This is a genomic window from Photorhabdus sp. RM71S, assembly GCF_042879355.1.
GTDB lineage: Bacteria > Pseudomonadota > Gammaproteobacteria > Enterobacterales > Enterobacteriaceae > Photorhabdus > Photorhabdus kayaii.
Genome location: NZ_JBHFKV010000003.1, coordinates 1 through 57,671, shown reverse-complemented (window position 1 = coordinate 57,671; position 57,671 = coordinate 1). Strand labels below are relative to the sequence as shown.

Sequence of the window (57,671 nt, the reverse complement as noted above, 5' to 3'; positions counted from 1 at the left end):
AAATGATGACGACTAGGTTGTAGATATTGTCCCAGAGTCAGCATAGTCACACCGTGGCGGCGTAGATCACGCATAACATCAAGAATTTCTTCGTTGGTTTCACCAAGACCGACCATCAGACCCGATTTGGTTGGAATATCAGGATGGGCTTCTTTGAACTTTTCAAGTAATTTTAATGACCACTCATAGTTTGCACCAGGGCGCACCTGACGGTAAACCCGGGGTACGTTTTCCAGATTATGGTTAAAGACATCGGGCGGTGTCGCTGTCAGTATTTCAAGTGCACGATCCATACGTCCACGGAAGTCAGGAACTAAGGTTTCAATCTTAATGGATGGATTTTTTTCACGAATAGCAGAGATGCAGTCAGCAAAGTGCTGAGCACCACCGTCACGTAGATCATCACGGTCAACGGAGGTGATGACAACGTAGCGCAGTGCCATGTCTTTAATGGTTTGTGCCAGTTTTACGGGTTCATTGGTGTCAGGTGCCATTGGGCGGCCGTGCGCAACATCACAGAAAGGGCAACGGCGGGTGCAAATTGCGCCAAGGATCATAAAGGTTGCTGTACCGTGATTGAAGCATTCTGCCAGGTTAGGGCAAGACGCTTCTTCACAAACGGAATGCAGACCATTTTTGCGCATGGCAGATTTGATGCCCTGAATGCGGCTGGAATCCGCAGGAAGTTTGATTTTCATCCACTCAGGTTTACGCAAGATTTCTGTACGTTCGGTCATCACTGTTTTGACAGGGATCAGCGCCATTTTGTCTGCGTCGCGGTACTTAACTCCGCGTTCCATCTGAATTGGTTTACTCATAATCGTGCTGGTTCCAGTGTTAAATTCATCAGGTTGAGATTTATCATTCAGTCTACTGTATGATAAATAATTAAAAAATTTTTGAAAAATGTTAAAAAATTATAGCATCTTTAACTGTTCAGTTTAAATCCTAACTGCTGGCAAAATTTCTCTACCAAAACAGGTTGTACTTGTTCAACAGTAATTCCAGGAACTAAGTCACTGAGTTGAATCATTTTCATGCCGGCATAGCCACAAGGGTTAATACGCAGGAAGGGTTCTAAATCCATTGCGATATTGAGGGCTAGTCCGTGGAAAGAACAACCTTTACGTATCCGTAATCCAAGAGAGCAAATTTTTGCTTCATTGACGTAGACACCAGGGGCATCCGGGCGGGCATGGGCTTTCACACCAAAGTGAGCAAGGGTTTTAATGACAGTATCCTCTATCGCCGTAACCAGTTGCCGTACACCAATTTTGGCGCGTTTAATGTCAATCATGACATACATAACCTGCTGACCAGGGCCATGATAGGTGACTTGTCCACCACGATCGGATTGAATAACCGGAATATCACCGAGGGACAGCAAATGCTCAGCTTTACCTGCTTGTCCTTGAGTAAAGACTTTTGGATGCTGTACCAGCCAGATTTCATCAGGTGTATTAGTATCTCGCTGCTCAGTAAACAAGTGCATTGCATCAGAAATCGGCTCGTAGGGTTGTATTCCTAATTGACGTAAGAAAATCGTTTTATGTTGCAATTGAAACTTCATTTGATAGCTATAAGATTTGGTCAGTATAACCCTCAGAAGAGCTTCTCACCAGTTTAGTGCGCCTGAAACTGTAGTATTCCTGATAGATAAAGAATCCCCTGTGAAATTATAGGGGATTTCTCTAGTGTGTATTACAATACTACCCGTACCAATTCAAGGTTACCTAATTCTTCATACAGCGTTTCTACTTGTTCAATATGAGTCGCATTGATAGTAATGGACACTGAGTGGTAGTTACCTTTGCTGCTTGGCTTCACTTGTGGAGAGTAATCGCCCGGCGCATGACGTTGAACCACTTCAACGACCTGATTGACTAGCTCAGACTCCGCCAAGCCCATCACTTTGTAAGTGAATGAACAAGGGAACTCAAGCAGTTCATTTAATTTCGTTTTCATGGGCGCTCCTGTTTTGCTTTCCGCGATACGCACGGTCAGTTTCTTCTGTAAAATTTGATACTTTCCTCCGCTTTAAAACGCGGAGATGCTTATTGCGATTGGGCGGTAGTCCGATTCGCTTTGATGGACTCTGTTTATCGCTTAATTATCTCAAGAATTAGCCAAACCAATGATGAAATAGTAGCTTGATGTAATCGATAAAGCGGCCGAAGATGCTGCCTTCTTTTACTTCATTCATGACGACTAAAGGCTGCTGTTCAATAGTTTTGCCATCAAGTTGAAAGTTGATAGTACCTACGACTTGATTTTTCGCCAGTGGTGCATGTAATTCACTATTATTCATGACATAGCTGGCTTTCAGATCTTTCAGACGCCCACGGGGAATAGTCAGATAAACATCTTTATCAACACCTAATTGAACCCTATCGTTATCTCCAAACCAGACTGGTTCAGAGGCGAATTCTTTGCTTGCTTTCAGAGGAGCAACAGTTTCAAAGAAACGGAAACCCCAGGTCAGCAGTTTCTTACTTTCTGTTTCACGGCCTTTATAAGTGTGGCCTCCTAATACCGCAGAAATCAGGCGCATATCGCCTTCCGTTGCAGAAGCGACTAGGTTATAGCCCGCTGCGCTAGTGTGACCGGTTTTAATACCATCGACATTCAGACTCTTATCCCACAATAAGCCATTACGGTTTGTCTGGCGGATATTGTTGTAGGTAAACTCTTTCTCTTTATAGATGGTGTACTCTTCAGGAACATCACGGATCAGCGCTTGACCAATCAATGCCATATCACGGGCAGAGCTGTATTGACCTTCTGCATCCAGGCCATGAGCGGTTTTGAAATTCGTATTCTTTAATCCAAGCGATTTCACATAACCATTCATTAAATTAACGAAAGATTCTTGGCTACCGGCAACATAATCTGCCATTGCAACACAGGCATCGTTACCGGATTGCAAGTTTATACCGCGGGATAACATAGAAACCGAGACCTGATCGCCTGGCTTGAGGAACATCAGGGAAGAGCCTTTAAATACCGGATTACCGGTTGCCCATGCGTCAGTACCAACAGTGACCATATCATTTGGGTGGATTTTGCCTGATTTGATTGCTTGACCAATAACATAGCTGGTCATCATTTTTGTCAGACTGGCAGGATCACGGCGTGCATCTGCATTCATCTCAGCCAGCACTTTGCCTGAGTTATAGTCGATAAGGATATAAGCTTCCGCATCAATCTGAGGCACTCCTGGGATCATCGTTTTCAGGTTGACATCATTCCCATTGGCAAAGGCAGAAGCACTTATTGCCAGCGCAATACCCAAGGTGGTGCTTTTTATAAAACGAGAAGTGGTTGTATATTTCATGGTTAGTTTGACAACATCCGTGAGAAAAGATTGATATCGAGCCACATCATAGCAAATGAAAAAAATACTGACATTGCCAAATTTTGACAAGACTCAGGTTTACATTTTTTTACTCCTCTTACTGATATCTGAATCAAAGTGAGATATCAGTAAGAGAACGATTAAGGACTGACGATAAAAGAAGATTGCTGTATTTGGTCAGCCAGTTTTTGTTGTAAATCGGCAGCTTGCTGGCGATTGTTGAATGGCCCTAACTGTACACGATAAACGTTATTATATTGAGTTACGCGGCCTTGAACATTAAAGCGTTGCGCCAGTGTTTGTTGCCACTTTTTTGCTCGTTGCTCACTGCTAACAGCACCAACTTGAACTATAAAACCATTTGCTGAGGCGGCTGTTGGCGTTGTGACTATTGAAGTACTGTTTGTAACAGGCTTAGGTGGTTGCAGCTTCATTGTGGGGAGTTGTTCAGTCGCTTCCGGTTGTATCGTCAGTTTCATCGGCTGATTTGTTAAGGGCTGGCTGCTAGTCTGATCAGGGATATTCTCCATTGTTGGTGTTCCTAATGGACTGGTTGTCAGCGTTGGTCTATCCGGTAGAGCATAACTCTGTTTAACTATCTGGCTGCCAATGGTACCGGGACCGGATACAGAACCGTCCTGGGCAACCTCAATAAAATCAACCTTAACTTTGGTACTTTGAGTTAGGTTTAACCGTTCAGCGGAAGCCTTCGATAGATCGATAATTCGCCCTGGTTTATAAGGACCACGGTCATTGACTCTAACAATCATCATGCGACCATTGCTCAAATTGGTCACACGGACATAACTTGGAATTGGCAGGGTAGGATGGGCGGCTGTCAGAGCATAAGGATTAAAACGTTCACCAATTGCGGTCATTTTGCCGCTAGATTCTTCACCGTACCAACTAGCATAACCTGTCTCACTAAACTGAGAGGGGGCTTGCACAATGTGATAAGTATGTCCGTTCATCTGATAATCATCATTGGCGCTAGGATGATAAGGCTCATAGCGAGGTTCTGCACCCAGAACATCCTGCGTTGGTACTACGGGTAACGGGGCAAGTTTTTGTTTGTCAGGAGTAGTACAGCCAGATAGCAGGGCTGCAATCATGCCGAATATAAGCCAGTGTTGACGCATTGAAACCTCTTCTCTATAAACTTTTGGACAACAATTTTCTGTGTGTGTGAATCGACATGATAATGCCGAAACCCGCCATTAAGACGATTAACGCTGAGCCGCCATAACTGACAAATGGCAAAGGAACGCCTACTACAGGCAGGACACCACTCACCATGCCGATATTGACGAAGATATAAACAAATAGAATTAACATTAGGCCGCCAACCATAACCCGGCCAAAAGTGTTCTGTGCTCTGGTTGCGATAACCAGCCCACGAGTAATTAATAACATATATAATGTTAATAACAGTAGTACGCCAATCAAACCAAGTTCTTCTGACAGTACGGCAAATATGAAATCTGTATGACGTTCTGGCAGAAATTCCAATTGAGATTGTGTTCCTAATAGCCAGCCTTTACCTGATAAACCACCGGAGCCAATCGCGATTTTTGATTGAATAATATGGTAACCCTTACCTAGTGGATCGCTTTCTGGATCAAGTAGCATCATGACGCGATCGCGCTGATAGCCATGCATCAGGAAGAACCACAAGATGGGGATAAAGCTGGTTAACAGTAGAGCTGCGATACCGATCAACCGCCAACTCATGCCCGAAAGGAACAAGACAAACAGGCCAGAAGCCGCGATCAGAATTGAAGTCCCCAAGTCTGGCTGAGCGGCAACCAGTAAAGTAGGCAGAAAAATAAGCATCAGAGCGATAGTCGTATTTTTCAGTGATGGGGGACATAAATCGCGGTTCATAAAGCGTGCGATCATCAGTGGTACGGCTATTTTGGCAATTTCAGAAGGTTGGAAGCGGATGATTCCTAAATCCAGCCAGCGTTGGGCACCTTTACTTATTTGCCCGAAAGCATCGACAAAAATCAGTAAAATGACACAAACAATATAGAGATGGGGCGCCCAGCTTTCATAAACTCTTGGTGGAATTTGCGCCATGATGAGCATGACAACCAGCCCAGCACCAATTTGGCTAATTTTGCGCTCCATCATACCCATATCTTGACCACTGGCACTCCACATAACAAAAGCGCTGTATATCAGCAATGCCAAAATGCACAGGAGTAATGGTAGGTCGATATGTAATCTGGTCCAGAGAGGAACCCTTTTTTGGTTTTCTGTCATGGTGTTAATCAGTCACTTTCTGTTCCGGGAAGTGTAGGGACAGCATTCGGCAATGTTGTGTTGTTATCCCCTAATAGTACATGGTCGAGGATTTGGCGAACAAGAGTTCCCACTGCTGGGCCTGCACCACCATTCTCTAAAATAATGGAAAGGGCTACTGTCGGATTTTCATAAGGAGCGAAAGCGATCATCAGCTTATGATCCCGTAAATGCTCAGCAATTTTACTGGCATTGTAGGTTTCATAACTGTAGACCTGTGCTGTTCCCGATTTGATCGCTGCTTTATAAGGCGTACCGATAAAACTTTTGTGGCCGGTACCGTTTGGCAGGTTAGCAACACCGTACATGCCGCTTTTTGCCAATTCCCAATATCCTGAATGGATATCACCGATCTGAATATTTTCTATTTGTTGATAAGGGATCATCTCACCTTTCAGCTTCTTGCTTAGCAGAAGATGTGGTGTTTTTACATTACCGTCGTTAATTAAGGTTATCAGCGCTTTTACCATTTGAATGGGGGTTGCTGTCCAATATCCCTGGCCGATACCCACAGGAATGGTATCTCCTTGATACCAAGGTTTTTTATATTTTCTTTGTTTCCATTCGCGGGTAGGCATGATACCGGTGCGTTCTTCGGCTAGGTCGATTCCAGTATATTCGCCATAGCCGAACTTGGTCATCCATTCAGATAGACGATCAATTCCCATATCATAGGCAACTTGATAGAAGAAAGTATCCGCCGATTCTACAATGGCTCTATGTGCATTGAGACTACCGTGTCCCCAACGTTTCCAGTCACGGTAGCGTTTTTCTGAACCCGGTAATTGCCACCAACCCGGATCAAAAATGGTGGTATTTTTATTGATAACGCCTGTACTTAGTGCTGCAACGGTAATAAAAGGTTTCACTGTCGAAGCTGGAGGATAGATTCCTTGAGTAGCACGATTAATAAGCGGCCTATCAGGATTGTTTAATAGCTCCTGGTAGTTCTTATTGGAGATACCGTTTACGAATAGGTTTGGATCATAGCTTGGGTTAGATACCAGTGCCAGGATTTCCCCATTACGTGGATCACTGACAACGACCGCAGCACGGCTGGTTGTGAGGAGTTTCTCAATGTAAATCTGCAATTCGAGATCGATAGTGAGGTAAATATCTTGTCCGGCCTGTGGTGGTTGTTCATGTAATTGGCGTATCACCCGGCCTCGGTTATTCACTTCGACTTCTTCATAACCCGTTTTGCCGTGTAAAACAGTTTCATAATAGCGTTCAATACCCAGTTTGCCGATATCATGGGTAGCGGCGTAATTAGGTAAAATACCTTCTTTATCCAATCGTTCTACATCTTTATCATTAATTTTAGCAACATAGCCGATGATATGTGTCAGTGCTGAACCATAAGGATAGAAGCGGCGTTGGTAGCCTTTTATTTCAAAACCAGGGAAACGATATTGGTTAACGGCAAAGCGTGCTACTTGAATATGATCAAGTGAAGTTTTCAATGGAATAGAGGTAAAGCGGCGCGAGCGTTTACGCTCTTTTTCAAAGTTGGCAATATCTTCGTCAGTCAGATCGATAACATTACGTAAATCATTCAGCGTTTGCTCAAGGTGTTCTACCTTTTCAGGTATGATTTCTAACTGATAGATAGTTCGATTAAGTGCCAATGGCGTACCGTTGCGGTCATAAATGATCCCGCGGCTTGGCGCAATTGGAACCAGTTTAATACGGTTTTCGTTTGAACGGGTTTGATAGTCTTCGTGGCGGGTGATTTGTAAATGGTAAAGATTGGCAATCAGGATACCAGTCAGTACCAGGATGATAATAAATGCCACTAATGCGCGGCGAGCAAATAGGGCTGATTCAGCCGTATAATCACGAAAAGGGGTACGTTTATTCTTCATCCCATTGCCAGAAATTCGCTTTTATCCGTTGATAACCAAATTATTCCCGATGATAGGGATGATTGGTCGTAATACTCCATGCCCGGTACAGGCTTTCCGCAACCAAAACTCGGACCAGAGGATGGGGTAAGGTTAGCGGTGACAGTGACCAGCTTTGTTCTGCGGCAGCTTTACATGCCGGAGCGAGACCTTCTGGCCCACCTATCAACAAACTGACATCTCTACCATCCCGTTTCCAATGTTCAAGCTGTTGCGCCAATTGAGGCGTTTCCCAGCGGGAACCCGGAATGTCCAGGGTGACAATACGGCTGCCTTTGCTGACAGTGGCTAGCATTTGTTCGCCTTCTTTTTCCAGAATGCGTTTAATATCCGCATTTTTCCCCCGTTTGCCAGCCGGGATTTCTATCAGATCAAATGGCATGTCTTTGGGAAAACGACGCAAATAATCTGTAAAGCCGGCCTGTATCCAGTCCGGCATTTTTGTACCTACAGCAATTAATTGCAGCTTCAAACTCAGCTCCAAAGCTTTTCGAGTTCGTACATGCGGCGGCTCTCTTCTTGCATGACATGTACGATAACTTCACCGAGGTCTACGACAATCCAGTCAGATACGCCTTGTCCTTCAACGCCAAGTGGGATCAGGCCGCTTGCGCGACAGTCATCAACCAGATTATCTGCGACAGACATCAGATGGCGGTTGGAAGTTCCGGTGCAGACAATCATGCAATCGGTAATACTTGATTTCCCTTGGACATCAAGGGAAACAATATCCTGTGCTTTGGAGTTTTCAAGCTTATCAATAACAAACTGTTGGAGTTCTTTACCTTGCAAAAGGCTCATCCTTATTTTTTATCACAATTGATTAAATAGTGCGGAATAATAGCATGTCAGGTCACTTAAGGGTAAGTCAACTAAGCGACTAATCGAGGCAGATTCCGCTATTGGCGATATAACCCCTGTGAATCTATATACTTTTGTACTGAAAGGGGGAGTAAATCGTCACAACTTAACCCTTGCTGGTGGCGTTGACGGATGTCTGTTGCTGAGATCGGCAGCAGAGGTGTATCTGCCAGATAGATATAACCGTTAGGTTTACTGCCAAGCTGGTTTGGATCGCAGATTTGATGTTCTGTAAGCCAGTGTTGCATTTCGGTTGTAGAAAACTGGGTTTGATAACCGGGGCGAGCACAAACCAGCAGATGGCAGAAACTCAATAATTCTTGCCAACGATGCCAAGTGTGCAGTGATAACAAAGCATCTTGGCCGATTATAAATGCTAGTGGTTGTTTGTTACCAAGTTCCTGACGGAATGACTCTAGCGTATCAATTGTGTAAGAGGGGATAGTGCGCTCCAGTTCACGCTTATCGACGGTAAACAGTGGGCTATCCTGTACTGCCAGTTGTACCATTTCAAGCCGCTGTTGTGCAGTGGCTTCCGGTTGTGGGCGGTGTGGGGGAACGTGATTTGGTAGTAAAATCACTTGATCCAGGCCAGTTTGATATGCCAAGGTTTCAACTGGTTGTAAGTGCCCGTAATGGATGGGATCGAATGTTCCACCAAATAATGCTTTAATAACGGGTTGTTTCGGGCAAGTAGAATCAATGGCATGAGGCATTAAAAAAGCTCTCAGGTAAGGTTTTTCCACATAACAGCATAGAAAGCGTTTCTAAATCTGACCAAATAGACTGGCCGTAATCCTGTTTGATCTGGCGTTCCATCTGTACAAGTAAATGAATTGCTTGCTGCAAATCATGTTGAGTGAGACGTTGCAGTGCGCTTGTCAGTAATGGACGGCGGTTTTGCCATACCCGATGCTGATCTAACAGTGTTTTCATCGGGGTTGTGGTACTTTGACGTTTCAGCGTGAGTAGCAACAGTAATTCACGCTGTACGGTACGTAATAGAATAACAGCTTCGTAATCTTCCTGTTTTAACTGTTTCAGAATATGCCAGGCTCGTTTTGCTTTACCTGATAATAGCGAGTCTACCCAGTGATAAGGTGTAAAGTGAGCCGCGTCATTCACCGCATTTTCGACACGATGTAAGGTCAGTTTACCGTCTGGGTATAGCAGGGAAAGTCGCTCAAGTGCCTGAGCTAACGCCAGTAAATTTCCTTCATAACAATAACACAGTAGTTGATTGGCTTGTTCTTCCAGTGCCAATTTCATGGCTTTGGCCCGGTGTGCAACCCATTGCGGCAGACGGTTCTGTTCGGGGGACTGACAACTGACATAAACACCGTTTTTTCCTAGTATTTTGAACCAGTTACTGTTCTCCTGAGCCTTGGTCAATTTCAAACCACGTAGTATTAGCAGTATATCTGGATGAAGTAGTCCAGCCAGTTTCACCAGTTGTTCGGTTATGGTTGCATTGGGGCCATTTTCCGGCAGTAGTAAAGTGAGTGTTTGACGGCTAGCAAACAGACTTAATGACTGACAAATATTGAATATCTCATCCCACTCGGTGTGATTATCCAGTGTATAGGTGAAGTGTTCAGTGAAAGCGTGTTTTTCAGCAGCCTTGCGAATATGATCCTGGCTTTCCTGTAATAGTAGGGGTTCATTACCCCATATTAGATAACAGTTTCGCAGCCCCTCATTGAGCTGCGAAATCAATTGTTCGGGATAGAGTTTGATCATTGTGCTTGCGCAGCTTGCTGTCCCACCTGTTTTTCTCTGGCTTTCTGCTTTTCTGCGTTGTGAACGGTCAATAACTGGCGAACTAACCGGCGAGCAGCTTGTTCACGCATTTCCTGATTGATTATCTCGTTTTCAGCATCTTTCGCCAGGGCCTCTAATGGGTTGTCGAAAAAAGAGCGGTCAACCCTGGATCGCAGCGGGTATACGCTACCGTCTGGCATAATAACCTGAGCATCGACATTCAGTGTCAATTGGCGTTCAGCCGCCTTACCATCTTGGAAAATAGAGACAGTATCTTTATTTTCAGAAGAGTTAATTAACTTCAAAACAGGAACATCAGCGCTACCATCCTCAAGGATAGTGACATTATTCAGACGAAGCTGTTGGCGAACGGAACGGGCCAGTGGCCCGTATGGGTCACCGCTTGTTAATTGCAGCTTTTTGAGTTCCGGTGGCACCTGAGTGGTGCCGCGCAGATGAAAACCGCAGCCAGCGGTGACCAGCACCGCCAACCCCAGCAACAACGTTAAAATACGATGTCGCACATTGCCTCCTTTATTAGCCGACGACCAGATTCAGTAGTTTGCCTGGTACATAAATGACTTTGCGAATAGTGACGTCTTCAAGGTATTTCGCCACACCGTACTCTTTTGCTGCCATATCATGAACATATTCTTTAGCTGCATCGGCTGGCACAGTAACACGACCACGCACTTTACCGTTAACTTGAATGACGACTAACTTGGTATCGTCAACCATTGCTTGTTCATCAGCTTGTGGCCAATCAGCCGTATCAATATCACCTTCACCACCCAGAGCTTGCCACATAATAAAGCAAGCATGAGGAGTTATTGGTGACAACATACGGACAACCGCCAACAGAGCCTCCTGCATCAGAGCGCGATCCTGCTCAGTTTCCTGTGGTGCGCGGGCCAGTTTATTCATCAATTCCATTACGGCAGCGATAGCAGTATTGAATGCCTGGCGGCGACCGACATCATCTGTGACTTTAGCAATGGTTTTGTGCAGATCTCGGAATAGATCTTTTTGTTCCATTGTCAGGTTTGTGATGTTTAGCGGTTGCGTTGCCCCTTTGCTGCTATGTTCATAAACTAGGCGCCATACACGTTTCAGGAAGCGATTTGCCCCTTCAACACTGGATTCTTGCCATTCTAGCGTCAGCTCTGGTGGAGCCGCGAACATCATAAATAGGCGAACGGTATCAGCACCATATTTTTCTACCATCAATTGTGGGTCAATACCGTTGTTTTTGGATTTAGACATTTTGCTCATGCCGGTATAAACCAGTTCATGGCCTTCTTTATCCATCGCTTTAATGATACGGCTTTTATCATCACGCTCAACAATAGTATCAGCTGGGGAAACCCAGATTTTTTCACCATCTTTGCCGAGGTAATAAAAAGCATCGGCCAGAACCATGCCTTGGCATAACAGGCGCTTAGCGGGTTCATTGGAATTGACCAGGCCAGCATCACGCATCAGTTTATGGAAGAAGCGGAAATACATCAGATGCATGATAGCATGTTCGATACCACCGATGTATTGGTCAACTGGCAGCCAATAGTTAGCTGCTGCTGGATTGAGCAGGCCCTTGTCATAATCTGGACAGGTGTAGCGAGCGTAGTACCAAGAAGACTCCATAAAAGTATCGAAGGTATCTGTTTCACGTAGTGCTGGTTGGCCGTTGATAGTGGTTTTCGCCCACTCAGGATCAGCTTTAATTGGGCTGGTGATGCCGTCCATTTTGACATCTTCTGGCAGAATAACTGGCAGTTGAGCTGCTGGAACCGGAACAACTGTGCCATCTTCCAGCGTTGCCATTGGAATAGGAGCGCCCCAATAACGTTGACGAGAAACTCCCCAGTCACGCAGACGATAGTTGACTTTACGTTTACCTACGCCCATTTCCACCAGTTTATCAGCAATAGCATTGAAACCATCTTCGTGATTCAGGCCGCTAAATTCACCGGAATTAAACAGGATATTCTTATCTGTTACAGGCGCTTCATGGACGTTTGGTTCATTGCCTTCGCTATCCAGAATAACGGCTTTTATTGGCAGGTTATATTTTGTCGCAAATTCCCAGTCGCGTTGATCGTGACCAGGCACTGCCATGACAGCACCGGTGCCGTATTCCATCAGGACGAAGTTTGCAACCCAGATTGCCACTTTTTCTTTGGTCAATGGATGAATAGCAAACATACCGGTTGCTATGCCTTTCTTCTCCATTGTTGCCATATCTGCTTCTGCAACTTTGGTATTACGGCACTCATCAATGAAAGTAACCAGTTCAGGGTTATTTTCTGCTGCTTGTTTTGCCAGAGGATGACCTGCGGCAACCGCAACATAAGTGGCACTCAGGAACGTATCAGGACGAGTGGTATAAACGGTCAGCTTCTCCTGACTATCAGCCACATCAAAAGTGATTTCTACCCCTTCAGAACGACCAATCCAGTTGCGCTGCATGGTTTTGACTTGTTCAGGCCACTCTTCCAGCGTATCCAGATCATTTAACAACTCTTCGGCATAATCAGTGATCTTGATAAACCATTGCGGAATTTTTTTACGTTCAACTTTGCTATCACAACGCCAGCAACAGCCATCGACCACTTGTTCATTAGCCAGAACAGTCAGATCGTGGGGACACCAGTTAACTGCGGAGGTTTTTTTATAAACCAAGCCCTTTTCATACAATTTGGTGAAGAACCACTGTTCCCAACGGTAATATTCCGGGGTACAGGTTGTGACTTCACGATCCCAGTCGTAACCGAAGCCCAGTGTTTTCAATTGACCTTTCATATATTCGATGTTGGCATAGGTCCACGGAGCAGGTGCGGTATTGTTTTTGACCGCGGCACCTTCCGCAGGCAGGCCAAACGCGTCCCAACCGATAGGTTGCAGAACGTTTTTGCCAAGCATACGCTGATAGCGGGAGATAACATCGCCAATAGTGTAGTTACGTACATGGCCCATGTGTAGTCGACCAGAAGGGTAAGGTAGCATGGACAGGCAGTAATATTTCTCTTTGCTGTTGTCTTCTGTCACTTTGAAAGTTTGCTTCTCTTGCCAGTGAAGCTGAACTTGCGGCTCTATATCTTCTGGGCGGTATTGTTCTCGCATGGCACCGATGATCCTATGGTGAGTAAAAAGCTACGTTTGTAGCAATCATTTAGTTGGTAAAATATGAGGTCGGCATAGCATATCTGATTTGATATATAAGAAACAGAGGTTCTGAGGGAAAATCCGATGGCGACGGGAGCCACCACCGGGGATGAAATGAGGTTAGTGAAGAATTTTAGCGAGAAATTCTTTGGCGCGATCTGATTTTGGATTCGCAAAGAAATCTTCTTTTTTGCTATCTTCAACAATTCTGCCTTCATCCATAAAGATAACTCGGTTGGCTACTTTACGAGCGAAGCCCATTTCGTGAGTAACAACCATCATGGTCATCCCTTCATCTGCCAGTTTAACCATGACATCGAGCACTTCATTGATCATTTCAGGGTCGAGTGCGGAAGTAGGTTCGTCAAATAGCATGGCAATCGGGTCCATACAAAGGGCTCGGGCGATTGCTACACGTTGCTGTTGACCACCGGAAAGTTGAGACGGGAATTTATTCGCTTGACTGGCAAGTCCAACGCGTTCAAGTAATTTCAACCCCTTTTCTTCCGCCGCTTTTTTATTGCGATTAAGCACTTTAATCTGCGCTAGAGTTAAATTCTCAATGATGGAAAGATGGGGGAACAGCTCAAAATGTTGGAACACCATGCCGACTTTAGAGCGTAGTTGTGCCAGATGGGTGTTTTTATCATTAACTTTAATGTCATTAACCAGAATTTCACCCTGTTGGATGGATTCCAGGCCATTGACCGTTTTTATCAGGGTGGATTTGCCTGAGCCAGATGGGCCACAGACCACAACGACTTCACCTTTTTTAACTTCAGTTGAGCAGTCGGAGAGAACCTGAAATTGGCCATACCACTTGGATACATTTTTCAGGGAGATCATCAAACAGTCCTTTTCTTCAAATAGTTAACCAGCATAGATGCGGCAATACTAATAATAAAATAAACCAAACCAGCAAATAGGATCATTTCGACCTGAGTGCCATCACGCTCACCGATATTTGCCGCAGTACGGAAAAAGTCCGCTAGACTGAGCACATACACCAATGAGGTGTCTTGAAACAGTACGATACCCTGAGTCAGTAACAGCGGGGTCATCGCACGGAATGCTTGAGGCAGGATAACCAGTCTCATACTTTGCATTGGTGTCATACCCAATGCCAGTGCTGCCGAAGATTGCCCGCGGGAGATACTCTGAATTCCCGCCCGGATAATTTCTGAATAGTAAGCCGCTTCGAAAAAGGCGAATGCAACCATAGCTGAAATTAAACGAATATCTGTTTTCGGAGAAATCCCCAGAACATTTTGCACTAGACTAGGCACAATCAGGTAGAACCATAACAGTACCATAACTAGTGGTACAGAACGGAACAGATTGACATATAAAGTGGCAAACCAGCTCAGTATTTTTACCGAAGAGAGCCGCATAACGGCTAGCACGGTTCCCCAGAGAATACCGACAACAACAGCAATAATCGTGATTTTTGCGGTAATGACTAAGCCTTGTAGCAGAAATGGGATACTGGGGATAATCGAACTCCAGTCAAACTCGTACATTTATTGACCTCCAATATTACCCGGTAAACGCACTTTTTTCTCAAGCAAGTGCATGGCAAGCATAATCACCAGATTGATTCCGATATAAGCTAATGTAATCGCCGTAAATGTTTCATAAGCATGTGCTGAGTAATCAAGTAACTTACCTGCTTGTGCTGCCATATCTACCAGACCAATAGTGGAGGCAATAGCGGAGTTTTTCACCAGATTCATTATTTCTGATGTCATGGGTGGAATAATCACTCGATAGGCATTGGGTAATAGGACATAGCGATAGGTTTGTGGCAGAGTTAGCCCCATTGCCAGCCCTGCCGCTTTTTGACCGAGTGGTAGTGATTGTATGGCGGCACGAACCTGCTCACATATCCGAGCAGCAGTGAAAAGACCTAAACAGACAGTGGATGAGAGAAAAAATTGGATATTAGGGTCCAGTTCAGTTTTAAACCACAGACCGATTTTTTCTGGTAGTAGTTCAGGTACAACCAGATACCAGATAAAAAATTGAACTATCAGTGGTACGTTACGAAAGAGCTCAACATAACAGGTACCTATCCCAGATAATATTTTATTGGGAACAGTGCGTAAGATGCCGAACAGTGAGCCGACAATGAAAGCGATAATCCAGGCGCAGATAGACAAGGCAATCGTCACCTGAAATCCAGCTATCAACCAGCCTAGATAAGTCGTATTGCCGAAAGGGGCAGCTTGCAAAAAGATGCCCCAATTCCAATCGATTGACATAATAATACTCCCTGTTAGGGTGTAGCTTGATCCCCTGAAAACGATTGATTGGCTGAGAAAAAAGCGAGGTAGGGAACGACCACCTCGCACCCTGTGACGCCAATCAAATAGTCATTTTTTTAATTATATTTCTAGTCAAGTGCCTTATCATTTGGCGATTTAAATAGTGCTTTCATTTCATCAGATAAAGAGAAATTCAAATTCAAGTTCTTGGGTGGAATGGGGTGTTTGAACCAGCGCTCAAATGATTTCTCTGCCTCTCCGGAGGTTTGCGCTTGAACAATGGTCTCATCGATCAGCTTCTTGAATTGAAGATCGTCTTTGCGTGATATACAACCATAGGCTTCTCTAGACTGAGGTGTACCAACAATTTCCCACTGTTCAGGTTTTTTCGCTTTGGCGCGTTCACCTGCTAGTAGTGCATCATCCACCATAAAGGCGATTGCACGGCCAGATTCCAAAGTACGGAATGAGTCACCATGATCTTTTGCACTGATGATGCGCATTTTCATGTTTTTCTCATCGTTCAGTTTATTCAGCAATATTTCAGAAGTCGTACCTGCTGAGACAACGACATTTTTACCTGCCAAATCTGGGAAATCTTTTATACCGGAACCTTTTTTAGTCAGCAAACGCGTCGTAATAATAAAGATGCTGTTAGAGAAAGTGACTTGTTTCTGACGTTCAAGGTTATTGGAAGTGGAACCGCATTCGAAATCATAAGTTCCATTTTGTAGTAATGGGATGCGATTTTGCGAAGTCACGGGTATCAATTTTACTTGCAGATTTGGCATGTCCAGTTTCTTCTTCACTGCTTCAACAATCAGATTAGAATAATCCTGAGAGTAGCCGACGACTTTTTGATGATTATCGTAGTAAGCAAAAGGTACGGAGGATTCACGATGTCCCACAATGATCACTCCATCATCTTTAACCTTTTTCAGTGTTCCCGTTAATTCTTCGGCCTGAACAGCCCCCGCCATGCCAAGTAACATCATGGTTAATACTAGGTTACGCATACGCATATACAACTCCTTTAATGTGGTTATCGTTGCGATGTTGTGTTTGCAAAAGTCTCTCTGTGATTTGTTTTTAATCGAGGATCATTTGCTGTTATATGTATATATAGTGTTAAAAAATAGTACAAAAGGGTTAGGCAATGAAAATGAATTGTTTCTATTTCGGGAGCTGTCTCGCACTATAAATGAACAATGTTGTTTATCTTGCACAATAAAGGTGAGTGATTATCATTTTTTTAGTGCGTTTTCCCATTTTTGGTTAGTGAAACAGCTATTTTCCTTTTCATTCATAGAGATAACAGCAATTAGCATGCCAAAATAATAAAGAAGGGTAAAATTGATACCAGTAAGTTGTTTAAGTAGGTTATTTGTATAACATAGAGTGATATCAGTTATTGAGGGTTAGCATGGGTCAATGGCAGAATTGGGCAAGGTATATTTCATTCCCATTGCCAGACGATTCCATAGGTTGATAGGGCCGATTAATAATGTTAAATCGACAATCTCAAGGGAGCAGTTTTGCTCCCTTTTGGCTATATAGATATTCGAATCAAGATGGATATTCGAATTAAGATTTACGGCGGTTATACGTTAAGGCAAACAGGGCGAACAATACGGTAATTATCCATACCGGCCAGTTACCCCAGCGAGCATAGGGTGTTATCCCGGTTGCTGGTGTCACTTTAGCTGCCAAAACATTACGGGTAAATTGTGGGAGTGCTGCTTGCACGTCTCCGTCCGGGCTGATAACGGCTGTAATACCGTTATTGGTACTCCGTAGTAATGGGCGTCCTAATTCGAGGGAACGCATGCGTGCCATTTGGAAATGTTGCCAGGGGCCAATTGAACCACCAAACCAAGCATCATTGGAAATAGTGAGTAAGAATTCAGTATCCGGTTTGAAATTCGCACGAACCAGCTCACCCAGTATAATTTCATAACAAATAGCGGTGGTCAGGTTATATCCTGCAACAGAAAGCTGTGGTTGAATGTAGTTGCCACGGCTGAATGAAGACATAGGTAAGTTGAAGAATGGCGCCAGAGGGCGGAGTAGCGATTCCAGTGGAACAAATTCACCAAATGGTACCAGATGATATTTATCGTAGCGAATAGCAGCCGGATATTGATAAGGCTTTTTATCGCCGAGGACAATCACGCTGTTATAGATCTTATCACTGTTGCCAACGGCTCTTTCATCGACAATACCGGTAATAAGGCTGGTGTGTTGATTGCGTAACAGCTCATCCAATTTTGTTAGAAAGTGGCGTTGATAACTTTCCAATGAAGGAATAGCAGATTCCGGCCAGATGATTATCGGTGTTTTGCCAATGTATGGCAGGCTGTTGCTCATGTAGATGTCCATCGTTTCGCTGAGCATTTTGGGGTCCCATTTCAGGGACTGTGGAATATTTCCCTGAACCAGCGCGACATCAACAGTTTTTTCAGGTAGTAGGCTGTACCACTGATAATGGCGTATTGACCACGGTAATAGCAGAATGGCGGCAGCGATAATACCAGCGGCTATTTTCCGATGTATGACGGCCAGAACGAATAACCCGCTGACAGCCATTAACAGGAAAGTGATGGCCTCAACACCCAAAATTGGTGCAATGGCTTTCATTGGACCATCTAATTGGCTATAGCCGAATTGTAGCCAGGGGAAACCGGTTAGAATCCAGCCTCGCAGGAATTCGGTGAGTTGCCATAATGCAGGTGCTGCTACAGCCAGCCTTACCCCGTTTGTTTTTGCGAAGAGACGATTGAGTAAGCCAGCGAATAAAGCAGGATAGAGCGAGAGATAGGCGGCAAGTAATATGACCAGCAGAATATTGACCGCGGTTGGCATGCCACCGAAATTAGCAATACTGACATACACCCAGTTGGTACCACTGCCGAATAGACCAAATCCCCAACAAAAAGCAATAAATGCCGCTTGTCGGGGTGTTCTGTTCAAAGTCAGAAGTTGTAGTCCAAACAGGGAAATAATAGCGGCAGGCCAGAAGTCAAAAGGCGAAAAAGCCAGTGTTCCACTGGCTCCAAAAAACAGTGCCAGTAAGGCGCGCAGCCGCTGGCAATTTAATAATGAAGCTTTGTTCATTCAGATTTTATTCTTCTTCGAGGTTAGGTATTGGCGCATCGTCCGGTATCGTAACATAAACCTGAATAATCCTTCGGCTATCGGCCATAGCAACTTTAAAGAGATAACCGTTGATATCGACGGACTCTCCTCTGGCGGGTAAATGACCGAATGCCTGCATCACCAGACCGCCAATAGTATCCACTTCTTCGTCACTGAATTGGGTGCTAAAGGCTTCATTAAAGTCTTCAATCTGAGTTAGCGCTCGTACCGTATAGGTATGACGGCTCAAGGCACGAATATCGACATCTTCTTCTTCATCGTATTCGTCTTCAATTTCACCGACGATCAGTTCGAGAATATCTTCGATAGTGACCAAGCCCGAAACACCACCAAACTCATCAATGACAATTGCCATATGATAACGTTGAGAACGGAACTCTTTCAGCATGCGGTCAACCCGTTTACTTTCAGGTACAACGACAGCCTGACGCAGAACCTTATCTATGCTGAATGGTGGGGCATCGGTGCGCATAAATGGCAATAAGTCTTTTGCCATTAAAATCCCTTCAATATGATCTTTGTCTTCACTGATCACAGGGAAACGAGAGTGAGCCGAATCAATAATCACATCCAGACATTCGTCCAGGGTTTGATTACGTTTTAAGGTAACGATTTGAGAACGGGGGATCATGATATCCCGGACACGCTGATCGGAAATATCCATTACCCCTTCGAGCATATCACGGGTATCAGGATCAATCAGATCGTTTTGTTCAGAGTCACGGATCAATTCCACCAGTTCATCACGGCTTTTTGGCTCACCGTGAAAAAGCTGGTTAAGAAGAAGAGTGAAAAACCCTTTCTTAGGGCCAGGGTTATCGTTACTTGAAGGATGGTCGTCGCTCATGGCGTTTTAATGAAAATTTCCCATTAAATAAGTTATTGTTGGTATTTTTTAGCATAAAAATGGTACGAATGGTTACTCTTTTTCTGCAAGATAGGGGTCAACATAACCTAACTTTTGCATAATTTCTGTTTCCAAAGATTCCATTTCTTCAGCTTCATCATCTTCGATATGGTCATAGCCCAGCAAATGTAGGCAGCCGTGGACAACCATATGTGCCCAATGTTCCTCTATTGTTTTTTGTTGCTCCTCCGCTTCTTTTTCAACGACCTGACGACAAATAATTAAATCGCCAAGCAAGGGTAAATCAACCTCTGGCGGTGCTTCAAATGGGAAAGATAACACATTTGTTGGATTATCTTTACCACGGTAGGTCAGATTTAAATCGTGGCTTTCTGCCTTATCAACAATGCGGATAGTGACTTCGCTTTCAGATTGAAATTGAGGTAAAACCCCGTCCAGCCAGTGCTGGAACAGGGTTTCTTCAGGAAGACCTTGTGAATGTTCACAGGCAATTTGTAAATCAAGTATTACTGAACTCATTGTGCTTCCTGCTTGCGTTGTTCACTGAGTGCCTGTTTGCGTTTTTGCTCGGTTGCTTCCCACTCTTCATAGGCAATGACAACTTTGGCAACCACCGGATGGCGGACAACATCATCACTGTGGAAAAAGTTGAAACTCAGCTCGCCGACGCCTGATAGAACTTCAATGGCATGGCGTAGACCGGATTTCTGCCCACGAGGCAGGTCAATCTGCGTAACGTCACCGGTAACAACCGCTTTGGAGTTGAAGCCGATACGAGTCAGGAACATCTTCATCTGTTCGATGGTTGTATTCTGGCTCTCATCCAGAATAATAAAAGCGTCGTTCAGGGTTCGTCCTCGCATATAAGCTAATGGAGCAACTTCAATAACGTTACGTTCGATCAGCTTCTCAACTTTTTCAAAACCGAGCATTTCAAACAAAGCGTCGTAGAGTGGGCGCAAGTACGGATCCACTTTTTGGCTCAGGTCACCCGGTAGGAAACCCAATTTTTCGCCTGCTTCGACGGCCGGACGGGTTAGCAGGATACGGCGAATCTCTTGTCGTTCCAGTGCATCAACCGCAGCAGCAACGGCCAGGTAAGTTTTTCCTGTGCCAGCAGGACCAATCCCGAACGTAATATCGTGGCTAAGAATATTGGCAATATACTGCGCCTGATTGGGCGTGCGTGGTTTCACCATGCCGCGTTTGGTGCGAATATTAACGGATTTACCGTATTCGGGTATGCTCTCGGCAGTTTGCTCCAGAACCCGGCTCTCGGTAATTGCCAGATGAATCTGTTCTGGCTTGATATCAGGGATCACACCACGGACAGGGGAAGTTTCCGCATATAAATGCCGTAGGATATTGGTGGCTGTGCTAACGTACAACGGTTTGCCCATCAGTTTAAAACGGTTATCACGACGGTTAATTTCAATACCTAGCCGACGTTCAAGCTGCTTCAAATTGTCGTCAAACGGACCACATAGGCTCATTAGGCGCTGATTGTCGGCGGGTTCGAGGAAAATTTCCTGAGTTGCTATTTGTGAATGAATTTGTTGAATCACTGATTATCTCTATATTTATGGCTGATAAGTGCCGACCCCGATTTCATCTTCTTTACGGGTACGGGCTATAACGGACTCAGGTGATTCGTGTGTACGAAGATCCATTTGATCTTCGGTACGGATAACTTTACCGCGTAGTGAGTTGGCGTAGACATCAACAATTTCAACATCAACGAATTTGCCAATCATATCAGGCTGGCCTTCAAAGTTGACAACCCGATTGTTTTCGGTACGGCCAGAAAGTTCCATCACATTCTTACGGGAAGTTCCTTCAACCAGAATACGTTGTACACTGCTCAACATAGCACGGCTGTAGCTCATGGCTTGTTGGTTGATACGTTGTTGTAACAGGTAAAGGCGCTGTTTTTTCTCTTCTTCGCTAACGTCATCAGGCAGATCGGCTGCCGGCGTTCCCGGACGAGCAGAATAGATGAAGCTGTAGCTCATGTCGAAATTGACATCAGCGATCAGTTTCATGGTTTTCTCGAAGTCATCTTGGGTTTCACCTGGGAATCCGATAATGAAGTCAGAGCTTATCAATATATCAGGACGTGCTTTACGCAGTTTGCGGATAATGCTTTTATACTCAAGGGCTGTGTGGGCACGTTTCATCAACGTTAGAATACGGTCCGAGCCACTTTGCACTGGTAAATGCAGGAAGCTAACCAGTTCTGGTGTATCTTCGTAAACGGCGATAATATCGTCTGTAAACTCAATTGGATGGCTAGTTGTAAAGCGAATACGGTCAATACCATCTATAGCCGCGACCAAACGAATTAATTCGGCGAAAGAGCAGATATCACCATCATAAGTAGCGCCACGATAAGCGTTCACATTCTGACCGAGAAGGTTGACTTCACGTACGCCCTGAGCGGCAAGTTGAGCGATTTCAAACAGAACATCATCGCATGGGCGGCTAACTTCTTCTCCGCGGGTATAAGGTACGACACAGAAAGTACAGTATTTGTTGCAACCTTCCATAATAGAAACGAAGGCAGATGGGCCTTCAGCACGTGGTTCAGGAAGGCGGTCGAATTTCTCGATTTCCGGGAAGCTGATATCAACAACCGGGCTGCGAGTGCCTTTCACTTGGTTGATCATTTCAGGTAAACGGTGCAATGTTTGCGGCCCGAAAATAATATCTACACATTGAGCGCGCTGACGGATGAAATCCCCTTCCTGAGAGGCTACACAGCCACCGACTCCAATGATGATATCGGGATTAGTATCTTTTAGGTTTTTCCAGCGGCCTAATTGATGGAAAACCTTTTCCTGTGCTTTTTCGCGGATTGAACAGGTATTCAATAGCAAAATGTCTGCTTCTTCGGCGACATCGGTTAACTGATAACCGTGAGTACTTTCCAGCAGGTCGGCCATTTTAGATGAATCATATTCATTCATCTGACAGCCCCAAGTTTTAATATACAGTTTTTTTATCGTCGACATTTTCTTGTGCATCCGAGCTTTCTACCGCGCTGAAAAGTGTTATTACACGGCAAAAGCAATTGTGTATTAGGCATAAAGTTGTCGGATATTGTAGTCATTTGCAGGAGCAGTGACCAGACTGTTAAACAGGATATTCTCTACCGGAGAATTAAAAATTCGGTACACTGTACTAATCAATGGGTTAATAGCATGGCTGATATGAATAATTCACAACAGATTTTTGATGTAGTGGTGGTCGGTGCTGGCATGATCGGTGCTGCAACAGCATTGGGGTTGGCACAGGAAGGTTGGAAAGTCGCTTTATTAGATCATCAACCACCACAATCTTATGATACACAGAGTCAGCCTGATGTACGCGTATCAGCAATTAGTTGTGCTTCTGTAGATTTGTTCAAACAACTCGGCGCATGGGATGCGGTATTACAGATGCGCAGTGCGCCGTATCGTACATTAGAGACTTGGGAACAGAATGATTCTAATTTGGTGTTTGATGCACAAAGTTTAGGGCTGCCTGAGTTGGGCTATATGGTTGAAAACCGTATCTTGCAACTGGCTCTGTGGCAGCAGTTTGAAAAATATCCCAATCTGATTTTGCTATGCCCGGCAGTATTGCAATCAATGCAGTGGCAGAAAATGGGATGGTTGGTGACTCTGGCTGACGGAACAGAAATGACAGCTCGCTTGATTGTTGGGGCTGATGGTGCTCGTTCTCAGGTTCGGCAAATGGCAGGAATTGGCAGTCGTGGCTGGCAGTACAGACAGTCTTGTATGTTGATCACGGTAAAAACAGAACAGCCACAGCAGGATATTACCTGGCAGCAGTTTTTTCCTTCTGGCCCGAGAGCGCTTCTTCCACTGTTTGATCAATGGGCTTCGCTGGTGTGGTACGACAAACCGGCACGCATACGACAATTACAGGCAATGTCAATGGCTCAACTTGAACAGGAGATTTTCCAGGCATTTCCTGTACGGTTAGGTAAAGTGACTCCCGTTGCCGCCGGTTCATTTTCTTTGATTCGTCATCATGCTAACAGTTATGTGCGTGAAGGATTAGTATTGTTGGGTGATGCAGCTCACACCATTAATCCACTGGCTGGGCAAGGAGTAAATCTTGGTTATCGGGATGTGAATACTCTGCTTGATGTTTTGGTGAAGGCGAGAGAATTAACAGAGCAGTGGGATTCATTGGAAGTATTGATGCGTTATCAGCGCCGCAGAATGCCGGATAACCTAATGATGCAAGCTGGAATGGATCTATTTTACACCGTGTTCAGTAATGAATTACCAGGGCTGAAAGTTGCTCGTAATCTGGCGCTGATGGCAGCTCAACGGGCTAGCGTAATGAAAAAAGCGGTGCTTAAGTATGCGTTGGGATTGTAGCGTATAGACTGGTAGTGAAGATTACAAGCACGTCGTAAATTATTTATGGCGTGGGCAGTTTTTTTTTCTTTAATAGGCAGCAATTGGCAAACCAGAAGGAAAAGATAGGGTGGGCTGGAAAGTAAAAAATCACGCTTGTACATCAAAAGATATTCTACCTGTATATTCTTTTTCTATTCTTTCTGTATATTTTTTCAACACGTCATTTCACGTAACATATTGATAAATATGGCTGGGGTACCAGGATTCGAACCTGGGAATGCCGGAATCAGAATCCGGTGCCTTACCGCTTGGCGATACCCCAATAAATGGTGGCTACGACGGGAATCGAACCTGTGACCCCAGCATTATGAGTGCTGTGCTCTAACCAGCTGAGCTACGTAGCCTTTTTTGATGTGAGAAAATTTATTAAAAATACCAGTGAACGACATCCAGTCAATGGCTGGGGTACCAGGATTCGAACCTGGGTATGCCAGGATCAAAACCTGGTGCCTTACCGCTTGGCGATACCCCAACTGAAAGTGGTCACTGTACAACATGTTGTCAGAATTGTGTTATCAGAACTATGGCTGGGGTACCAGGATTCGAACCTGGGTATGCCAGGATCAAAACCTGGTGCCTTACCGCTTGGCGATACCCCATCTGAGTAACGACAACTCGATGAATGAATGGTGCGGGAGGCGAGACTTGAACTCGCACACCTTGCGGCGCCAGAACCTAAATCTGGTGCGTCTACCAATTTCGCCACTCCCGCAAAGATGGTGGCTACGACGGGAATCGAACCTGTGACCCCAGCATTATGAGTGCTGTGCTCTAACCAGCTGAGCTACGTAGCCATCTTTTTTGCATTACCTTCATCGGCGTTGCGGGGCGCATTATGCGTATATCAGCTAAATGCGTCAACTGCTTTTTTCTCGAAATCTGTTTAAAGTCGCTTGTTTGTTTGGCATATAAGCATTTTGATGACAAAATCAACAAAAAATAACATTACCCTTCGAGTAAGTGTTGTAACAGAACGCCATTAAGCATAGCACGTTTAGTCAGAGCGAAGGCGCCAATAGCAGAGCAGTGGACTAATTCAGAAATAACGATCGGCAGATCTTGACGAAATTCTTTCAGGACCTGAGAGTTGATACAACTTTGAATAGCGGGTAAGAGTACTTTCTGAGCTTCAGTAATTTCTCCCGCCAGAACAACTTTCTGTGGATTAAATAAATTAATCGCGATAGAGATAGTTTTGCCGAGGTAATGGCCGACACTTTTTATTACCTCAGATGCTAATGGATCATTTTGATTAGCGGCTTGGCAGATAGCTCTGATATTGCAGTTATTTAATGTTAGCTGGCTTGGAAAACCTTGCTTTAATTGATGCTGAACTCGTGCTTCTATCGCTGAGTTAGCGGCGATAGTTTCCAGGCAGCCAAAATTGCCACAGTGACAACGTTCACCGAGTGGATCAATTTGAATATGACCAATTTCACCTAAGTTTCCTCTATTATTGAGCAGTATCTGGCTATTGATAATCACCCCGGCACCGGTACCCCGATGGATACGTACCAGTATCGAGTCTTCACAATCACGGGTGGCGCCGAAATAGTGTTCAGCCAATGCCAAGCTGCGGATATCATGACCAACAAAACAGCTAATGTTGAAATGTTTTTTCAGGTTATCGACCAGAGTCCAGTTGGTTACTTTGATATGAGGCATATAACGGATGATGCCGGTATCTGGGTCAACTAATCCGGGCAGGATAACTGAAATGGCGATCAGTTCACAGATTCTGTGTTGATTTTGCAGGATAAAATTTTCTATTGCGTTGATAAGCTGGTTTTCAATTTTTTGCTGAGTCGCTTCAGGCAGTGGATAATGTTCTTCAACCAATGCCTTGCCACTCATATCATAAAGAGCAAGAGTAGCATCATGGCGGCCAAGGCGGACACCAACAGTATGGAAGTGACGATTTTCTGTAACGATGGAAATGGCGCGGCGGCCTCCGGTAGAGGCTTGTTGATCGACTTCTTTAATCAAGCCGCGTTCAAGTAACTGGCGAGTAATTTTAGTCACACTAGCTGGCGCAAGTTGACTTTGTTCAGCAATTTGAATGCGAGAGATTGGTCCTTGTTGATCAATCAGCCGATATACCACGGCTCCGTTAAGTTGCTTTACAAGGTCAATATTACCAATTTGTTTTTGTGTGTTGTTATAACTCATCAGCTATTTAGTCCGTCAAAGTTCAGTTTCTTTTCCGTTAACGATGGTCTTGCGAATTTCAAAGTCGTGACTGAAAACAATGAGGTTAGCGATTTTCCCGGTTTCAACAGTGCCAAGATATTTATCGACACCAATTGCGCGGGCAGGGTAAAGAGTTGCCATCCTCAGTGCTTCATCCAGTGCAATACCAACATGTTCAACGCTATTTTTAACAGCATCTATCATAGTGAGAGAGGAGCCACTTAGAACGCCGTTTTGGTCAACACATAATCCGTTGCGATAGTATATGACCTTACCCGCAAAGGTGAAATGTTCCATTTTACTGATGGCAGGATCAAGTCCTGCTGGGACCGTCGCATCCGTTACCAAAATTAATTTATCATTTTTCAAACGCTTAGTATTACGAATATTTGGCCATGAAACGTGCAAACCATCAGCGATGATTCCAGCATAGATTTCAGGTGTATCAAAGATAGCGCCAATCAAGCCGGGTTGGCGTCCCGAAATAGCAGGCATGGCATTATAAAGGTGGGTTGAGATAGTAATTCCGTTTTGGAATCCCTGTTGGGCCTCTTCATAACTGGCATTTGAATGGCCGGCAGAAACAACAATACCGGCTTCTACCAACTGCTGAATATATTTTTGCTCAACCATTTCCGGTGCGAGGGTCAACTTAGTGATGACATCAGCGTTATCGCACAGGAAATTTATCATTTCAGATGTAGGCTTACGGATAAGCTCTGGATTATGAGTGCCTTTCTTTGCTGGGTTGAGATAAGGTCCTTCCAGATGCAAACCTAAGGCCTGATGCTGATTATGTTTAAGATAAGTGCGCATTACCTCAACAGAGGCCATCATCAATTCGTCTGTGCTGGTAATCAGAGTTGGCAAATAGCTGGTGCAGCCAGAGCGTTCATTGGTTCTTTGCATGATATTCAGTGTTTTTTCTGAGATGTTTTCCAACTGATCGTTGAACTGAACACCACCACAGCCATTAACTTGCAAATCAATAAAGCCGGGGCAAAGTATTGCACCATTCATATCGCGTGTGACAATATCTTTTGGCAAATTTTGTATTGAGCAAACACTGTTGATTAAGCCGTCTGCAATTATAACGGCATGCTCATCTAGTCTGTTGTGACCGGTATATATAATGCAGTTGGTTAAAGCATACATCTTAGCCTCCTATGGGATCGGGAGATGATGATTGAAGATAATGACGGTAATCAGCCTGAGAGAGGCATCAGGCTGCGTAGATTCTTATTTTTTGCTGGCGAATTCGTTGATAATATCTGCTTCCAGTTGATGGAAGTATTTGACTGTTTTTACCTTCAATTCCATTGTTGCCGGTTCGTCACAGACAATGATGGATTTAGGATGCATTTGCAGACAGCTTATTGTCCACATATGGTTAACATTGCCTTCAATTGCCGCCTGAATGGCTTGGGCCTTATTTAGACCCGTTGCAAGGATCATAATTTCTTCTGCATCCATTAACGTGCCTACACCTACGGTCAGGGCGTATTTAGGCACCTGATTAATATCATTATCGAAGAAGCGGGAGTTAGCCGTGCGGGTTTCTACGGTAAGTGTTTTAATGCGTGTACGGGAAGTCAGGGATGATGCGGGTTCATTGAAAGCAATATGACCGTCATTACCGACTCCCCCCATAAATAGATGAATCTGACCGTAAGATTTAATTTTGTCTTCATAACGTTGACATTCTGTTTCGACATCAGAAGCATTACCATTGAGCAGGTTGATATTTTCCTTTGGAATATCAATATGATCAAGGAAATTTTGGTGCATAAAATGGTGATAGCTTTGTGGATGATTTTCGGCGATACCGACATATTCATCCATATTGAATGTCACGACATGTCTAAAGCTGACTTTCCCTGCTTTATGTAGAGCAATTAATTCGTTATAAGTTGCCAGTGGTGTACTGCCAGTTGGCAACCCCAAAATAAAAGGGTGCTCGGCGGTGGGGTTAAATGTATTGATTTTGCTAACGATATAGTGTGCGGACCATTTACCAACGTCACTTGCATTCGCTAGGGGGATCAGCCTCATAATTGCCTCTTAAAACAAGAAATTATAGCAGTTGGATAAATTAGTTGATTAACTAATCTTTTTATCGCGTGAATATTAAATCATTTTTATAAGCAGAGATATGCTGTACTTCAAAGATATTTTTCATCTTAAAATAAGATGCAAAAAATAGCCAGAAAATTAATAGAAGAAATGATAGATTTTACTGTTTTTGTCACTTATTAAGTCATCTTATTTTTGCAAGAAAAATAAAAGGGAACGAGAGATGAGTTCCCTTTTAAGTTCGAGGTGTCTTTAACTACGATCTTTTATTTGGCGACCTTTTGTCTGGTCTATCTGAGGGTAGTTGAGTACGTATCTGCCCGGCAATACTTTCTGCCTGGGGTCCCAATACCACTTGAACACTCTGTTTACCTATTTTCAGGACGCCTTTTGCACCTAATTGTTTTAACCGGTGTTCATCCAATTGTGTGTTGTCTTCAACGGTCAAGCGAAGACGGGTAATACAGGCATCTACGGTATGAATATTTTGTGCACCACCAAGAGCGGTAATGTAATGTTGAATTGTTTCGTTGTCTTGGGAGGCGGAAGTCGCTTGAGTTGTTTCTCCAATTTCGCGGCCTGGCGTACGTAAGTTGAAAATACGAATCATGAGGGTGAAGCAAACAAAATACAGCATAAAGAACAAGGCGATTAATGGGATTAACAACCACGGCTTGGTTGCCAGACCCCAGCTCAATACAAGGTCAATTAATCCGGCAGAGAATCCAAAGCCATGCAGAATACCCAATGAATTGACGATAACCATGCTAACACCAGCCAATATTGCATGCAGAACATATAAAGCTGGAGCCAAGAATAGGAATGAGAATTCTATTGGTTCAGTGATACCGGTTAAGAATGTTGTCAAAGCGACGGATAATAGCATCCCGCCAATCTGAGGACGACGTTCCTTTGGTGCTGCAAGATACATTGCCAGCGCAGCACCGGGCAAACCGCCCATAAAGATGGGATAAGCCCAGGCCATATAGATTCCGGCATGTGGATCACCGGCGAAGAAACGGTTCAAGTCGCCGCGGCTCATATCGGTGGCTATTTGGGTAATAGTAGAGCCATCAATACCTGGAACCGCTGCGCCGATGGTCAGAGAACGGACAACATCTGGAGCCAGGCAGATATTATGTACAGAACTGGCTAAGTCATAAGTAATTTTCAGACAGTCACCCAGACTAAACCAGAAAACAGAATGCAGGATATAGTGCAAACCAAATGGAATGAGAGAGCGGTTAAGCACACCATAAGTAAACCATCCGGCCATGCCGCTCTTTGATACTAAAAGGCTGAAAGTATCAATACCGTGCTGGACATATGGCCATACATAGCCACATATCCATGCAATGAACAGACAAATAATGCCGGTCATGATAGGGACTAATCGCTTACCGGCGAAGAAAGCAAGAAACTCTGGCAGACGTGTATTTGAAAAACGGTTATAACAATGACCGGCAACAATACCTGCGATAATACCTGCGAAAAAAGACATATTGATAGTCGAGTCTATGACTGACGTGGCTTTAGTGAGTACTAAAAAACCAACGACACCGGCCAGCGCGGCAGCGCCAGCATTATCTTTTGCTAAGCCTATCGCGATACCTAATGCAAATAGCAGAGGGAGGTTTTCAAAAATACCACCGCCAGCGCTGGCGATGAAAGGAATATTAAATACGTCGGGTTGGCCGAAACGTAGCAAAAGCGCGGCTACGGGAAGCGTGGCAATGGGAAGCATTAATGCTTTTCCCAATCGCTGCAAATAATTGAATATACCCATAATGCTTACCTTAGTTGTAGGAAATTTTATTGAAAAAATAGCTCGCTATTAACAACAGCAATACAACTTATTTTTAGTCGAAAAATAATAAAAAGCTACACATAAGTGAGTAATTGTGATCACTGTAGCGATATTGTTTAAAATTGCATAAATTGAGTCATCTGTAGTAAACGGGTTCAAATTTTTAACTGAATTAACTTAATGATTTAATTGCGGGAAGATGTTGTCAGGAGTTTTGTAAATGGGCACCTGTATGTGCCCATTGATTTGGTAAATAGTTGAAGCGTTATGAGAGACACTCAGAAACGGGGTTTTTGTTTGCCATATAACTTATTGAAACTTCTTCCCAGGCTTTGCCCATACTATCTTCAAAACATGCTTTTGAAATTAAAGAGCTTATATATTGTAACTGCTGATTAGAGGTAAATAGATCTTTTTCGTATATTGATATTATCTTTTCATTAAGAGAATCGATATTATATGTAAATTTGTATTCTGAAGGAAAATAAGAAGCTGCTTCAATTAAGTTTAAGTTGGGTACGATTGTGCATACGCCATTTAATGCAGCTTCTAATGGTGTAATGCCAAGGGTTTCATAGCGTGATGTGCATACAAAAATAGATTTATTTTTTATTTTATTAAAAATACTGAATAGTTCTGTTTGGGATAATTTATGTGATATAAAAAATTGTTCCTGATATCTGGGGGGACCCTCGATATCAATTTATTCCTTCTGATATTTTTGCTCTCTTCATCACCTGCAATGAAAATTTTAACGGGAATACCTTTGTTTAGTAAAATAATTGCTGAATTGATTAATAGATCTATATTTTTAAAATAATCTAATCTGGCGACCGCAGTAAACAACAATAATTCATTTTTATTGGTTTTGATAAAATCATTAATATATTTATTTTCTATTTTTAATTCAGTGATTTCTTCTATGGAAATAGGTGGAATAATATTTTTAATATTGTCTGGGTTTATTCCTTTTTTGAGTAAGAAATTTCCTTGTAATTTTGAATGTTGGAAAATAAAATATTTTTTATTAATTAATGTTTCAATGCCTTTCATTTGTTGAATATTAAGGTGTTGGGCTTTAGCTTTATTTTCAAAAGCATCATATGTCTCTTCCAGAGAATAGTGTTGTTGAAAGTCTTCTACAAAAGGGCCATGATGTGTTATACAACAAGGTATATGGGGAGGATGATAAGATAATAATGTATCTGTTTGATAATAAACTATTGCAGGGATTATTTGATCATTTTTAATTGATAATATTGAAATACATTTTTCTAGCATGTTTTTTACATCTTTGCTTTTCATAGAGAAATTAAAAAAGATATTTATACATTTTATACCTTCAATTATATCTTCAGTTATTTTAGGTAAAATTAATGATTCATCTCTTTTGTAGAATATATACCCGTTATCTTTCAAGTTGCCTCTTTGTTGGCTGCACTCGCTCACCCCAGTCACATAGTTATCTATGCTCCCGGGGATTCACTCCCTTGCCGTCGCGATGCATCTTGAAATCCATAGGGTATAAAGCCAGAAAGTAAGTCCCTTTTTATAAAATAATCAGCAACTTTTAGTGTGAATGATGTCGCTCCAACTTTAAAACCAGAACGATAATCATTTGATATGTAGTTGCCATTAATGACTATTACTGCTGGGGTTATTTTGTTGCCTGATGTTATATTCGTCATTTTTATTTCCCTTGGGATATTTTATTAAGTGCGTGAAATTATTTGGTGTTATTTTTACATGTTAATTTTTTAATTTAATATTTAGAATGATTAGAATGATTAGAATGATTAGAATGATTAGAATTGATTAAGTGTATCGTATTGTACCCGGATAATTTTATTACTAAGATGCTTAATAATATTATTACCTTAATAATAAATTGCAAAGTATTTTATTGTTTATTTACGGTGGTTTAAACATTAAAATGCGTGTATGTGACGTAACCCTTTATTATGCTTTAGTTTATTTTATTGGTCTGATTGTAAATTTATGTTTAAATAAATACCCACTAGAATAGCAGTGTGATTTAGATAAAGTCCGGTAGTGAAATGCCTGAATTATCGAATTGATTTTGAAATTAACTCATTGTTATTTTGTATTTTTTTGTAAAATTTAAATTTAGAGCGTCATTAATAGTCTTTCGATAATAAATTTGATATATATCCTTCATCTTTCAAGTTGCTGCTTTGTTGGCTGCTTTCACTTACCCCAGTCACATCGTTATCTATGCTCCTGGGGATGCGTTCACTTGCCGCCGCGCTGCAATTTGAAATCTATTGGGTATATATAATTATTTTTTTATATTTACAGAGTAAAAGCATCAATCAATAGATAATTTAGAAATTTAAATTATAGACTTATTTTGATTTTATCAAACAGTTATTAGTAATAGGTATAGTGCCAATTATTTATTCTTTAAAATTGGATGGTTATTATTCAGTAATATTTGTTATGGTTGAATGAAATATTGATTGGTGATAGTTTCATTGATTATTTCATAATAAAGTTTGCTGTATTGTCGATATGCGTCACTGTTGAGTGTTTTTTCGATAGAAGAGTGATTTTTTGTAATTCATTGTTATATACCCTATAGATTTCAAGATGCATCGCGACGGCAAGGGAGCGAATCCCCGGGAGCATAGATAACTATGTGACCGGGGTGAGTGAGCGCAGCCAACAAAGAGGCAACTTGAAAGATGACGGATATATATAATATTGTTGAAACATAGACCCATTAGCTGGTTGCTATGTATCAGTCTTATTTTCTAGTAAAAAATTATTAAAACAGTCCCTTTTAAAAACTCGTCATCGTTTTTTCGCTCCAACTTTGCACTGAATCGCCATTTTACATGAACAAACGGTTGTTTCTCGGCACTGCTTGTTGGATTATAGGCGGTTACGTGACGCGTTTTTGGCATTATTGAGGTATAAAACAATGAGTGAGGCAGACGCCCGCCCGACAAACTTTATTCGTCAGATAATTGACGAAGATTTGGCAACTGGTAAACATACATCGGTACATACTCGTTTCCCGCCTGAACCCAATGGTTATCTGCATATTGGTCATGCAAAATCTATCTGTTTGAACTTCGGTGTTGCAAAGGACTATCAGGGGCAGTGTAATCTGCGTTTTGATGATACCAACCCAGTTAAGGAAGATGTTGAATACGTCGATTCTATTAAAAATGATGTTCAGTGGTTAGGTTTTGAGTGGAGCGGCGATATTCGCTACTCTTCTAATTATTTCGATACGCTGTATCAGTATGCTATTGAATTGATCAACGAAGGTCTGGCTTATGTTGATGAATTGAGTCCGGAAGAGATCCGTGAATATCGTGGCACGTTAAAAGAACCGGGTAAAAATAGCCCATATCGTGACCGCAATATTGAAGAAAACTTGGTATTGTTCGAAAAAATGCGTGCCGGTGAATTTGACGAAGGTAAAGCTTGTCTGCGTGCTAAAATTGATATGGCATCCCCTTTTATTGTGATGCGTGATCCGGTTTTGTACCGGATTAAATTTGCAGAACATCATCAGTGTGGTAACAAATGGTGCATCTACCCAATGTACGATTTTACTCACTGTATTTCTGATGCGCTTGAAGGTATTACACATTCGCTGTGCACGCTGGAGTTCCAGGATAACCGCCGCCTGTACGACTGGGTACTGGAAAACATCACCATTGACTGTCGTCCACGCCAATATGAATTCTCGCGCTTGAACCTTGAATATACGGTTATGTCTAAGCGTAAGCTGAATCTGCTGGTGGCAGATAAGATTGTTGAAGGTTGGGATGACCCACGCATGCCAACGATCTCAGGCTTGCGTCGTCGTGGTTATACTGCCGCGTCTATTCGTGAATTCTGTCGTCGTATTGGTGTCACCAAGCAGGTTAATAATGTGGAAATGGCAGCATTGGAATCTTGTATCCGTGATGATCTGAATGAAAATGCCCCTCGCGCAATGGCTGTTCTTGATCCGGTTAGATTAGTGATCGAAAACATGCCAGAAGGGGAGCAGATTTTGAGTATGCCTAATCATCCGAACAAACCGGAGATGGGTAGCCGTGAAGTGCCATTTAGTCGTGAGATCTATATTGACCGGGCAGATTTTCGTGAAGAAGCGAACCGTCAATATAAGCGTTTGGTATTGGGTAAAGAAGTTCGTCTGCGTAACGCTTATATCATTAAAGCGGAGCGCGTTGAGAAAGATGCTGACGATAATATCACGACAATCTATTGCAGCTACGATGAGCAAACGTTGAATAAAGATCCAGCGGATGGCCGGAAAGTGAAAGGTGTTATTCATTGGGTCAGTGCGGTTCATGCGGTTTCTGCTGAATTCCGTCTGTATGATCGTCTGTTCAGCGTGCCGAATCCAGGTGTAGAGGATGATTTTCTGGCGACAATTAACCCAGAGTCATTGGTGATCCGTCAGGGCTTTGTTGAGCCAAGTTTAGCTGATGCTAATTCAGAACAAACTTATCAGTTTGAGCGTGAAGGTTATTTCTGTGCTGATAGTTGTCATTCCAGTGCAGAAAAGCTGGTATTTAACCGTACCGTTGGCCTGCGTGATACCTGGGAAAAAATTTCTCAGGATTAATTGAAATAATAAACTGTACCTCACAAGTTGGACACTTAATCCAGCATTGAGGTGCAGTTTTTTTATGGCTGAATTTGTCATTCCTGGAGAAGATTGAGTCATAGATAAACGAGATGTCAGAATTACAGAATAAAGTCAAAGAGATTAATTACGTCATTTATGGGCATTTTCATGTTTAAGTACTTATGTAATCAATTTATTGATAAATATTTTATTTTTCTTTTGGGAATAAATTATCTGCCATGAAATCGACAAAAGCTCTGACTTTAGGTAGTACCCAACGGTTAGATGGCCAGAGAACACGGAAGGTGCTTGAAGTACCCGCCCACTTATCCAAGATTGTTAACAATGTACCGCTAGCTAATGCTTGTTTAACGGTAAAATCAGGCAAACAGGCTATGCCGTGGCCTTGAATCGCCATGTGTAGCAGTGTTTCGACATGATTGCTGGTTATCTTTGCCTGAAGATGTATGTCTATTTCGGATCTTCCTGAGCACAGCGGCCATTTCTCTAAAAGGCCGGTAGTGGGAAAACGATGTATCAAGCAGGCGTGGTGTAATAACTCTCCGGGGTGTGCTGGCTTGCCATGTTGTGCAAAGTAGCTTGGAGCACCAACATAGACGAAACGGCTAGACCCTATACGTTTATTCATCAGTCGTGAATCGTTGAGTTCCCCAGTGCGAACCACGGCATCGAAGCCTTCATCGATAACATCAACTAATCGATCACTAAAATCCAGCTCTAGTTCTATCTGTGGGTAACAAGTCGCAAAAGCAGATAATACGGGTAACATCAGGTTACTGAGCAATGGCAAACTCACTCGCAGGCGTCCTTGAGGGGCAGAGATGGAGCTTAATAGTTCATTTTCCGCAGTGGAAATCTCGTCCAGGATACGTTTGCAGCGCTCAAGGAACAGTGTGCCTTCAGTCGTCAAACTGACACTTCGGGTGCTGCGTTGGAGCAGACGTACACCTAATTTCTCTTCTAACCGGGATATGCTTTTGCTAACGGACGAAGGAGAGAGTCCGAGTTGTCTGGCTGCGGTTGCAAAGCTACGAGCTTTGGCGACATGAATGAAGATTATGAATCCACTCAGATTATTCACTTGGGCCTCCTGGGCTTTTTTAAGTTGCTATTGGTGACAAGAAAGTCACTTCAGAAGTGATTGTAGGTCTATTTATCCACTATTAGCGAATCTGTAGTATGAAATAAAATTTATCTTGCTTTAGCTGCTATATAGCGGGAAAACACACAGATTCAAGGCTGAAAATTGAAATGGTCATGAGAACCAAAATAGATACGGGATCGAGTGTAAATAAAATTTCACTTGTCCTGACTACTTGTCTTGTTGCTGCGTTTATCCCTTTGAATACAGTACATAATGTCAGCACAGTAGAATTGAGTTGGGTCACTAACTTATCTACGGCTTTACAGCAATTTCTGTTAAGAGATTGATAGGATTGCATAAACATAGAACTAATATTTTTGGCTTGAGAAGAGCTTGTATATCATCTATTTCATCGGTTGAATGTTACTAAAAGGGTTTATTATGGAACTCACTATCAATACTCAAAATGAGCTTAAAAAAGAAGAAACCGGTTACTTTTTATCTCCACTATGGGAAGACGTTTTCTCTAAGGTGTTATTGGAGGAGCTCAATTCGAATGTATTTTTGGTCGCTTGCCGCTCTGGTCAGGTGGAGCAGAATTTATTAAGAAAGTTTATGATCCAGCACCATTACTATTCACAATATTTCACCCGTTATCTGTGTTCATTGATGGGAGGTTTAGCAGATCAAAAAGATTTTATGCTGCTTTCTCATAATCTGTTGGAAGAGCTAACAGGAACCGATGCAGCAAAGATATCTCATGCAGAGTTATATAAAAAAGCGATGGCGGCTATTAATGCTGTTCCTAAAAGTGACCCAATTCTTAACAGTACTCAACAACTGATTGATGCCATGTTTCGCCACTGCCGCAGTGATGATTCTCTGAGAGGGCTTGCGGCACTGTGTTTAGGTGCTGAAGCGATCGTACCTCTGGTTTATGGCCCAATTTTAGACGCTTTGCAATTAATAAAGGCGCCTAATGATGCATTACATTTCTTTAGAATCCATGTTGAAGAGGATGAAGATCATGCGATTGCGATGAGAAAAATTATTGATCGAATGATTGAAGAGAAACCTTACCGAAGGGGGGATGTTATTGCGGTTGGTGAAGAAATGGTGCGTTTTCGCATTGCAATGCTTAATGAGCTATATCAAAACAATATCAGGATAAATACAGATGTAACGATGCTTTTATCCGAGTGTGATTGAGATACTTTGCGTACATAATGGCATGTACAGTAAAAGTACTTGATATGGTTTCTGGTGATGAGATATCAGCATAAAGTGTTGATGGATATATTTTGGGTAAAATAAGTAATACAAACTATCGTAATCATATATTATGTAATAATTATTGGATTGAACTCGTATAATGTAAAAAATAAAAAACGAAATTAGTAATTATCGATTCTATTGAATGGATAATTAAATATAGATGTAAATATTGTTGGACAACAAATTATTCAGCTAATATTGGAAAAGGCCGAGAAGAAATACTATATTAGAGAATATGTCGTTGTTGTGAATAGCTTTGGTCAAATTTCCTCAAGGGCAATAGGTAAGGTTCTGAAACCTAAGTTAAGGGATATTTCTCCTAAAATTCTCGATAAATATGAAAGAAATAAAGAACTTCCAGATGGGATTTTAAAAATTGTTAATTATATATTCAGTAATTAGAGTTGATTATGGCGAAGGTAAAATATTGTGAATGGAGGTTTTTATGAAAATATTGTTATCGAAGCTGTAAAAAGATTGATTCTTGCTGAATCTCCCGATGTCTCTGAGTTTGAACGTATGGAGTGGTTCTTTAACATTTACAAAGATGTGTTCCCACCAACTCACTTTCAGTCCACCGGTATTTTTACTAAGAATTTAGATACCTCTTTTTTGTAATTAGGCTACGGCGTAAGAGTTATTATTGTATGACAGCATGATAGGGGTATTATCAGATTATTATATTAATTAAACGATAAAAAATACCTTGTTTAGTATAGTGTGATATAAGGTAAATGAATTCATTTCTATTGGATATGGAGATTTATTTGAAATATTAAAAAATATTGAAATTTTTGATGTTGTTTTTTTGAGCTCTAATGTTTATTTATTCTTTAAAGTGACTTTTTTAAAAGGGAAACTTATCATGGGTTTGACGGTCCAAAATATATAACATATAAGCGCTTCCTTAAAGAAGTGAGAAAGTATCACAATTACTCAGGAAAAAGAGTTATGGAGCTTAACCGCCAGAGAAATGAAACGGTGTTTAGTGAATGACGTATAGAGCATGGCTATAACTATTTTGTTTTATACCCGTTATCTTTCAAGTTGCCTCTTTGTTGGCTGCACTCACTCACCCCGGTCACATAGTTATCTATGCTCCCGGGGATTCACTCCCTTGCCGTCGCGATGCATCTTGAAATCCATAGGGTATATATGAGGAGAGCGGAAAAGGAGATAATTCACAAATATATAAATTTTTTAATTGATATATTTTGTCTGAAATATTTATTGCTATTAATCATTATTAAGGAGAGTATATTTTGACTTCAGAAAATATTTCTGTATCACCCGTTGCTATTGTTGGTGGTGGACCTGTTGGCCTAATGTTAGCTTTATTCTTGGATTTATATGGTGTTCGTTCGGTTATTTTTAATTTGGAGGAAGAGACCCGGTGGCAGCCTAAAGGCAGTACCCATAGTGCCCGTATTATGGAGCATTTTCGTCGTGTAGGTATATCTCAGCCTATTCGGTCATTAGGCGTGCCAAAAGAGTTTCCTTTGGACGTATCATATTTTACCAAGTTTAATGGATGGGAGCTTGCACGGATTACGTTACCGTCGGAAATGGAGAAAATGTCTATGCGCGAAAATGCGGCTTCGACAGATCCCGTTCCAGAACCAATAATACGTGTAAATCAAATGTATGTTGAAAGGTTCCTGCTACAACATGCAAAGAGTCGTCCAAATATCACAATGAGATATGGCTGGCGCGTTAAAGATTTTGTCCAATATAAAGACGAAGTAAAACTTTATGCGGAGCATATTGATGGAAAGTATGCTGATGAAGTCTGGCAAGCGGCATATATGGTTGGGTGTGATGGTGGACAGAGCTTTGTACGATCTAAACTTGGTATAGTTTACGAAGGAACCGTTGAAGCTAAGGCAGGTTTTCTAACGGGTGGAATGGTTTCCAGTTATATCCGTGTTCCTGGAATTCACCGAGGATTATTACGAGACAAAAAATCCTGGATGTACAATATTGTCTCACCTGGGGAAAATATGTTATTTATCTGCCTGGACGGTGAAGATGATTTTTTATTTGTGACCCAGAGTAAGGATGGGAAAGTTATTGATGATTTGGAAGTCGTTCGCATAGCGCAGGCAGGAATAGGTACAGATGTTGAGGTATTAGTCCTTGGCAATACGATATGGAAAGGCGGTGTTGCTCTCGTTGCTGATAAATATTCTGAGGGTAGGGTATATTTAGCAGGAGATTCTATTCACTTATTTGCTCCCACCGGTGGTTTTGGCATGCATACGGGGATCGACGATGCTAGCAATTTAGCTTGGAAAATTGTTGCGTCTATAAATGGTTGGGCAGGTGATGCGTTAATGGATTCTTATGAAAGCGAGCGTCGTCCAATTGCATGGAGAAATACTGCCGTTGCTCGTTCTTATACCCGGCAGACAGCATCACTATATGTGCCTGCAAATTTGGAAGATGCGGATTATGCGGGTGAGCTGGCGCGTGAAAAGATTAATACTGAGCTAAGTCATTTTCGCTGTCAATTTACTTCTATCGGAGTGGAACTTGGTGCCCGATATGATAGTTCTCCTCATATTATTAATAGCGATCCGGTACCGGATGATGATTGGCTTAATTATAAACCAAGTAGTGTACCCGGAGGGAGATTGCCGCACTTATGGCTCACACCTATTCCTGGCACTAGGGTATCTCTGTTCGATATTTTAGGCACCGGGTTTAGTTTGCTTCGGGTAGGATCTCATTTTCCAGATATATCTGAATTATTAGCTCAGGCATATCAACGTAAAATTCCGGTCAAGATTGTTGATCTTCCCGGTCATGATGCTTGGCAATTATATCAAACCAGGCTCCTTTTAGTGCGTCCTGACCAATATATTGCCTGGAGAGGTGATAGGGTTCCTGACAACATAGGTTCAATATTGGATAAAATTATCGGTAGGTAAGTAAAGGGATGATTTTCTGGGATGAAGATATTAACGCTAATGAAACAGGGATCACAATATGATAGTTAAGGCGGATGTTTTTATGGCAGGTAACAGCCCTTTTGGTAATATCTATACCCTATGGATTTCAAGAGGCAACTTGAAAGATAACGGGTATATGGGACTAATATAATGGTCATCACAAAGCATTGATGGTTGACTAATACATTTGTTGCGCATATAAAAAATCAGCGAACAATCGAAATATTATCGGGGTTTGGTGTTAGCACATTAAGAAAAGCGTGCTTGTGGAAAGGGTGGTTGGGTGTATAGAACGATAATATAGTTCAACCACCACTGTTATTACGCAGAATGATGCAGTTAATATTATAAAAAAAACTTATCGGTAATTTTGATGGCACTTCTTGTGCGTTTGTCAGAAATCACGGACATATGACATGGTATTGCTAGGATAATTAGAGAAGATAGGCAGAAATGATAACTAAGATAAAATATGTTGAGTATTATTTCAAGATAGTTAGAAAATACAAATTTTACAATAAACTACAATATTAGAGGTAATTATAGTGAAAAAAACGTTTTTCTCATCTGGAGACTTTGGTAAAGTTCCCGGAGAATTAATTGAAGATAAGCCTACTCAATTGATTCATGAAAATGTATTGAACTCTGAAGTGAGTCAAGATTTGAATTTCTCAAATGAAAGGCGCCATAAAGTGGCTATGGTTAATTTACCCAGTAAAGTTCTCAGTATGACTCTGGGAGGGTTACAACCTGGACAATCGACCCGTAAACACAGACATAGTTATGAAACCATAATATATATCGTTAATGGGGAGGGGTATTCACTCATTGGTGAACAACATATTTCATGGAAAGCCGGTGATGCGATATATGTTCCTGTATGGGCATGGCATCAACATGTTAATAGTGGTGCTATTGATGAAGTATTCTATATTGCATGTGAGAATGCGCCAATGTTGCAAAACTTAGGTCTTGCTGTTCGTGAAGAGCTTTGAATTTAAGTAAGTGTAGGTTTTATAGATTGTATTTAAAAACAGATAATGATTTCACCGGGATAAAATCGTATTAGTAATATCCCGGTATTTTCTATATATTAATTATATCTCAATCATCATATTTTTTTTATTCAGTTAAACTCGTGTTATTTAACTGTTTTCTATAATAGAAAAACAAATCACAATTGGTAGTTTATTTTTTTAAATATTATCATTGGTAAATAGTTTTACATCTATTTTAGTTGGAAAGTATTTGTATTAATCAATCTATTTTTCAGTATGTTTTTTATATTGTTACTCTTTCGTTTTTGTATTATTTTATATTTTTATATCAATGAGGTATATAACTTTTATCTCGTTCCTTTTTAATGTGTTCTCTGTCATGTTTTACAAAAAATCCTTTTTTCACTATTGATAATTTGTGGTGCGAAAAATAATCTTCATAGATGTTGATTAGATGATTTTAATTCTATTTCTTAATGTAATGTTTTTTATTTTATAAATCGATTTACATTTTTGGCAGTAATTTTATGGTTACATATGGCGTAAAGATTGGTATTTTTTTCCAAAACGAGAAAGCGATTAAATTCAACGTCATCATGCCGTTTATTGTCTTCTCATGGCTCGTTGCTGCTGTTCTTAGTGCTTCTGAGCAGCGGCTTACCTTACATAACGTTTGTGTTTGAAAGAGGTAATAATGAAGAAATTTAAATTGCATACATTAGCAGCACTGACTGCAACAGTTGGACTTATGGGTTCTGTGTATGCTTCCCAAACAGCGCAGCAAGTGGTTGATGCACTGAGTCAATTAAAAGTTAATTATAAGGTCGTTGATAATCAGGCGGGAGATCACGGCGTTAACTGTGCAGTGCTGGGGGCTGACTGGGCTAAATGTAATCGAGTGGATATTACTTTAACCAATGGTAATCAGGCGATTGACTCTGTTGACTGGGCGATTTATTTCCACAGTATTCGCCAAGTCCTGAGCGTAGATAATGAACAGTTCAAAGTCACGCGTATCACGGGCGATTTACATAGACTGGAACCGACCGAAAAATTCACCGGTATTAAAGCTAATGAGCAGGTAAAACTGCCGTTTATTGGAGAATACTGGCAGATTTACAGCACTGATTTTCTACCTCGCTGGTATGCAACGTCGGGTGATGCGAAACCTAAAGTGCTTGTTAGTACAGATACAGAAGATCTAAGTCAATTCTTATCTGCTTTCACCGGTGATCAATGGAAACGCACACAGACAGATAATAATATTTTGATGACACCTGAAAATCGTTATATGAAGAATTTGCAGGTCAAAAAGGTTGGATCAAAAAAGTTGCGTGGGCAAATTATCCCGACACCAAAAGAGGTTCAGATTTTTACCGGGGATGCTGATTTATCTGGTGGGGTGAGACTGGAATTAGGTGGTTTAAATGACGAGGCAGTTATTCTTGTCAGAAAACGTTTTACTGATCAAGGTATTAAATTAGAGAATAGTGGCTATCTCGTTGCGACCCAGATTGTCTCTTCAGATTTTACTGGTGATTTGCAGGTTAAAGGGGCTTACCGTCTAAATGTTACCCAACATGGGGCACAAATTGTTGCTTTTGACCAATCAGGAGTGTTTTACGGTCTTCAATCTCTGTTGTCATTAATTCCTGTTGATGGCGATAGGAAGATTGCTACTTTGACGGCAAAAGATGCGCCCCGCTTTGAGTATCGCGGGGTTCTCCTTGATGTAGGGCGTAATTTCCACAGTAAACAGGCTGTTCTGCGTTTGCTTGACCAAATGGCAAGTTACAAGCTGAATAAATTCCATATTCATCTGTCTGATGATGAAGGTTGGCGTTTGGAAATTCCTGGATTACCTGAGTTGACGGAAGTTGGCAGCCAGCGGTGTCATGATTTAAGTGAAACTAAATGTTTGTTACCACAACTGGGTTCAGGCCCCGATAACAACAACATGGGTAGCGGATATTTCAGCCGTCAAGATTACATTGATATTTTGAAATATGCCAAAGCCCGTTATATCGACGTTATTCCTGAAATTGATATGCCAGCCCATGCTCGGGCCGCCGTTGTTTCTATGGAAGCCCGCTATAAGAAATTAATCGCTCAGGGGAATGTGAAAGGGGCGAATGAATATCGTTTGCTCGATCCAACGGATACCACCAGAGCAACATCGGTTCAGCTCTATGATCGTCGCAGTTATTTGAACCCATGTATGGATTCTTCAAAACGGTTTGTTGAGAAAGTCATTGGTGAAATTGCCGCTATGCATAAAGCAGCGGGCTCACCATTGGAGACTTGGCATTTCGGGGGAGATGAAGCGAAGAATATCCGTTTGGGAGACGGATTCCAGGATAAAAATGGTCCTATCGTACCGGGTAAGGGCATTATTGATAAAAATGCGGAAGATAAACCGTGGGCTAAGTCTCAGATTTGTCAGAAGTTGATAGAACAGGGTGTTGTGAAAGACATTGATTATCTTGCCAGCGACTTCGCAATTGAAGTGAGCAAAATTGTGAATGCTAATGGCATTGAAAGGATGCAGGCGTGGCAGGATGGTTTTAAACATGTTGGCAGCGCTAAAGATTTTGCCACCAAACGCGTAGGGGTGAATTTCTGGGACGCTCTCTACGATGGCGGCTTTGATTCAGTCAATGATTGGGCGAATAAGGGCTATGAAGTGGTGATATCTAGCCCAGATTATATTTATCTGGATATGCCATATGAAGTTCATCCACAGGAGCGTGGCTATTATTGGGCGGCTCGTTTTAACGATGAAGCTAAGATCTTTAGTTTTGCACCCAATAACATACCTCAAAATGCTGAAACTTCCATTGACCGTGATGGTAATGCATTCCGTGCGAAAAGTGATAAACCGTGGCCGGGCGCTTATGGGCTTTCAGGTCAAGGATGGAGTGAAACGGTTCGGACTGATGAACAGATGGAATATATGATTTATCCGCGCTTGTTACCGCTGGCAGAACGGGCATGGCACCGGGCCGGTTGGGAGCTGGATTATGTTCCGGGCCAGGTATATAAGCGTGGAGAAACGTATAAAGTCGATATAGATGCGCTTGATCGTGACTGGACTCGATTCGCTAACCTGATAGGGCAACGTGAACTTAGTAAACTGGATAAAGCAGGTATTGCTTATCGTCTGCCGGTTCCGGGGGCTAAGGTAAAACGGGGTATCTTGCGGGCTAATGTTGCTCTGCCTGGATTGGTAATCCAGTATTCGACTGATGGCGGTCGTAACTGGGAAGTTTATAACAACCATAAACGCCCAAGAGTGAGGGGTGATGTGTTGATCCGTTCTGTCAGCCCGGATGGTAAACGTTATAGTCGAATTGATAACGTAAAGGCATGATAATGTTGTAGTAAGAGGGGAACCCTGATGGGTTCCCCTCTCTAGGTAGATAAAAAATTAGCGGTTCAGGCGTGAATTATTTCTCGTCATGTGCACTACTATCTTCGCGGCAATTACCGGCAGAGCAGTGACCATATAAATAAAGACTGTGGTTTGAAAGCTTAATCCCATAACGCTCAGCAATGTTCTTCTGGCGTCTTTCGATATATTTGTCACTGAATTCAATGACTTTACCACAGTCCAGGCAGATTAAATGGTCGTGGTGTTGTTGTTGAGTGAGTTCAAAAACCGATTTGCCACCCTCAAAGTTATGACGGGTGACAATACCGGCATCATCAAACTGATTCAACACGCGGTAGACAGTAGCAAGTCCAATCTCTTCACCGTTATCAATCAGTTTTTTGTAGAGATCTTCCGCACTGACATGGTGGTATTCAGGCTCCTGTAACACTTCCAATATTTTCAGACGAGGAAGTGTAACTTTAAGTCCAGCATCTTTTAATGCCTTATTGTTGTCGGTCATGCGGATTCAGTCCTGTTACTCAGTAAAGTGAACTTAGTGATACTTCAAAAAGTACCAGTTAGTTATCAGATTATGATTATAGGCATGGCTAATGAAAATGAAAACCACGTTAACCTTAACTTTCATTATACATTTTGCCAGAATAATCGTTTATAAAACGCAGGAATAACCTTACTATTTATCATACTTAGGCTGTTTTTTGCCATTCTTCGTAGTGAAAAGCGGATTTAAGCAGTGTTCTGACAAAAGTAATAGCCTTTGAATGCGATCCCACAGGTGCGAGTGAAGCGAGTCACTTCTCACCTACCGTGGGTTCACTATTGATAAGAAATGGCCTGCACCAATTACGCTTACTGGGATAGGCCGCTATCCTGCAAGAATTTCTGACAAACTCAGCTCTTCGTAGATCTGTTTAGTCCAGGCATTAACACGCTCTTCTGTTAATTCTGGTTGGCGGTCTTCATCAATAGCAAGCCCAATAAAATGGCTATCATCAGCCAGACCTTTTGATTCTTCGAAGTGATAGCCCTCGGTTGACCAATGACCAACAATAATGGCGCCGCGGGGTTCAATAATGTCACGGATAGTTCCCATAGCATCGCAGAAATATTCCGCGTAATCTTCTTGATCACCACAACCAAAAAGGGCGACCAACTTCCCTTCAAAATCGATCTCTTCCAGAGTAGGAAAGAAATCATCCCAGTCACACTGTGCTTCACCGTAGTACCAGGTAGGGATGCCGAGCAGCAGAATATCGAACTGTTCGATATCTTCTTTGCTGCTCTTGGCAATATCATGAACTTCTGCAATGTCGGAACCCAGAATTTTTTGGATCTTTTTGGCAATATTTTCTGTGTTGCCGGTATCGCTGCCAAAAAATATACCTATAATTGCCATAGGATAATATAACCTCTTGTTTTATTTGTGTATTTCTGTATGAGATATACGTATAAAATGTTAAAAATCAGTAGAAAAGGCTCTGATTGTATTAATAAAAAAACAAAATCCTATTCTGACTAAACAGTCAGGACAATTCTGTCAAATTTGTGTGATTTCGTGCCTTCAATGCTATCAAGTCGTGATGTTACTTTCTGCTAACTGGGCCAGCAAAATTTGCTCGATGAGTTCACTGCGGCTGATGTTGCGTTGCTGTGCAAGAAAGTTAAGCGCATCTACTGCATCAGCATTTATTTTCAGCTCCACACGACGCAGACCGCGCACCTTATCACGGCGAAGTTGGTTACGCTTGTTGACTCTGAGTTGTTCATCCCTGGAAAGTGGGTTGGTTTTTGGGCGCCCCGGTCTGCGTTCATTTGCGAACAAATCCAGAGTGGTGCGATCCATTTGTTCTTTTGCCATAAATTCAATTAGTAAAGGGCGTATACCATAAAATATAGCACGCCATGATACCCCAGCTTCTAGTGTATCGCTACTGCCTGACAAAGATAAAAGCGGCGTCATTGCTTATCTGTAAAGGATTGTGGTTGAGTTTCCGTTTTAGCGGTGTTGGTATTTTCTACGGTACTCTATTGGTGTTAACCCATTAAGTTTCTTGAATAACTCTCTGAAATAGCGAGTATCTTCATAGCCAACTTCATGGCTGATTTCTTCTATGGTCTTATTCGATTTTTCTAACCGGCATTTCGCCAGAGATAGTCGAATCTGTTGGATATATTGAATAGGTGTCTGGCCGGTTGCAGTCTTAAAGCGCCGCTTCATCTGTCTTTCACACAGATGAATTTTATCGGCCAAATTGCCAACTGATAATCTGTCTGATGGGGCAGAATGCATCCAGTCTTGTAGTTTGTGGATTAATGTATCTGAATGTTGGCGATAGGGTACAAAACTTGCGAGAGTATGAGAGGGGAGACCTTCCATATTACCAAATATGAGCTGACTACAGGTTTCCCTAGTATTTTGACCATATATCTGTTCAATAATATGCATCATGACATCGTTGTATTCATAGGTGCCAGAAGTACAAAAAATATTGTTATCGCTGGTGACTTTTATTTCTGAATGTAATTGTACTTGCGGAAACATGTCCTTGAATAATTTGGTAAATAGCCAGTGTGTGGTGGCTTTGCGGTTATTGAGTAAATTAGCTTTAGCCAGTACAAAAGAACCTGTACAAACGGAGACGATAGGAACATTTTTTTCTTCCATCATTTGGAGCCAATCTAAGGTTTCTTGAGTACAAAAATCGAAATCGTAATAAGGGGCCCCAATTGAACCCACCAGGACAATATCTGTTTGTTTTATTTCTCCTATGAGTTTATTGGGTTTTAGCCGAATACCCCCCATCCCGACAGCATCCTGATTATCCTGTGTGACAATATTGATTTCTGGCTCCGGCGCTCCGGCTAAACGAGCAGCAGTGGTTAAAATTTCTATTGGGCCAGTAATAGAAGTCAGAGATCCTCCTGAAAATACTAACACGCTTAAAGAAACTGGATTCCTGTCCATAAGAATTCTCCAACTTAAAAATTAAGATGTATCAAGATATTTCATTGTCTAACATCTTAATAACTTATTGTAACAATTTAAATAAGTTAATTACATTGAATTATTTTTTTTGAACAAACAAGTAAAATAAAAAATAATTTCAGCCAAAACTTATTCCGTCTTTGTTAAGAGTTGGCTGAATTGTCATTTAATTTTCGCCAACTTGTTGATGCCACAGATGCGCGTATAAGCCATCTTGCTGGAGCAATTGGTCATGCGAGTCAAATTCGATAATTTGCCCCTGATCTAACACACAGATTTTATCCGCGTGGCGAATTGTATTGAGCCTATGAGCAATACTGATCACTGTTCTGTTACGGCATATTTCGTCCATATTTGCCATGATTGCCGCTTCGGATTCATAGTCCAATGCTGAGGTGGCTTCATCAAGGATCAGAATAGTTGGGTTGACCAGGAGCGCTCTTGCTAATGCGATTCTCTGTCTTTGACCACCTGAAAGATTTACTCCTTTTTCCCCAACTGGATGCGTAAAACCGTGGGGAAAGGATTGAATAAATTCAATGGCCCCGGCTAACTCAGCGGCACGATAGACTTCTGCATCTGTTGCGTTGGGCTTACACAGCCGAATGTTATCGGTGATACTGCCAGAAAACAGGATACTTTCCTGGAGCACAACACTCATATTACGGCGTAAAGAGACGGGATCAGCAATAGCCAAATCCATGCCATCAATCAAAACTTGTCCATGTTGAGGTACGTACAACCTTTGTAGCAAACGGGTGAGAGTACTTTTACCTGAACCGGACGGTCCAGTTATACCAATAAATTGACCCGATTTTATCAATAACGACAGGTTCGCCAGAACTTCTGGTGTGTCGTCATGGTAGCGGAAGCGAATATTTTTGAATTCAATTTGGCCTTCCAGCTCAGGTACAGAAGCCAATCCCTGTTTACTGTTTTCCATTGGCTCATCAAGAATATCCCCCACACGTTTCAAGGCGATTAACGTATGCTGAAAATCTTGCCAAACCTGTGCGAGCCGGAGGATCGGTTGCGTGACGTGTCCGGCCAGCATATTGAAGGCAATAAGTTGCCCCGGAGTCAGTTCACCGCGTAAGACTTCTGTCACCCCCCACCATAGGAGGATCGCGGCGGTAAATTTCTGGACAAAATCGATTCCCTGTCCTGCGATTAAACCGCTTTTCTGTGCCGCGAAGCTTTTAGTCAACTGCTGGCTGAGAATACGTTGCCACTGATGCAAGAAACGGTTTTCAGTCGCGGTGGTTTTGATGGTTTCAATCCCAGTGACGGCTTCAGTCAGAAAGCTTGTTGCATTTGCATCGGTTTCATATTCTGCTTCTACTTTGCGGCGAATAACCGGCCCGGCGACTACCCAGAATACGAAGTAAACAAAAAGTGAGCCAATAACAATCCAGGTTAGTATCCAGGCGTAATAAAACATGATGCCAATAAACATGATGACGAAAATTAAATCCAGCAACAGCATCAGGGTAGAACCTGTCAGAAACTGGCGGATTTGAGACATCTCTCTGACTCTGGCAATGATCTGCCCTGTTTGCCGTTGCTTAAAATATTGCAGCGGCAATCCTGCCAGATGACGATACAGTCGCCCGGAGAGCTCAGAATTTATCTGGCTTGCCATGTGCCCAAACACGGTGTTGCGCATAAAGCTATACAAGGGTTCGGCAAGGGCGATAGCGAGCATAGCCATACCTAATACATGCAGGCTAGATAAACTTCGTCCTACTAATACCTTATCGATGATGTTTTCAAACAAGATCGGACTGACCAGTGCAAATAACTGGAGAACTATGGCAAACAAAAACAGATCTCTTATCTGACTTTTCTGCCGGAAAATGGAGGGATAAAACCAGTTCAGGCCGAATTTGACATGTTTTTTAGTTAATTCCTGATCGGCGATTAGCAGGATCTTATAGGTATTTTCTTTATTATCAGCAAATAAAGAGAGTGACCTCGTTTGTTCAGTAGCCGGATCGAGAACAATAATATGGGTGTTACTGACTTCAATCAGTACCCACCATTGCTGTTCCAGTTCAATCAAGGCCGGTAAGGGTAATGTTGGCCCAGTATTGACAGTTAATTGCTCAATTTTACTGTGTAGCCCAATAGCGTCTGCGGCTTCGCGTAGTTGTAACTCATTCAGATATAAAGAATCAAAACCCAGTCTGTGCTGAAGTTGATCAACAGTAGCTGACTTATGAAATTGTTTCCCCACATAGACGATACAATTTAGCGCCTGATTATGAGTGTAGTTACTGGAATCAGTGGCAGAAGAAGGTAATAGGTTCACGATTATTTCTCCCTTAATGCTTCAGATTGATACTCTCTGATAGGACTCAAGAGATAATCGATAACGCGGCGTTGGTCGGTTTTGATTTCAGCGACGATTGACATACCTGGGGTAATTTCAACCTGGGTATCGTCTATGGCAATGCTATTACTTTTAAGGCTCACTTGAGCGGGAAAGACCAATCCTAACCGTTCATCGGTGGTTGAATCTCTGGATATACTCAGCAGTTCGCCGTCAATCGTGCCATAACGTGTATAAGGGAAAGCATCTACCTTAACGGTGACTAGTTGGCCTGGATAAACAAATCCGGCGTCTTTGTTTAAAATTTGCACTTCCGCCAACTGCACGTTGTCATCAGGGACGATCACCATTAAGTTTTGTGCCGGTTGCAGTACCGCGCCTAATGTATGGACGCTGAGTTGTTGAACTGTTCCTGTGACGGGGGAGCGAATGACTTCAAGTTGTTCCCGTATCTGAGCTTTTGCCAGCTCTTGCTCTAAAACGACCAATTGAACTTCGGCCTGTTTTCTTTTATCAAACCATTCGCGTTCTTTTTGTGTTTTCAGGCTGTTTAAGCGTTCTTCCAGGCTAATATATTGCGATTGCAGAACATGAAGCTCCGCATTTTGTTGGGCAATCAGGCGTTCTGTTTCCAGAAACTCTTTTTCCTGTTCAAGATATTCAACTTTACTGATCACTTGTTTTTGACTTAAGGTTTGACGTGCTTTTAAACGCTGGCTGATATTTTGCCGGAGCTTAGTGAGCGCATTGATATCGCTTTTTCGTGATTGTTGAGAAGAGAGATTGACGTTCATCTCTGCTTTCAGATTTGTTACAACAGCTTCGTATTCTCTTTTTTCCCGGGAATAGTTGTCAGCAACTTGTGTTTGTTGAGATGCCGGCAAAGCCTGAAACAGTTCCTGTTCTGTCGGTTCCTGCTCTTCTGTCAAAGCCTGATAACGAATTTTTTCGTGGGCTTGATATTCGATCTGCTTTAATAACCGGGTGATATCCTGGTTAACACCGAGTGTATTGAGTGTCAGAAGTGGGGCGTCTTTCTTTACCCGCTGCCCATTCTGAACATGGATAGCGGTCACTCGGCTCTGTTCGTATGCCTGAATTATCTGAGAACGGCCAGAGACAATCAGGCGACCGGTTGCGGTTGCCTGAACATCCAACTTACCCAGATAGGCCCAGAGTAAGGCTATGATAATACCGATACTGAGCGTTATTGCAGTGTAGCGGGCAAAAGGCGACGGTGGTCGTTGTGACAACGCTAAATGTGTCGGTAAAAAGTCATAATGTCGCGGGCAAGGGCGCAACCAGGTTTTAATTTTATTCTTAAAAGCTTTAATCATGACAAGGCATCTCCTGTTTTAATTCTTGTTGTAACTGCCAGAGCTTCCGGTATTGTCTACCGTGGTTAAGTAGCTGTTCATGAGAGCCTTGTTCGAGAATTTCCCCCTGTTTAAGAACAATGATGCGATCACAATGACGTACAGTTGAAAGGCGGTGTGCGATTGTGATAACCGTTCTGCCTTGGGCAATTTCTGCCATATTGGATTGAATGAGTGATTGTGATTCATCATCAAGCGCACTGGTTGCTTCATCAAGAATGAGAATTTTGGGGTTAGTCAGGAGAGTTCGGGCAATCGCCAGCCGCTGACGTTGACCGCCGGATAAAGATTGTCCGCCTTCTGCGATAGTTGTGTCATATCCCATCGGCAGCTTGAGAATAAATTCATGAGCACCTGCCAGCTTAGCGGCTTTAATCACGGCTTCCAGGTTGGCGTCAGGTTTTGACTGGGCAATATTTTCATATACCGTTTTGTTAAATAAGAAATTTTCTTGTAGAACCACACCGACTTGCTGTCTGAGTGTTTCAATATTTATATTTTGTAATGGGATTCCATCTAAGGTAATTGCGCCTATTTCTGGGGTATAAAGGCGGAGTAATAAACGAGCCAATGTACTTTTTCCGGAACCAGAGGCACCGATAATACCAATGGTTTCTCCGGCTCTGATATCGAGAGTCAATCCTTTAATCGTTGGTGGAATATCGGGTTGATAGCGAAAAACAACATGGTTAAATGAGACTGCTCCTTGCAGTGTGATTTGCTGCTGGCCGGATTGTTGCTCGGTTGGCAGGTTTAACATATCTCCTAACTTATCGACGGCCACCCGCGTTCTGATAAATTGTCCCCATAGTTCCACTAATCTGGCTAATGGTTGGGAAGTGTGATTTACCATCATATTGAAGGCGATCAACTGACCGATGGTCATTTGCAGTGATAAAACCTCTGATGCGCCTAACCAGAGAATTGCCACAATGGTAACTTTTTGCAGTAGCATAACAATATGGTTTGAACGATTACCCAGTTGCTGTACTGCATAACTAGTATCGACCATCTTCTCAGTCTGGCTATCCCAACGGCGAACGAATTTAGGCTCTACCGCCAGACTTTTCAGTGTTTCAGCACCAGAAACCGTTTCAGTCAGAAAAGAGGTATTTATTGCTGCATGGGTGAATTGTTGTTCAACCGCTTTTTCCATGCGAGGAGTTAGCCACCATGCCAAAATGGCATAAAAAGGGAGGGTAGAGAGAAAAATCCAGGTCAGTGTGCTGGATAACAGCGCCATCACATAGATGAAAATAAACATAAATAGCAGATCGACAGATAAGGTGAACATTGAACCAGTTAGAAATTCTCTGACGGTATTCAGTTCACGCACACGTGTGACAATTGCCCCTACCTGACGGGATTTAAAAAAGAGTAAAGGCAGCCCGAACAGATGCTGGACTAATTTTAATCCCAGTTTGATATCAATGCGGTTGGCGGTGTGAGCGTATTGGTATTCGCGTAATCCACGTAAAATCACCTCAATGATGCCGGCAATAATTAAGCCAAAGACTAATACATCAAGTGTCGATAACGCTTGATGGATTAAGACCTTATCCATAACCACCTGAATAACTAAAGGTGAAATTAACGCAAGAATCTGTAACACAAAGGAAAATAGCAGTATTTCCCCCAGATTTTTCTTTTGTGTCAGGAATTCTGGAATAAACCAACTGATGTTAAATTTGGCTTGTTTCTGTTTAATTTTAATCCATTTCCCATTCCACTCTTTTATTAGTCTTTCTTCAGACCATATTTCAGGAGTTTCTTTATCAACCCTCTGTATTAGTGAACTCTCTTTATTCGATTTGGCTAAAACAAAAGGTAGGCCATTATTATCAAACAAAATTGCGGGTAAAGGTATGTTATGGTGATTTTTGCTTACGGAATTTTTATTTGAAAGAGATAAGTTAAATTTTTTCTCTATATTCTTGATATAGGCATGGTAACAATCAGATTTTTTTAAGTTATCAATATCAGTAATGCTTTCTTTTCCATTACATATCATCAATATTAATCTTAATGATGCTATGGTTAATTTCTCAATTTTATTCATGAAAAACATCTTTAAAATTCACAAAAAATACTAATTAAAATAAATTGTTATATTAATTTTGTGTGGCATTTAAGTAATTGCTTATTATCTTATATTTATTGCCAGTACCAGTGTGGGTAAATGGGACTATATATGGGGGGTAAAATGACTTTTTGTATATAAATTATTGATTTTGAGTTTTTGCTCTATATTATTTTATTGATTCATTTACTCTCAATGTATTTATAGATATACAAATTTTCTTTGTTGTAAACATTGTATATTCTCATTAACAAATTGTTTATTTTTGGTGAATAAAAATATGTCTGAAAAATTCGTACAAACTATCTCTAGCGTTAATTATAACAAAGGTGTTTTTTCTCTTTATTTCGTTGGTCAAGAACCTAATCGTATGGCGAATGGGATAATGGCAGAAAATGATAATGAACTTGAATTAAAACAAGTGATTCATATGCCAGCATCGGGATTTATGTATATGGTTTCGATGGTTAAAAATATGTTGGAAGATCCACGAATGGCGGCTGAATTTGACAAATTGGTTGCAGCCGGATTTTTACCTACGCCACAAATAGCTGAAGAGCAAATTGTATCGGAATCTATAGCGGAAGAGCCTGCTAACGCTAAAAAACGCCTATCTAAAAATACAAAATAAGATCTCATGGTTGATTAGCGGATGGCGATTATACATCAACCAGTGAAACTGAATAACGCAGAAATTCAAGCAATGATTGGAGGAGTAATGCTGCTGAGTCAGCATTCTCCTCTGCATCGGAGATACCTAGTGTCCGAGTGGCAACAGCGTATCTTGCCTGCATTTGAGCTGAATCAGTTTTGCTATTACGAAGATGAACACGGGCGCCCAATTGCCTTTTGTAATTGGGCTTTTTTATCTGAGCAGAATCGAGATGAGATTCTTTCGGGAGAAAGAGAGCTTACCCACACGGATTGGCGTTCAGGCCCACATATATTTTTTCCCGAAATGATTGCTCCTTTTGGTCACGGGCGTGAAGTTGCCAGGGATTTGCGTCGCCGTGTCTTTTTGCCGTGGAAAGGTCAGAAAGCTTGTACTGTCCGCGGGAAACTTGATGTCCAAAACAACCATTGTATTCGTCAGGTGCAGTGGTTTTTTGTTTAATTTTTATTTAATTTTTGTATGACTTAAAGGGATTTTTGATGGGGAAATCATCAAATAGAAGTACAGAGTATTTCTTTACTGGAAAATACTACGACGATAATGATGGTAATAGTATTACTGCTATTGGTGTTGGGGGTGAAGTTTATGCTTATGGCGGAAATGATGATGTTACTGTTGGTTCATTTAAAGTCGATGTATACCATACAGATGGCGACCTTTCGGTAAAAGGAGCTTCAGGTTACACCGGCATTAGTAAAACGGGAGATGGTGGTCTGTCGTTTGCGGGTGCAGCCGGTGTGGCTTTTATTAATCACACAGGTGAAACGGGAAATTTAAATTATTCAGGTGCTGCCGGCTATAATAAACTGGTTCGTAAAGGTTTGTCTGGTGATACAAATTTTAAAGGGGCCGGTGGATACAATAAGTTATGGCATGAAACTAACCGGGGAAATTTAGATTTTGCCGGTGCAGGGGCATACAATGACATTGACCATACTTGGTTTAACCGTTATCAAGATTCACAGGGAAATGTCACTTTTAATGGCGCAGGCGCTGCAAATAGTATCAATTCACGAGTAGAAAGCGGTAACGTTACATTCAATGGAGCAGGTGCTGATAATCACATCATACGTAAAGGTAAAGAAGGTAATATTATCTTACGAGGTGCGGGGGTATCGAATCGAATTGAGCGTGTACGCCAAAATAAAGATGGGTATGAACAGACGCGTGGTGATATTACTTTTGAAGGTGCGGGTGGTTATAACAAACTCTATTCTGATGTCGCGCATGGCAATATTAATTTCTCCGGTGCTGGTGCTTACAATGAAATCACCAGAATAGGCATGAATAGCAATTTCTATGGTAAGACACTGGAATTTGCTAAAGCCGAAGAAATCGTATTGACGACGGCAACGATGGGAGGAAGCTGGATCCAGGAGTCTCAACAGGTCATAGGTATTAAATCAACTATCGAACCGGATACCTATCTTTTTGCATTTGCTGATGAAATGTACACTAAAATCAGCAAAGTCCAGCTTCAAAATAATCCCACCACGGGTAGACTCAGTTATCATGCCACTTCTTGGTATAAAGCGGGCAATCACCTTGAAAATCTTGCTGCGAAAGACATTTCGTCAGGCAATGGATTTGTTGCGGTAAATGCTAATGGCGCTTACCGCCTCTCCAGTTTGGTTTTTGAGCATCATCAACCCGTCGCGATTCGTGCTATTGAGGACAACCTGTTGATAGATCAGTGGGTAACCTATGCGGGTGGCATGGTGGTTAAAGCAGAGGATATCTCGCTAGGTGATGCCAAAATGGGAGGGTATGCGATCTCCTCTGATGGTAGCAAAATTGATGTTTCCGCAGTCAAGTCAAACCGTCGATCCAATACTTATGTGTATGCTAAAGTGATGGAGCCATATACCAAAGTGGTTGAAGTTCAGTTGACCAATGATCCTGATACAGGACAACTGAAATACAAAGCAACAGCATGGTACAAAACAGGCGATCATACGGGTAATTTAGCCAATGAAGAGTTTTCCTATGATAATGGATATACCTCCATTGGTGCCGGCTACACGTTAAGCCAGCTTCAATATAGTGCCAATACAGTGCACCATGCTTCTCATCGATTAGTACATAGCGAAGAATATAGTCAGCAAGACCTTGTTGAGTCATCCACAAGCAGTGGTTACGTGAATTTTAACGGTGCGGGTGGTGGAAACATTATTAAATCTAATGTTACTCGGGGAAATGTTAATTTTAAAGGCGCAGGGGTGGCAAACGTCATTTTGCATGGTTCAAAATTCGGTGATACGAATTTTGATGGTGCGGGTGCAGCCAACGTCATTGTGAAAAGTGGTGAAAAGGGCGACCTGACATTTCATGGTGCGGGTTTAGCCAATGTTCTGGTTCACCAAGGCCAGAGCGGAAAAATGGATGTTTACGCTGGTGGTGCGGTAAATGTTCTTGTGCGGGTCGGGGATGGGCGATATCTGGCACATCTTCTGGCTTATGGCAATATCTCGATCCACAAAGGCAACGGTAACAGCCGGGTGTTGATGTTGGGCGGGTACAACACTCATACCCAAATAGGTAATGGCAATGGGAACTGGTCCGGAGCGGGCGGTTTTAACGTCATCACTCAGGCCGGAGCAGGGGATATCTCTTCTGTACTTTTAGGTGGCGCTAACGTACTAACTAAGCTCGGTGCGGGAGATCTGGTTACCGGTATGTTCGGTGGTGCCAATATTATCACCCATCTCAGTGATGAGACTGAAACCGCCAACACCACCGCCATTGCGTTGGGCGGCGCCAACATCTTGACCAAGAAAGGGAAAGGCAATGCGCTGGCGGTCATGGGCGGTGGTGCGAACGTCCTTACGCATATCGGTGACGGCAATACCACGGGCGTGATGCTGGGTGGCGCGAATATCTTGACCAAAGTCGGAAAGGGTGACACGACCGGCATCCTGTTTGGCGTTGGCAACGTGTTGACTCATGTTGGTGACGGTTTGACACTGGGCGTGATGGCTGCGGCAGGGAACATCTTCACCAAAGTTGGGGAGGGGACATCAATTGCGGCCATGATTGGCGCGGGCAACCTGTTTACCCATGTCGGCAAAGGAGATGCATGGGCATTAATGGGCGGCGCAGTGAACGTCTTTACCAAAGTGGGTGACGGTAATGCGCTGGCCTTGATGGTAGCCGCAGGCAATGTGTTCACTCATATCGGGGATGGCACCAGTGTTGCGCTGATGCTGGCAAAGGGCAATATCGCCACGAAAGTGGGTAATGGCATGACCCTGGCGGCGGTGATTGGCAAAGCCAATATCTTTACCCATATCGGGGATGGCAATACCTTTGCAGCCCTGATTGGCGGGGCCAATGTGCTGACCAAAGTCGGTAATGACCTGACCGCCGCTTTAATGATAGGGAAAGCCAATATCTATTCGCATGTGGGTGATGGCGCCAGTATCGGTTTGTTTGCCGGCGAACTGAACGTGATGACCAAAGTCGGTAATGGCACAACGCTGGCGGCCATGTTTGGTAAAGCCAATATGATGACCCATGTGGGGGATGGTTTAACGGGTGTCTTGGCACTGGGTGAGGCGAATATCGTTACCAAAGTGGGTGATGATTTTATGGGGGTGGTTGCGGCGGCGAAAGCAAACGTTATTACCCACGTGGGCAACTCAACGACGGCGGCTGTTTTGCTTGGTAAAGGCAATATTCTGACCAAAGTAGGAAAGGGGACGACAGTCGGCCTGCTTATTTCCGATGTCGGTAACGTGATGACCCATGT

At 42.4% G+C, this 57,671-nt stretch carries 48 protein-coding genes and 6 tRNA genes (1 of these 54 running past the window's edge); 11 read left to right on the top strand and 43 right to left on the bottom strand.

What is annotated here, in order from left to right:
* The 22 genes from lipA to miaB form a co-directional block, all read right to left on the bottom strand.
* On the bottom strand, nt 1–818 hold the 5' portion of the coding sequence (gene lipA, locus ACGF5R_RS02315) for a lipoyl synthase (RefSeq protein WP_011145615.1). Its footprint begins 148 nt before the window's first position; only the first 818 of its 966 coding nucleotides appear in the window; its start codon is at nt 816–818; its stop codon lies off the left edge, out of view.
* Nucleotides 819–928: 110 nt separating this feature from the next.
* Nucleotides 929–1,570 (bottom strand): lipoyl(octanoyl) transferase LipB, encoded by a 642-nt coding sequence (lipB, locus tag ACGF5R_RS02310; protein ID WP_112878069.1) that lies wholly within the window; start codon nt 1,568–1,570, stop codon nt 929–931.
* Between the two features lie 131 nt (nt 1,571–1,701).
* A complete protein-coding gene (gene ybeD, locus ACGF5R_RS02305; RefSeq protein ID WP_112878070.1) occupies nt 1,702–1,965 on the bottom strand; it encodes a DUF493 family protein YbeD in 264 nt (87 codons plus the stop codon).
* Between the two features lie 157 nt (nt 1,966–2,122).
* A complete protein-coding gene (gene dacA, locus ACGF5R_RS02300; protein WP_112878110.1) occupies nt 2,123–3,334 on the bottom strand; it encodes a D-alanyl-D-alanine carboxypeptidase DacA in 1,212 nt (403 codons plus the stop codon).
* 161 nt (nt 3,335–3,495) lie between these two features.
* The gene (gene rlpA / locus ACGF5R_RS02295) at nt 3,496–4,494 is read right to left on the bottom strand and encodes an endolytic peptidoglycan transglycosylase RlpA (protein ID WP_387689592.1); all 999 of its coding nucleotides are present in this window, start codon (nt 4,492–4,494) and stop codon (nt 3,496–3,498) included.
* 13 nt (nt 4,495–4,507) lie between these two features.
* Complete coding sequence (gene mrdB / locus ACGF5R_RS02290) at nt 4,508–5,620, bottom strand: peptidoglycan glycosyltransferase MrdB (protein ID WP_112878072.1); 1,113 nt, start codon at nt 5,618–5,620, stop codon at nt 4,508–4,510.
* Nucleotides 5,621–5,628: 8 nt separating this feature from the next.
* Nucleotides 5,629–7,524, bottom strand: coding sequence for a peptidoglycan DD-transpeptidase MrdA (mrdA, locus tag ACGF5R_RS02285; protein WP_387689589.1), 1,896 nt, complete (start codon nt 7,522–7,524; stop codon nt 5,629–5,631).
* 40 nt (nt 7,525–7,564) lie between these two features.
* Nucleotides 7,565–8,035: a 23S rRNA (pseudouridine(1915)-N(3))-methyltransferase RlmH gene (rlmH, locus tag ACGF5R_RS02280; RefSeq protein ID WP_112878074.1), complete on the bottom strand. Its 471-nt coding sequence runs from the start codon at nt 8,033–8,035 to the stop codon at nt 7,565–7,567.
* A gap of 2 nt (nt 8,036–8,037) precedes the next feature.
* Nucleotides 8,038–8,364 carry a ribosome silencing factor gene (gene rsfS / locus ACGF5R_RS02275; RefSeq protein WP_191214694.1) on the bottom strand — a complete coding sequence of 109 codons (327 nt, stop codon included), beginning with the start codon at nt 8,362–8,364 and terminating at the stop codon, nt 8,038–8,040.
* A 98-nt stretch (nt 8,365–8,462) separates the two neighbouring features.
* Complete coding sequence (nadD, locus tag ACGF5R_RS02270) at nt 8,463–9,140, bottom strand: nicotinate-nucleotide adenylyltransferase (protein WP_387689586.1); 678 nt, start codon at nt 9,138–9,140, stop codon at nt 8,463–8,465.
* The gene (gene holA, locus ACGF5R_RS02265; RefSeq protein WP_262980667.1) at nt 9,124–10,164 is read right to left on the bottom strand and encodes a DNA polymerase III subunit delta; all 1,041 of its coding nucleotides are present in this window, start codon (nt 10,162–10,164) and stop codon (nt 9,124–9,126) included. The genes nadD and holA overlap by 17 nt, the downstream gene beginning before the upstream one ends.
* Complete coding sequence (lptE, locus tag ACGF5R_RS02260) at nt 10,161–10,709, bottom strand: LPS assembly lipoprotein LptE (RefSeq protein WP_112878078.1); 549 nt, start codon at nt 10,707–10,709, stop codon at nt 10,161–10,163. Before lptE ends, holA begins: the two co-directional genes overlap by 4 nt.
* A 13-nt stretch (nt 10,710–10,722) precedes the next feature.
* Complete coding sequence (gene leuS, locus ACGF5R_RS02255) at nt 10,723–13,305, bottom strand: leucine--tRNA ligase (protein WP_387689583.1); 2,583 nt, start codon at nt 13,303–13,305, stop codon at nt 10,723–10,725.
* A 162-nt stretch (nt 13,306–13,467) separates the two neighbouring features.
* Nucleotides 13,468–14,193: an amino acid ABC transporter ATP-binding protein gene (locus ACGF5R_RS02250; RefSeq protein ID WP_112878080.1), complete on the bottom strand. Its 726-nt coding sequence runs from the start codon at nt 14,191–14,193 to the stop codon at nt 13,468–13,470.
* Nucleotides 14,193–14,867 carry a glutamate/aspartate ABC transporter permease GltK gene (gltK, locus tag ACGF5R_RS02245; protein WP_112878081.1) on the bottom strand — a complete coding sequence of 225 codons (675 nt, stop codon included), beginning with the start codon at nt 14,865–14,867 and terminating at the stop codon, nt 14,193–14,195. Before gltK ends, ACGF5R_RS02250 begins: the two co-directional genes overlap by 1 nt.
* Nucleotides 14,868–15,608: an amino acid ABC transporter permease gene (locus ACGF5R_RS02240; RefSeq protein ID WP_387689580.1), complete on the bottom strand. Its 741-nt coding sequence runs from the start codon at nt 15,606–15,608 to the stop codon at nt 14,868–14,870.
* A 131-nt stretch (nt 15,609–15,739) separates the two neighbouring features.
* Nucleotides 15,740–16,633: an amino acid ABC transporter substrate-binding protein gene (locus tag ACGF5R_RS02235; RefSeq protein ID WP_387689577.1), complete on the bottom strand. Its 894-nt coding sequence runs from the start codon at nt 16,631–16,633 to the stop codon at nt 15,740–15,742.
* Nucleotides 16,634–17,195: 562 nt separating this feature from the next.
* Nucleotides 17,196–18,725: an apolipoprotein N-acyltransferase gene (gene lnt / locus ACGF5R_RS02230; RefSeq protein WP_262980665.1), complete on the bottom strand. Its 1,530-nt coding sequence runs from the start codon at nt 18,723–18,725 to the stop codon at nt 17,196–17,198.
* 7 nt (nt 18,726–18,732) lie between these two features.
* Entirely contained in the window at nt 18,733–19,614 is an 882-nt protein-coding gene (gene corC, locus ACGF5R_RS02225; RefSeq protein WP_036776710.1) for a CNNM family magnesium/cobalt transport protein CorC, read from the bottom strand.
* Nucleotides 19,615–19,686: 72 nt separating this feature from the next.
* A complete protein-coding gene (ybeY, locus tag ACGF5R_RS02220) occupies nt 19,687–20,154 on the bottom strand; it encodes an rRNA maturation RNase YbeY (protein ID WP_112878085.1) in 468 nt (155 codons plus the stop codon).
* A complete protein-coding gene (locus ACGF5R_RS02215) occupies nt 20,151–21,128 on the bottom strand; it encodes a PhoH family protein (protein ID WP_387689720.1) in 978 nt (325 codons plus the stop codon). The genes ybeY and ACGF5R_RS02215 overlap by 4 nt, the downstream gene beginning before the upstream one ends.
* A gap of 87 nt (nt 21,129–21,215) precedes the next feature.
* Complete coding sequence (miaB, locus tag ACGF5R_RS02210; protein ID WP_387689572.1) at nt 21,216–22,646, bottom strand: tRNA (N6-isopentenyl adenosine(37)-C2)-methylthiotransferase MiaB; 1,431 nt, start codon at nt 22,644–22,646, stop codon at nt 21,216–21,218.
* A gap of 198 nt (nt 22,647–22,844) precedes the next feature.
* Between miaB and ubiF the strand changes: the two genes are divergently transcribed.
* Nucleotides 22,845–24,026, top strand: coding sequence for a 3-demethoxyubiquinol 3-hydroxylase (ubiF, locus tag ACGF5R_RS02205; RefSeq protein WP_387689718.1), 1,182 nt, complete (start codon nt 22,845–22,847; stop codon nt 24,024–24,026).
* A 229-nt stretch (nt 24,027–24,255) separates the two neighbouring features.
* On the opposite strand, the gene ACGF5R_RS02200 is transcribed toward ubiF, so the two are convergent.
* The 13 genes from ACGF5R_RS02200 to ACGF5R_RS02140 all read right to left on the bottom strand — a co-directional run bounded on the left by ACGF5R_RS02200 (nt 24,256) and on the right by ACGF5R_RS02140 (nt 31,826).
* A tRNA-Gln gene (locus tag ACGF5R_RS02200) sits at nt 24,256–24,330 on the bottom strand.
* Nucleotides 24,331–24,335: 5 nt separating this feature from the next.
* Nucleotides 24,336–24,412 (bottom strand) — tRNA-Met (locus ACGF5R_RS02195).
* 53 nt (nt 24,413–24,465) lie between these two features.
* Nucleotides 24,466–24,540: transfer RNA gene (locus ACGF5R_RS02190), tRNA-Gln, on the bottom strand.
* Nucleotides 24,541–24,592: 52 nt separating this feature from the next.
* A tRNA-Gln gene (locus ACGF5R_RS02185) sits at nt 24,593–24,667 on the bottom strand.
* 28 nt (nt 24,668–24,695) lie between these two features.
* A tRNA-Leu gene (locus ACGF5R_RS02180) sits at nt 24,696–24,780 on the bottom strand.
* Nucleotides 24,781–24,785: 5 nt separating this feature from the next.
* Nucleotides 24,786–24,862, bottom strand: a tRNA-Met gene (locus ACGF5R_RS02175).
* 151 nt (nt 24,863–25,013) lie between these two features.
* Nucleotides 25,014–26,237, bottom strand: a complete 1,224-nt coding sequence (locus ACGF5R_RS02170; protein ID WP_262980664.1) for an ROK family transcriptional regulator — start codon at nt 26,235–26,237, stop codon at nt 25,014–25,016.
* A gap of 15 nt (nt 26,238–26,252) precedes the next feature.
* On the bottom strand, nt 26,253–27,413 hold the full coding sequence (gene nagA / locus ACGF5R_RS02165) for an N-acetylglucosamine-6-phosphate deacetylase (protein WP_112878088.1): 1,161 nt from the start codon (nt 27,411–27,413) through the stop codon (nt 26,253–26,255).
* Nucleotides 27,414–27,497: 84 nt separating this feature from the next.
* Entirely contained in the window at nt 27,498–28,310 is an 813-nt protein-coding gene (gene nagB / locus ACGF5R_RS02160) for a glucosamine-6-phosphate deaminase (RefSeq protein WP_262980663.1), read from the bottom strand.
* A 277-nt stretch (nt 28,311–28,587) separates the two neighbouring features.
* Nucleotides 28,588–30,117, bottom strand: coding sequence for an N-acetylglucosamine-specific PTS transporter subunit IIBC (gene nagE, locus ACGF5R_RS02155; RefSeq protein ID WP_162119966.1), 1,530 nt, complete (start codon nt 30,115–30,117; stop codon nt 28,588–28,590).
* A 286-nt stretch (nt 30,118–30,403) separates the two neighbouring features.
* A complete protein-coding gene (locus tag ACGF5R_RS02150) occupies nt 30,404–30,751 on the bottom strand; it encodes a glycosyltransferase (protein ID WP_387689716.1) in 348 nt (115 codons plus the stop codon).
* Entirely contained in the window at nt 30,748–31,557 is an 810-nt protein-coding gene (locus tag ACGF5R_RS02145) for a glycosyltransferase (protein ID WP_112878091.1), read from the bottom strand. Before ACGF5R_RS02145 ends, ACGF5R_RS02150 begins: the two co-directional genes overlap by 4 nt.
* Before the next feature lie 47 nt (nt 31,558–31,604).
* A complete protein-coding gene (locus ACGF5R_RS02140; protein WP_192881022.1) occupies nt 31,605–31,826 on the bottom strand; it encodes a hypothetical protein in 222 nt (73 codons plus the stop codon).
* Nucleotides 31,827–33,082: 1,256 nt separating this feature from the next.
* On the opposite strand from ACGF5R_RS02140, the gene glnS reads away from it, so the two are divergent.
* On the top strand, nt 33,083–34,750 hold the full coding sequence (gene glnS, locus ACGF5R_RS02135) for a glutamine--tRNA ligase (protein WP_387689566.1): 1,668 nt from the start codon (nt 33,083–33,085) through the stop codon (nt 34,748–34,750).
* Nucleotides 34,751–34,961: 211 nt separating this feature from the next.
* Here the strand turns inward: glnS and ACGF5R_RS02130 are convergent, their stop codons facing one another.
* Nucleotides 34,962–35,855 carry a LysR family transcriptional regulator gene (locus ACGF5R_RS02130; protein ID WP_112878093.1) on the bottom strand — a complete coding sequence of 298 codons (894 nt, stop codon included), beginning with the start codon at nt 35,853–35,855 and terminating at the stop codon, nt 34,962–34,964.
* Nucleotides 35,856–36,299: 444 nt separating this feature from the next.
* Here ACGF5R_RS02130 and ACGF5R_RS02125 point away from each other — a divergent pair, with 444 nt between their 5' ends.
* The 6 genes from ACGF5R_RS02125 to ACGF5R_RS02100 all read left to right on the top strand — a co-directional run bounded on the left by ACGF5R_RS02125 (nt 36,300) and on the right by ACGF5R_RS02100 (nt 44,452).
* Nucleotides 36,300–37,067: a TenA family transcriptional regulator gene (locus tag ACGF5R_RS02125; RefSeq protein WP_158537776.1), complete on the top strand. Its 768-nt coding sequence runs from the start codon at nt 36,300–36,302 to the stop codon at nt 37,065–37,067.
* Nucleotides 37,068–37,562: 495 nt separating this feature from the next.
* Nucleotides 37,563–37,751: a hypothetical protein gene (locus ACGF5R_RS02120; RefSeq protein ID WP_112878095.1), complete on the top strand. Its 189-nt coding sequence runs from the start codon at nt 37,563–37,565 to the stop codon at nt 37,749–37,751.
* A 644-nt stretch (nt 37,752–38,395) separates the two neighbouring features.
* A complete protein-coding gene (locus ACGF5R_RS02115) occupies nt 38,396–40,063 on the top strand; it encodes an FAD-dependent oxidoreductase (protein WP_387689563.1) in 1,668 nt (555 codons plus the stop codon).
* 566 nt (nt 40,064–40,629) lie between these two features.
* Nucleotides 40,630–41,079: a cupin domain-containing protein gene (locus ACGF5R_RS02110; RefSeq protein ID WP_112878097.1), complete on the top strand. Its 450-nt coding sequence runs from the start codon at nt 40,630–40,632 to the stop codon at nt 41,077–41,079.
* A 530-nt stretch (nt 41,080–41,609) separates the two neighbouring features.
* Complete coding sequence (locus ACGF5R_RS02105; RefSeq protein WP_158537778.1) at nt 41,610–41,765, top strand: hypothetical protein; 156 nt, start codon at nt 41,610–41,612, stop codon at nt 41,763–41,765.
* A gap of 11 nt (nt 41,766–41,776) precedes the next feature.
* Nucleotides 41,777–44,452: a beta-N-acetylhexosaminidase gene (locus ACGF5R_RS02100; protein WP_387689560.1), complete on the top strand. Its 2,676-nt coding sequence runs from the start codon at nt 41,777–41,779 to the stop codon at nt 44,450–44,452.
* 76 nt (nt 44,453–44,528) lie between these two features.
* On the opposite strand, the gene fur is transcribed toward ACGF5R_RS02100, so the two are convergent.
* The 7 genes from fur to ACGF5R_RS02065 all read right to left on the bottom strand — a co-directional run bounded on the left by fur (nt 44,529) and on the right by ACGF5R_RS02065 (nt 53,229).
* Nucleotides 44,529–44,975 (bottom strand): ferric iron uptake transcriptional regulator, encoded by a 447-nt coding sequence (gene fur, locus ACGF5R_RS02095; RefSeq protein WP_112878099.1) that lies wholly within the window; start codon nt 44,973–44,975, stop codon nt 44,529–44,531.
* 366 nt (nt 44,976–45,341) lie between these two features.
* Nucleotides 45,342–45,872: a flavodoxin FldA gene (fldA, locus tag ACGF5R_RS02090; RefSeq protein WP_112878100.1), complete on the bottom strand. Its 531-nt coding sequence runs from the start codon at nt 45,870–45,872 to the stop codon at nt 45,342–45,344.
* A gap of 174 nt (nt 45,873–46,046) precedes the next feature.
* Nucleotides 46,047–46,334, bottom strand: a complete 288-nt coding sequence (gene ybfE, locus ACGF5R_RS02085) for a LexA regulated protein (protein WP_049583800.1) — start codon at nt 46,332–46,334, stop codon at nt 46,047–46,049.
* A gap of 138 nt (nt 46,335–46,472) precedes the next feature.
* Nucleotides 46,473–47,441, bottom strand: coding sequence for a GlxA family transcriptional regulator (locus ACGF5R_RS02080; RefSeq protein WP_112878101.1), 969 nt, complete (start codon nt 47,439–47,441; stop codon nt 46,473–46,475).
* Nucleotides 47,442–47,628: 187 nt separating this feature from the next.
* Nucleotides 47,629–49,773: a type I secretion system permease/ATPase gene (locus ACGF5R_RS02075; protein ID WP_387689557.1), complete on the bottom strand. Its 2,145-nt coding sequence runs from the start codon at nt 49,771–49,773 to the stop codon at nt 47,629–47,631.
* 2 nt (nt 49,774–49,775) lie between these two features.
* Nucleotides 49,776–51,131, bottom strand: coding sequence for an HlyD family type I secretion periplasmic adaptor subunit (locus ACGF5R_RS02070; RefSeq protein ID WP_112878103.1), 1,356 nt, complete (start codon nt 51,129–51,131; stop codon nt 49,776–49,778).
* Nucleotides 51,124–53,229 carry a peptidase domain-containing ABC transporter gene (locus tag ACGF5R_RS02065; protein ID WP_387689554.1) on the bottom strand — a complete coding sequence of 702 codons (2,106 nt, stop codon included), beginning with the start codon at nt 53,227–53,229 and terminating at the stop codon, nt 51,124–51,126. Before ACGF5R_RS02065 ends, ACGF5R_RS02070 begins: the two co-directional genes overlap by 8 nt.
* A 301-nt stretch (nt 53,230–53,530) precedes the next feature.
* Here ACGF5R_RS02065 and ACGF5R_RS02060 point away from each other — a divergent pair, with 301 nt between their 5' ends.
* From ACGF5R_RS02060 to rtxA, 3 genes are all read left to right on the top strand, one after another.
* The gene (locus ACGF5R_RS02060) at nt 53,531–53,881 is read left to right on the top strand and encodes a peptide chain release factor 1 (protein ID WP_387689551.1); all 351 of its coding nucleotides are present in this window, start codon (nt 53,531–53,533) and stop codon (nt 53,879–53,881) included.
* Between the two features lie 21 nt (nt 53,882–53,902).
* Nucleotides 53,903–54,364 (top strand): RTX toxin-activating lysine-acyltransferase RtxC, encoded by a 462-nt coding sequence (rtxC, locus tag ACGF5R_RS02055; RefSeq protein ID WP_112878106.1) that lies wholly within the window; start codon nt 53,903–53,905, stop codon nt 54,362–54,364.
* 38 nt (nt 54,365–54,402) lie between these two features.
* Nucleotides 54,403–57,671, top strand: a 3,269-nt coding sequence (gene rtxA, locus ACGF5R_RS02050) for an MARTX multifunctional-autoprocessing repeats-in-toxin holotoxin RtxA (RefSeq protein WP_387689548.1), incomplete at its 3' end; no start/stop codon positions are given.

What these genes read in the sequence shown, in the direction of transcription:
- nagB (WP_262980663.1), bottom strand. Translation starts at nt 28,310, where the DNA reads ATGAGGCTGATCCCCCTAGCGAATGCAAGTGACGTTGGTAAATGGTCC.
- dacA (WP_112878110.1), bottom strand. Translation starts at nt 3,334, where the DNA reads ATGAAATATACAACCACTTCTCGTTTTATAAAAAGCACCACCTTGGGT.
- rsfS (WP_191214694.1), bottom strand. Translation starts at nt 8,364, where the DNA reads ATGAGCCTTTTGCAAGGTAAAGAACTCCAACAGTTTGTTATTGATAAG.
- lipB (WP_112878069.1), bottom strand. Translation starts at nt 1,570, where the DNA reads ATGAAGTTTCAATTGCAACATAAAACGATTTTCTTACGTCAATTAGGA.
- ACGF5R_RS02140 (WP_192881022.1), bottom strand. Translation starts at nt 31,826, where the DNA reads ATGACGAATATAACATCAGGCAACAAAATAACCCCAGCAGTAATAGTC.
- ybeD (WP_112878070.1), bottom strand. Translation starts at nt 1,965, where the DNA reads ATGAAAACGAAATTAAATGAACTGCTTGAGTTCCCTTGTTCATTCACT.
- mrdA (WP_387689589.1), bottom strand. Translation starts at nt 7,524, where the DNA reads ATGAAGAATAAACGTACCCCTTTTCGTGATTATACGGCTGAATCAGCC.
- fur (WP_112878099.1), bottom strand. Translation starts at nt 44,975, where the DNA reads ATGACCGACAACAATAAGGCATTAAAAGATGCTGGACTTAAAGTTACA.
- glnS (WP_387689566.1), top strand. Translation starts at nt 33,083, where the DNA reads ATGAGTGAGGCAGACGCCCGCCCGACAAACTTTATTCGTCAGATAATT.
- ACGF5R_RS02065 (WP_387689554.1), bottom strand. Translation starts at nt 53,229, where the DNA reads ATGAATAAAATTGAGAAATTAACCATAGCATCATTAAGATTAATATTG.
- miaB (WP_387689572.1), bottom strand. Translation starts at nt 22,646, where the DNA reads ATGTCGACGATAAAAAAACTGTATATTAAAACTTGGGGCTGTCAGATG.
- nadD (WP_387689586.1), bottom strand. Translation starts at nt 9,140, where the DNA reads ATGCCTCATGCCATTGATTCTACTTGCCCGAAACAACCCGTTATTAAA.
- ACGF5R_RS02100 (WP_387689560.1), top strand. Translation starts at nt 41,777, where the DNA reads ATGAAGAAATTTAAATTGCATACATTAGCAGCACTGACTGCAACAGTT.
- holA (WP_262980667.1), bottom strand. Translation starts at nt 10,164, where the DNA reads ATGATCAAACTCTATCCCGAACAATTGATTTCGCAGCTCAATGAGGGG.
- ACGF5R_RS02215 (WP_387689720.1), bottom strand. Translation starts at nt 21,128, where the DNA reads ATGAGCCTATGTGGTCCGTTTGACGACAATTTGAAGCAGCTTGAACGT.
- fldA (WP_112878100.1), bottom strand. Translation starts at nt 45,872, where the DNA reads ATGGCAATTATAGGTATATTTTTTGGCAGCGATACCGGCAACACAGAA.
- ACGF5R_RS02170 (WP_262980664.1), bottom strand. Translation starts at nt 26,237, where the DNA reads ATGAGTTATAACAACACACAAAAACAAATTGGTAATATTGACCTTGTA.
- leuS (WP_387689583.1), bottom strand. Translation starts at nt 13,305, where the DNA reads ATGCGAGAACAATACCGCCCAGAAGATATAGAGCCGCAAGTTCAGCTT.
- nagA (WP_112878088.1), bottom strand. Translation starts at nt 27,413, where the DNA reads ATGTATGCTTTAACCAACTGCATTATATATACCGGTCACAACAGACTA.
- ACGF5R_RS02240 (WP_387689580.1), bottom strand. Translation starts at nt 15,608, where the DNA reads ATGTCAATCGATTGGAATTGGGGCATCTTTTTGCAAGCTGCCCCTTTC.
- mrdB (WP_112878072.1), bottom strand. Translation starts at nt 5,620, where the DNA reads ATGACAGAAAACCAAAAAAGGGTTCCTCTCTGGACCAGATTACATATC.
- nagE (WP_162119966.1), bottom strand. Translation starts at nt 30,117, where the DNA reads ATGGGTATATTCAATTATTTGCAGCGATTGGGAAAAGCATTAATGCTT.
- ybfE (WP_049583800.1), bottom strand. Translation starts at nt 46,334, where the DNA reads ATGGCAAAAGAACAAATGGATCGCACCACTCTGGATTTGTTCGCAAAT.
- ACGF5R_RS02250 (WP_112878080.1), bottom strand. Translation starts at nt 14,193, where the DNA reads ATGATCTCCCTGAAAAATGTATCCAAGTGGTATGGCCAATTTCAGGTT.
- ACGF5R_RS02125 (WP_158537776.1), top strand. Translation starts at nt 36,300, where the DNA reads ATGGAACTCACTATCAATACTCAAAATGAGCTTAAAAAAGAAGAAACC.
- gltK (WP_112878081.1), bottom strand. Translation starts at nt 14,867, where the DNA reads ATGTACGAGTTTGACTGGAGTTCGATTATCCCCAGTATCCCATTTCTG.
- ybeY (WP_112878085.1), bottom strand. Translation starts at nt 20,154, where the DNA reads ATGAGTTCAGTAATACTTGATTTACAAATTGCCTGTGAACATTCACAA.
- ACGF5R_RS02060 (WP_387689551.1), top strand. Translation starts at nt 53,531, where the DNA reads ATGTCTGAAAAATTCGTACAAACTATCTCTAGCGTTAATTATAACAAA.
- corC (WP_036776710.1), bottom strand. Translation starts at nt 19,614, where the DNA reads ATGAGCGACGACCATCCTTCAAGTAACGATAACCCTGGCCCTAAGAAA.
- ACGF5R_RS02070 (WP_112878103.1), bottom strand. Translation starts at nt 51,131, where the DNA reads ATGATTAAAGCTTTTAAGAATAAAATTAAAACCTGGTTGCGCCCTTGC.
- ACGF5R_RS02105 (WP_158537778.1), top strand. Translation starts at nt 41,610, where the DNA reads ATGGTTACATATGGCGTAAAGATTGGTATTTTTTTCCAAAACGAGAAA.
- ACGF5R_RS02235 (WP_387689577.1), bottom strand. Translation starts at nt 16,633, where the DNA reads ATGCGTATGCGTAACCTAGTATTAACCATGATGTTACTTGGCATGGCG.
- rtxC (WP_112878106.1), top strand. Translation starts at nt 53,903, where the DNA reads ATGGCGATTATACATCAACCAGTGAAACTGAATAACGCAGAAATTCAA.
- ACGF5R_RS02080 (WP_112878101.1), bottom strand. Translation starts at nt 47,441, where the DNA reads ATGGACAGGAATCCAGTTTCTTTAAGCGTGTTAGTATTTTCAGGAGGA.
- rlpA (WP_387689592.1), bottom strand. Translation starts at nt 4,494, where the DNA reads ATGCGTCAACACTGGCTTATATTCGGCATGATTGCAGCCCTGCTATCT.
- lnt (WP_262980665.1), bottom strand. Translation starts at nt 18,725, where the DNA reads ATGAACAAAGCTTCATTATTAAATTGCCAGCGGCTGCGCGCCTTACTG.
- ubiF (WP_387689718.1), top strand. Translation starts at nt 22,845, where the DNA reads ATGAATAATTCACAACAGATTTTTGATGTAGTGGTGGTCGGTGCTGGC.